48 protein-coding genes and 3 pseudogenes (2 of these 51 running past the window's edge) are annotated in these 57,671 nt (G+C 71.7%); 38 read left to right on the forward strand and 13 right to left on the reverse strand.

Annotation, left to right across the window (positions count from 1 at the left end; genetic code table 11):
* The 4 genes in view from ACIQVL_RS33120 to ACIQVL_RS33135 are tightly spaced (at most 35 nt apart) and all read left to right on the forward strand, a layout consistent with a single transcriptional unit that may run on beyond the window.
* On the forward strand, positions 1-1,207 hold the 3' portion of the coding sequence (locus ACIQVL_RS33120; protein ID WP_403477181.1) for a 1,4-beta-glucanase. It extends 983 nt beyond the left edge of the window; 1,207 of the gene's 2,190 nt are visible here — the last part of the coding sequence; its start codon lies beyond the left edge, outside the window; the stop codon is at positions 1,205-1,207.
* Complete coding sequence (locus ACIQVL_RS33125; RefSeq protein ID WP_403477182.1) at positions 1,204-3,189, forward strand: beta-galactosidase; 1,986 nt, start codon at positions 1,204-1,206, stop codon at positions 3,187-3,189. Before ACIQVL_RS33120 ends, ACIQVL_RS33125 begins: the two co-directional genes overlap by 4 nt.
* Positions 3,186-5,432, forward strand: a complete 2,247-nt coding sequence (locus ACIQVL_RS33130) for a glycosyl hydrolase family 95 catalytic domain-containing protein (RefSeq protein ID WP_403477183.1) — start codon at positions 3,186-3,188, stop codon at positions 5,430-5,432. The genes ACIQVL_RS33125 and ACIQVL_RS33130 overlap by 4 nt, the downstream gene beginning before the upstream one ends.
* 35 nt (positions 5,433-5,467) lie before the next feature.
* Positions 5,468-6,181, forward strand: coding sequence for a hypothetical protein (locus ACIQVL_RS33135; RefSeq protein WP_403477184.1), 714 nt, complete (start codon positions 5,468-5,470; stop codon positions 6,179-6,181).
* A gap of 46 nt (positions 6,182-6,227) precedes the next feature.
* Here ACIQVL_RS33135 and ACIQVL_RS33140 read toward each other — a convergent pair whose 3' ends face one another.
* The 3 genes from ACIQVL_RS33140 to ACIQVL_RS33150 form a co-directional block, all read right to left on the reverse strand.
* Positions 6,228-7,415: a sulfotransferase family protein gene (locus ACIQVL_RS33140; protein WP_403477185.1), complete on the reverse strand. Its 1,188-nt coding sequence runs from the start codon at positions 7,413-7,415 to the stop codon at positions 6,228-6,230.
* A 125-nt stretch (positions 7,416-7,540) separates the two neighbouring features.
* Positions 7,541-9,595: a TIM-barrel domain-containing protein gene (locus ACIQVL_RS33145; RefSeq protein WP_403477186.1), complete on the reverse strand. Its 2,055-nt coding sequence runs from the start codon at positions 9,593-9,595 to the stop codon at positions 7,541-7,543.
* Positions 9,596-9,661: 66 nt separating this feature from the next.
* A complete protein-coding gene (locus ACIQVL_RS33150) occupies positions 9,662-10,675 on the reverse strand; it encodes a LacI family DNA-binding transcriptional regulator (RefSeq protein WP_403442310.1) in 1,014 nt (337 codons plus the stop codon).
* Positions 10,676-10,907: 232 nt separating this feature from the next.
* On the opposite strand from ACIQVL_RS33150, the gene ACIQVL_RS33155 reads away from it, so the two are divergent.
* The gene (locus tag ACIQVL_RS33155) at positions 10,908-11,717 is read left to right on the forward strand and encodes an endo-1,4-beta-glucanase (RefSeq protein ID WP_403477187.1); all 810 of its coding nucleotides are present in this window, start codon (positions 10,908-10,910) and stop codon (positions 11,715-11,717) included.
* Positions 11,718-11,860: 143 nt separating this feature from the next.
* A complete protein-coding gene (locus ACIQVL_RS33160) occupies positions 11,861-13,795 on the forward strand; it encodes an acyl-CoA dehydrogenase family protein (RefSeq protein WP_403477188.1) in 1,935 nt (644 codons plus the stop codon).
* Positions 13,796-13,807: 12 nt separating this feature from the next.
* Here ACIQVL_RS33160 and ACIQVL_RS33165 read toward each other — a convergent pair whose 3' ends face one another.
* Together ACIQVL_RS33165 and ACIQVL_RS33170 are read right to left on the reverse strand one after the other, a co-directional pair.
* Complete coding sequence (locus tag ACIQVL_RS33165; RefSeq protein ID WP_403477189.1) at positions 13,808-14,227, reverse strand: PIN domain nuclease; 420 nt, start codon at positions 14,225-14,227, stop codon at positions 13,808-13,810.
* On the reverse strand, positions 14,224-14,433 hold the full coding sequence (locus tag ACIQVL_RS33170) for a type II toxin-antitoxin system VapB family antitoxin (protein WP_403442301.1): 210 nt from the start codon (positions 14,431-14,433) through the stop codon (positions 14,224-14,226). Before ACIQVL_RS33170 ends, ACIQVL_RS33165 begins: the two co-directional genes overlap by 4 nt.
* 109 nt (positions 14,434-14,542) lie before the next feature.
* Between ACIQVL_RS33170 and dxr the strand changes: the two genes are divergently transcribed.
* From dxr to ACIQVL_RS33215, 9 genes are all read left to right on the forward strand, one after another.
* A complete protein-coding gene (gene dxr / locus ACIQVL_RS33175) occupies positions 14,543-15,814 on the forward strand; it encodes a 1-deoxy-D-xylulose-5-phosphate reductoisomerase (RefSeq protein ID WP_403477190.1) in 1,272 nt (423 codons plus the stop codon).
* Positions 15,815-15,822: 8 nt separating this feature from the next.
* Positions 15,823-17,115, forward strand: a complete 1,293-nt coding sequence (locus ACIQVL_RS33180) for a M50 family metallopeptidase (protein ID WP_403477213.1) — start codon at positions 15,823-15,825, stop codon at positions 17,113-17,115.
* 229 nt (positions 17,116-17,344) lie between these two features.
* Positions 17,345-17,785, forward strand: coding sequence for a recombinase family protein (locus ACIQVL_RS33185; protein ID WP_403442296.1), 441 nt, complete (start codon positions 17,345-17,347; stop codon positions 17,783-17,785).
* Between the two features lie 86 nt (positions 17,786-17,871).
* Positions 17,872-18,108: a recombinase family protein gene (locus ACIQVL_RS33190; protein WP_403477191.1), complete on the forward strand. Its 237-nt coding sequence runs from the start codon at positions 17,872-17,874 to the stop codon at positions 18,106-18,108.
* A gap of 733 nt (positions 18,109-18,841) precedes the next feature.
* A complete protein-coding gene (locus tag ACIQVL_RS33195) occupies positions 18,842-19,237 on the forward strand; it encodes a transposase (RefSeq protein ID WP_403477214.1) in 396 nt (131 codons plus the stop codon).
* Positions 19,238-19,426: 189 nt separating this feature from the next.
* Positions 19,427-20,584 carry a flavodoxin-dependent (E)-4-hydroxy-3-methylbut-2-enyl-diphosphate synthase gene (gene ispG / locus ACIQVL_RS33200; protein WP_403477192.1) on the forward strand — a complete coding sequence of 386 codons (1,158 nt, stop codon included), beginning with the start codon at positions 19,427-19,429 and terminating at the stop codon, positions 20,582-20,584.
* Positions 20,585-21,063: 479 nt separating this feature from the next.
* On the forward strand, positions 21,064-21,912 hold the full coding sequence (locus ACIQVL_RS33205; protein ID WP_403477193.1) for a GNAT family N-acetyltransferase: 849 nt from the start codon (positions 21,064-21,066) through the stop codon (positions 21,910-21,912).
* A gap of 106 nt (positions 21,913-22,018) precedes the next feature.
* Positions 22,019-22,549, forward strand: a complete 531-nt coding sequence (locus tag ACIQVL_RS33210; protein WP_403442283.1) for a GNAT family N-acetyltransferase — start codon at positions 22,019-22,021, stop codon at positions 22,547-22,549.
* Between the two features lie 97 nt (positions 22,550-22,646).
* Complete coding sequence (locus ACIQVL_RS33215; protein WP_403442281.1) at positions 22,647-24,353, forward strand: proline--tRNA ligase; 1,707 nt, start codon at positions 22,647-22,649, stop codon at positions 24,351-24,353.
* 98 nt (positions 24,354-24,451) lie between these two features.
* Here ACIQVL_RS33215 and ACIQVL_RS33220 read toward each other — a convergent pair whose 3' ends face one another.
* Positions 24,452-24,913 (reverse strand): hypothetical protein, encoded by a 462-nt coding sequence (locus ACIQVL_RS33220; protein ID WP_403477194.1) that lies wholly within the window; start codon positions 24,911-24,913, stop codon positions 24,452-24,454.
* Between the two features lie 12 nt (positions 24,914-24,925).
* Between ACIQVL_RS33220 and ACIQVL_RS33225 the strand changes: the two genes are divergently transcribed.
* From ACIQVL_RS33225 to ACIQVL_RS33240, 4 genes are read left to right on the forward strand one after another with little or no spacing between them, the layout of a single operon-like run.
* The gene (locus ACIQVL_RS33225) at positions 24,926-25,897 is read left to right on the forward strand and encodes an FAD:protein FMN transferase (RefSeq protein WP_403477195.1); all 972 of its coding nucleotides are present in this window, start codon (positions 24,926-24,928) and stop codon (positions 25,895-25,897) included.
* A complete protein-coding gene (locus ACIQVL_RS33230; protein WP_403442273.1) occupies positions 25,894-26,472 on the forward strand; it encodes a ferric reductase-like transmembrane domain-containing protein in 579 nt (192 codons plus the stop codon). The genes ACIQVL_RS33225 and ACIQVL_RS33230 overlap by 4 nt, the downstream gene beginning before the upstream one ends.
* Positions 26,469-27,686, forward strand: a complete 1,218-nt coding sequence (locus tag ACIQVL_RS33235; protein WP_403477196.1) for an NADH-ubiquinone oxidoreductase-F iron-sulfur binding region domain-containing protein — start codon at positions 26,469-26,471, stop codon at positions 27,684-27,686. Before ACIQVL_RS33230 ends, ACIQVL_RS33235 begins: the two co-directional genes overlap by 4 nt.
* A gap of 1 nt (position 27,687) precedes the next feature.
* Complete coding sequence (locus ACIQVL_RS33240) at positions 27,688-27,888, forward strand: ferredoxin (protein WP_403477197.1); 201 nt, start codon at positions 27,688-27,690, stop codon at positions 27,886-27,888.
* A 90-nt stretch (positions 27,889-27,978) separates the two neighbouring features.
* Here the strand turns inward: ACIQVL_RS33240 and ACIQVL_RS33245 are convergent, their stop codons facing one another.
* Genes ACIQVL_RS33245 through ACIQVL_RS33255 form a run of 3 tightly spaced genes read right to left on the reverse strand, consistent with a single transcriptional unit; the run spans position 27,979 to position 29,997 of the window.
* On the reverse strand, positions 27,979-28,875 hold the full coding sequence (locus tag ACIQVL_RS33245) for an aminoglycoside phosphotransferase family protein (protein WP_403477198.1): 897 nt from the start codon (positions 28,873-28,875) through the stop codon (positions 27,979-27,981).
* Positions 28,876-28,906: 31 nt separating this feature from the next.
* Positions 28,907-29,449, reverse strand: coding sequence for a ferritin-like domain-containing protein (locus tag ACIQVL_RS33250; protein WP_403477199.1), 543 nt, complete (start codon positions 29,447-29,449; stop codon positions 28,907-28,909).
* On the reverse strand, positions 29,446-29,997 hold the full coding sequence (locus tag ACIQVL_RS33255; protein WP_403477200.1) for a hypothetical protein: 552 nt from the start codon (positions 29,995-29,997) through the stop codon (positions 29,446-29,448). Before ACIQVL_RS33255 ends, ACIQVL_RS33250 begins: the two co-directional genes overlap by 4 nt.
* Before the next feature lie 260 nt (positions 29,998-30,257).
* Here ACIQVL_RS33255 and rimP point away from each other — a divergent pair, with 260 nt between their 5' ends.
* The 9 genes from rimP to ACIQVL_RS33300 all read left to right on the forward strand — a co-directional run bounded on the left by rimP (position 30,258) and on the right by ACIQVL_RS33300 (position 42,626).
* Complete coding sequence (gene rimP, locus ACIQVL_RS33260; protein WP_403442257.1) at positions 30,258-30,767, forward strand: ribosome maturation factor RimP; 510 nt, start codon at positions 30,258-30,260, stop codon at positions 30,765-30,767.
* Between the two features lie 2 nt (positions 30,768-30,769).
* Complete coding sequence (gene nusA / locus ACIQVL_RS33265; RefSeq protein WP_351719893.1) at positions 30,770-31,756, forward strand: transcription termination factor NusA; 987 nt, start codon at positions 30,770-30,772, stop codon at positions 31,754-31,756.
* Positions 31,757-31,906: 150 nt separating this feature from the next.
* Positions 31,907-32,176 (forward strand): YlxR family protein, encoded by a 270-nt coding sequence (locus tag ACIQVL_RS33270; RefSeq protein WP_294004377.1) that lies wholly within the window; start codon positions 31,907-31,909, stop codon positions 32,174-32,176.
* Positions 32,177-32,330: 154 nt separating this feature from the next.
* Positions 32,331-35,456: a translation initiation factor IF-2 gene (gene infB, locus ACIQVL_RS33275; protein WP_403442252.1), complete on the forward strand. Its 3,126-nt coding sequence runs from the start codon at positions 32,331-32,333 to the stop codon at positions 35,454-35,456.
* Between the two features lie 354 nt (positions 35,457-35,810).
* Positions 35,811-36,104 carry a DUF503 domain-containing protein gene (locus tag ACIQVL_RS33280; protein WP_189263952.1) on the forward strand — a complete coding sequence of 98 codons (294 nt, stop codon included), beginning with the start codon at positions 35,811-35,813 and terminating at the stop codon, positions 36,102-36,104.
* A 46-nt stretch (positions 36,105-36,150) separates the two neighbouring features.
* The gene (rbfA, locus tag ACIQVL_RS33285; RefSeq protein ID WP_403477201.1) at positions 36,151-36,609 is read left to right on the forward strand and encodes a 30S ribosome-binding factor RbfA; all 459 of its coding nucleotides are present in this window, start codon (positions 36,151-36,153) and stop codon (positions 36,607-36,609) included.
* Positions 36,606-37,511, forward strand: coding sequence for a tRNA pseudouridine(55) synthase TruB (gene truB / locus ACIQVL_RS33290; RefSeq protein ID WP_403442248.1), 906 nt, complete (start codon positions 36,606-36,608; stop codon positions 37,509-37,511). Before rbfA ends, truB begins: the two co-directional genes overlap by 4 nt.
* A gap of 287 nt (positions 37,512-37,798) precedes the next feature.
* The gene (locus ACIQVL_RS33295; protein ID WP_403477202.1) at positions 37,799-41,557 is read left to right on the forward strand and encodes a trypsin-like peptidase domain-containing protein; all 3,759 of its coding nucleotides are present in this window, start codon (positions 37,799-37,801) and stop codon (positions 41,555-41,557) included.
* A gap of 118 nt (positions 41,558-41,675) precedes the next feature.
* Positions 41,676-42,626, forward strand: coding sequence for a bifunctional riboflavin kinase/FAD synthetase (locus tag ACIQVL_RS33300; protein ID WP_403442242.1), 951 nt, complete (start codon positions 41,676-41,678; stop codon positions 42,624-42,626).
* Positions 42,627-42,703: 77 nt separating this feature from the next.
* Here the strand turns inward: ACIQVL_RS33300 and ACIQVL_RS33305 are convergent, their stop codons facing one another.
* On the reverse strand, positions 42,704-45,946 hold the full coding sequence (locus tag ACIQVL_RS33305) for an SCO5717 family growth-regulating ATPase (protein WP_403477203.1): 3,243 nt from the start codon (positions 45,944-45,946) through the stop codon (positions 42,704-42,706).
* Positions 45,947-46,427: 481 nt separating this feature from the next.
* Positions 46,428-46,721 (reverse strand): DUF397 domain-containing protein, encoded by a 294-nt coding sequence (locus ACIQVL_RS33310; protein WP_181804473.1) that lies wholly within the window; start codon positions 46,719-46,721, stop codon positions 46,428-46,430.
* A 271-nt stretch (positions 46,722-46,992) separates the two neighbouring features.
* On the opposite strand from ACIQVL_RS33310, the gene rpsO reads away from it, so the two are divergent.
* From rpsO to ACIQVL_RS33335, 5 genes are all read left to right on the forward strand, one after another.
* A complete protein-coding gene (rpsO, locus tag ACIQVL_RS33315) occupies positions 46,993-47,280 on the forward strand; it encodes a 30S ribosomal protein S15 (protein WP_393813796.1) in 288 nt (95 codons plus the stop codon).
* 344 nt (positions 47,281-47,624) lie between these two features.
* Positions 47,625-49,850 carry a polyribonucleotide nucleotidyltransferase gene (locus ACIQVL_RS33320; protein ID WP_403442237.1) on the forward strand — a complete coding sequence of 742 codons (2,226 nt, stop codon included), beginning with the start codon at positions 47,625-47,627 and terminating at the stop codon, positions 49,848-49,850.
* Complete coding sequence (locus ACIQVL_RS33325) at positions 49,847-51,226, forward strand: pitrilysin family protein (protein ID WP_362583131.1); 1,380 nt, start codon at positions 49,847-49,849, stop codon at positions 51,224-51,226. The genes ACIQVL_RS33320 and ACIQVL_RS33325 overlap by 4 nt, the downstream gene beginning before the upstream one ends.
* Positions 51,227-51,254: 28 nt before the next feature.
* The gene (gene dapB / locus ACIQVL_RS33330) at positions 51,255-52,007 is read left to right on the forward strand and encodes a 4-hydroxy-tetrahydrodipicolinate reductase (protein ID WP_403477204.1); all 753 of its coding nucleotides are present in this window, start codon (positions 51,255-51,257) and stop codon (positions 52,005-52,007) included.
* 20 nt (positions 52,008-52,027) lie between these two features.
* On the forward strand, positions 52,028-52,480 hold the full coding sequence (locus tag ACIQVL_RS33335; protein ID WP_403442228.1) for a hypothetical protein: 453 nt from the start codon (positions 52,028-52,030) through the stop codon (positions 52,478-52,480).
* Positions 52,481-52,612: 132 nt separating this feature from the next.
* Here the strand turns inward: ACIQVL_RS33335 and ACIQVL_RS33340 are convergent, their stop codons facing one another.
* Together ACIQVL_RS33340 and ACIQVL_RS33345 are read right to left on the reverse strand one after the other, a co-directional pair.
* The gene (locus ACIQVL_RS33340; protein ID WP_403442226.1) at positions 52,613-53,167 is read right to left on the reverse strand and encodes a hypothetical protein; all 555 of its coding nucleotides are present in this window, start codon (positions 53,165-53,167) and stop codon (positions 52,613-52,615) included.
* Between the two features lie 91 nt (positions 53,168-53,258).
* Positions 53,259-53,495 carry a hypothetical protein gene (locus ACIQVL_RS33345; RefSeq protein WP_403442223.1) on the reverse strand — a complete coding sequence of 79 codons (237 nt, stop codon included), beginning with the start codon at positions 53,493-53,495 and terminating at the stop codon, positions 53,259-53,261.
* A gap of 201 nt (positions 53,496-53,696) precedes the next feature.
* Here ACIQVL_RS33345 and ACIQVL_RS33350 point away from each other — a divergent pair.
* From ACIQVL_RS33350 to ACIQVL_RS33370, 5 genes and pseudogenes are all read left to right on the forward strand, one after another.
* Positions 53,697-53,987, forward strand: a pseudogene (locus ACIQVL_RS33350) (FAD-dependent thymidylate synthase); the annotation flags it as partial.
* Between the two features lie 159 nt (positions 53,988-54,146).
* Positions 54,147-54,893 (forward strand): annotated as a pseudogene (locus ACIQVL_RS33355) (HNH endonuclease); the annotation flags it as partial.
* Positions 54,894-55,346 (forward strand): annotated as a pseudogene (gene thyX, locus ACIQVL_RS33360) (FAD-dependent thymidylate synthase); the annotation flags it as partial. It abuts the pseudogene before it with no gap.
* Between the two features lie 235 nt (positions 55,347-55,581).
* Positions 55,582-56,481 (forward strand): 4-hydroxy-tetrahydrodipicolinate synthase, encoded by a 900-nt coding sequence (dapA, locus tag ACIQVL_RS33365; RefSeq protein WP_403442220.1) that lies wholly within the window; start codon positions 55,582-55,584, stop codon positions 56,479-56,481.
* 164 nt (positions 56,482-56,645) lie between these two features.
* Positions 56,646-57,671 carry the 5' portion of a ribonuclease J gene (locus ACIQVL_RS33370; protein ID WP_403442217.1) on the forward strand. The gene runs 660 nt beyond the window's last position, so only the first 1,026 of its 1,686 coding nucleotides appear in the window; the start codon lies at positions 56,646-56,648; the stop codon falls past the right edge of the window.

A 57,671-nucleotide genomic window follows, 5' to 3' on the forward strand; every position in this document is an offset into this window, starting at 1 on the left:
CTCGACGAACAACCGGTGGACGGCCGTGGACACCCTCTACCGGACCACCGACGGCGGCCTTACCTGGACGTCCCTCAAGGACTTGGCCGTCTTCGACGTGTCCGAGACTCCTTTCTTGAACTGGGGCGGCGCCGAGCCCAAGTTCGGGTGGTGGATCCAGGCCGTCGCCGTCGACCCGTTCGACTCGAAGCACGTCGTCTACGGCACCGGCGCCACCCTCTACGGCACCCGTGACCTGGTCCACTGGGCCCTGCAGGTCCGCGGCCTGGAGGAGACGTCGGTGCTTCAGCTGGTGTCGCCCCCGGCCGGGGAGGCACACCTGCTGAGCGGCTCGGGGGACATCGGCGTCCTGTACCACGAGCGGCTCACCGCGTCTCCGTCCCGCGGGATGGCCACGAACCCCGTGTTCGGGTCGGCGACGGGGCTCGCGCAGGCCGCGGGCCGGCCGGCGTACGTGGTCCGCACCGGCTGGGGCGACCACGGCAACGGCGCGTACTCGGACGACGGGGGCCGGACCTGGGCGCCCTTCGCCGCCCAGCCCTCCCTCGCCCACGACGCACCGGGGCCGATCGCCGCCAACGCCGACGGCAGCGTGCTGCTGTGGTCCTTCGTGCACTGGGACGGGACCAAGTACCCCGCCCACCGGTCGGACGACAACGGCGCCACCTGGACCGAGATCTCCTCCTTCCCGAAGGGCGCCACGCCGGTCGCCGACCCGGCCGACCCGACGCTCTTCTACGCGTACGACACCGACACAGGAACGCTACAAGCCAGCACTGACAGTGGCCGTTCGTTCACGGCGCGTGCGACCGGGCTGCCCTCCGGCGACAGCCAGTTCCAGCTGGTGGCGGCCCCCGGCCGGTCCGGCGACCTCTGGCTGAGCGTGAAGTGGAACGGCCTGTACCGGTCCACCGACGGGGGCGTCACCTTCGCCAAGGTCGCCGGCTGCCGGGCCGCGTACACCCTCGGCTTCGGCAAGGCGGCGCCCGGCGCCGACTACCCGGCGCTGTACCTGGTCGGCTCCACCGAATCGATCACCGCCGTCCACCGCTCCGACGACGAGGCCGGGTCCTGGGTCCGCATCAACGACGACCGGCACCAGTGGGGCTGGACCGGGCAGGCCGTCACCGGCGACCCGCGCGTGTACGGCAGGGTCTACCTGGCCACCAACGGGCGCGGCATCCAGTACGGGGACCCCGTCCGATGACCGCCGCACGGAAGCCGCCGGGTCTCTCCGACGCCACCCGCGGCCGCATCCTCTTCGGCGGCGACTACAACCCCGAGCAGTGGCCCGAGGGGAGCTGGCACGAGGACGTCCGGCTGATGACGGCCGCCGGAGTCAACTCCGTGACCATGGGCGTCTTCTCCTGGGCGCGGCTCGAACCGCGGCCGGGGGAACGGGACTTCGGCTGGCTGGACCGGCTCATGGACCTGATGCACCAGCACGGCATCGGCGTCGTCCTCGCCACCCCCACCGCGTCACCGCCCCCGTGGCTCGGGCGGCTGCACCCGGAGACCCTGCCCCGGGACGCCGACGGCCGCACCGAGTGGTGGGGCGGCCGCCAGCACTTCTCGCACTCCAGCGCCGCCTACCGCCGGTACGCCGCCGCCATCACCGAGGACCTCGCCGCCCGCTACGCCGGCCACCCCGCCCTCACGATGTGGCACATCAACAACGAGTACTGCACCTTCGACCACGGCGACGAGGCAGCCGCCGCCTTCCGCCGCTGGCTGCGCGAGCGCTACGGCACCCTCGACGCCCTCAACACCGCGTGGGGCACGGCCTTCTGGAGCCAGGGCTACGACACCTGGGACGGCATCCTGCCGCCACGCCACGCCCACTACCTGAAGAACCCCACCCAGGTGCTGGACTTCCGCCGCTTCACCTCCGACATGCTCCTGGAGTGCTTCCGGGCCGAACGGGACATCGTCGCCCGGCACACTCCGCACATCCCGGTGACCACCAACTTCATGCCGCTGTGGACCGGCCAGGACGCCTGGCGCTGGGCCGCCGAGGAGGACGTCGTCTCCGTCGACCTCTACCCCGACCCGCGCGACCCCCTGGGCGCCCAGCACGGCGCACTCGTCCACGACCTCACCCGCTCCCAGGCCCGCGGCCCCTGGATGCTCATGGAGCAGGCCGCCGGGCCGGTCAACTGGCGCGGGGTGAACCACCCCAAGCCCCGCGGCCTCAACCGCCAGTGGTCCCTGCAGGCCGTGGCCCGCGGCGCGGACGCCGTCTGCTACTTCCAGTGGCGGCAGTCGAGACAGGGCGCGGAGAAGTTCCACTCCGGGATGGTCAGCCACGCGGGGGAGGAGGGTCGCACGTACCAGGAGGTCAAGCGGCTCGGCTCCGAACTGGCCGCGATCGGGGGCGAGGTGACCGGCCGTCGTATCGACGCCGAGATCGCGATACTCCACGACTGGGACTCCTGGTGGGCCGGTGCCCACGAAGGCCGGCTCTCCACCGAGGTGGACCTCCCCGACGTCCTGCACGCCTGGCACCGGGCCCTGTGGGAGGCGAACCTCACCACCGACTTCGCCCACCCCGAACACGACCTGGCCGCCTACAAGCTGGTCGTCGTCCCGCAGCTCTACCTCCTCACCGACGCCGCGATCGGCAACCTCCTCGGCTACGTCCGCGGCGGCGGCACCCTGGTCAGCGGCTTCCTGACCGGCATCGCCGACGAGGACGACCGGATCCGCCCCGGCGGTATGGACGCCCGGCTGCGCGAGCTCTTCGGTATCCGCACCCTGCACGAGTGGTGGCCGCTGGACGCGGGGGAGACCGTCGCGTGCGAGGGCTTCCGGGGCACCCTGTGGTCGGAGGAGATCGAGGCCGTACCGGGAGTCTCCGCGGCGGTGCCGTACCGGGGCGGTGAACTCGACGGGCTGCCCGCCGTGCTGCGCAACGGGCGTGCCTGGTACGTCTCCACGCTCCCGGAGCCGGCGGCGCTGCGCGGGCTGCTCGGCCGGATCGCGGCGGAGGCGGGGGTGCGCCCGGTGCTCGACGGACTGCCCGCGGGCGTCGAGGCGGTCCGGCGGGGTGAGCTGCTGTTCCTGTTCAACCACGGTCGCGACGATGTGAAGATCGCCCTCATGGGAACACACCGAGACCTGCTGACCGGCAGGACCGTCACCGGCGAGACCGTCCTCGGCCGCCACGGAGTGGCGGTGCTCAAGCCATGACGACCACCGGCACCGGCACGGAAACCACCGCCGACACCGGCACGGACACCACCACCGGCCCCGTCCACGGCACCTGGGAGCCGGCCCCCGCCGCCCGCTGGGAGGACGCCTTCCTGAGCGGCAACGGCCACCACGGCATCCTCGTGTTCGGCGATCCGGACGACGACCGTGTCATCGTCACCCAGCACACCCTCGTCCGCCCGAACGGCGGCGAACACGCCCGCCCGCCCCGCCTGGCGGCCGAACTCGCCGCCGTGCAGGACAGGCTGCTCGCCGGGGAGCCGGCCGCCGCCGAGAGCCTCACCGACGGCCGTCCGCTCCAGTGGGTGCAGCCCTTCCACCCCGCCTTCCAGATCCGGCTGCGCAGGCCGCACGGCCGGACCGACGGCTACCGCCGCTCCGTCGACTTCACCACCGGCGAGGTCACCGCCACCGCCGCCAACTGGACCAGCAAGGTCTTCGTCTCCCGCGCGGACGACGTGATCGTGCAGCAGGTCACCGGCGCCGCCACCCTCGACATCGCCCTCGACCACCGGCTCCCCGGCGCCCCGCCCGGCCTGGGCGTCGGCCACGGCGCGCTGCGCACCCCCGAGGGTGCCCTGCTCAGCCTTCGCGCCCGCTACCCCGGCAGCGACCGCGCCTACACGGGCGTCACCCTGGTCGCCGTCACCGGCGGCAGCACCGCACTCGTCCCGCCGGGCGTCCGCGTCACCGGCGCCGCGTCCGTCCTCCTCCTCACCCGGGTCCGCCGCCACACCGGCGAACTCGACGTGACCGCCGAGGCACGCGCACTGAGCGACCTGCTCGCCGACCAGGAGTCGTACGACGCGCTGCTCGCCCGCCACCTCGGCCCGCACCGCACCGCCTACACCCGCGTCTCCCTCGACCTGGCCGCCGACCCGGCCGAACGCGCCCTGCCGGGATCCGAGTTGCTCAGGAAGCCGGGCGAAGCGGCGCTCCTGGAGCGGCTCTTCGCGGCCGGCCGCTACCACCTGCTCTCCTCCTCCGGTCTCAACCCGCCGCGCCTGACCGGCCTGTGGACCGGCGACTGGGACACCGCCTGGTCGGGCGCGTTCACCAATGACGCCAACGTCAACCTCCAGACGGCCTCGGCCGCCACTGCCGCCCTGCCCGAAGTCACCGAGGCCTGCGCCGCACTGATCCAGCGCCAGCTCGGCGACTGGCGGGAGAACGCCCGCGCGGTCTTCGGCGCCCGGGGTGCGGTCGCGCCCGCGCACAGCGACGGCGAGTCCGGGCTGGCCTACCACTTCAGCCGGGAATACCCCCTGCACCTGTGGACGGCCGGCGCCGACTGGCTGCTCAAGCCGCTCGTCGACCACGACGAGACCCGCGGCGGGCGCGACCCCCGCACGGCGGCGGTGCTGGCCGAAGTCGCCCGGTTCTACGAGGACTTCCTCACCCGGACCGACGCCGACGGCCACCTGGTGATCGTCCCCTCCTACTCGCCCGAGAACCGGCCCGCGAACGCGAGCTGGGGCACGGTCAACGCGGCGATGGACCTCTCCGCCGCCCGGCACGCCCTGCACACCGCCGCCGACTACCACCCCGGCCCGGACGCCGACCGCTGGCGCACCCTCGCCGACCGGCTGCCCCCGCACCGGACCAACGCCGACGGCGCGCTCGCCGAATGGGCCTGGCCCGGCCTCGACGACACCTACGACCACCGCCACCTCAGCCACCTCTACGGCGTCTGGCCGCTCGACGAGATCACCCCCTACGACACCCCGGAGCTCGCGGCCGCCGCCCACCGCGCGCTCGAACTGCGCGGCGCCGAGAACGACTCGGCCCACGGCCACCTCCACCACGCGCTCGTCGCGGCCCGCCTGCGCGACGGCGCACGGGTCGGCGCCGCCCTCGACCGGGTCCTGTCCGGCGACTTCTTCCACGCCTCGCTGATGAGCGCCCACTACCCGCACCGCGACGTCTACAACGCCGACGCCGCACACACCCTGCCCGCCGTGCTCGTCGAGGCCCTCGTCCAGTCGACCCCGGACCGGCTCGTCCTGCTCCCCGCGCTCCCGGCAGCCCTGCGCCAGGGCCGGCTGCACGGCATCCGGACCCGCTTCGGAGCCGGACTCGACCTCGACTGGACCCCCGACGGCGCGCGGGCCGTCCTCAAGCCGCACCGGACGCTCCGCGTCGACCTGTGGACTTCCTCCGGCCGTCGGCCGCTCGACCTCGTCGCCGGAGAAGACCACGTCCTCACCCCGGGGACGTGGTAGCCACCGCACCTCCCCCCACCCATGGAAGGGACACCATGGCATCACGCACGCTCGGCAGGGCCGTCACCGCCCTGATCGCCCCCGCGCTCGCCCTCGGCGCCACCGTCGGCCTCGCCGCGGCCCCCGCCTCGGCCGCCGTCTGGAGCTCCTGCGACCAGTGGGGCAACACCACGCTGAACGGCTACACCCTCTACAACAACATCTGGGGCTCCGGTGCCGGCACCCAGTGCATCTGGGCCAACTCCGGCACCAACTGGGGCGTCAACGCCAACCACCCGAACACCGGCGGCATCAAGGCGTACCCCAACGCCAAGAAGGTGATCAACAAGACGATCACCTCGCTCGGATCGCTCACCAGCAGCTACAACGTGACCGTCCCGTCGTCCGGCGCGTACAACACGTCGTACGACATCTGGGACACCGGTTACGCCAACGAGATCATGCTCTGGGTCAACAAGACCGGCGCCGTCGGCCCGCTCGGCACCTCGCAGGGCACGCTCACGCTGGGCAGCAACACCTGGACCGTCTACAAGGGCAACAACGGCTCGAACAACGTCTATTCGTTCGTCCGCAGCTCCAACTCCACCTCCGGCACGATCGACATCCTGCCGATCCTGAAGTGGATCAAGGACACCAAGGGCTGGTTCGGCAACGTCACCATCGGTGACCTGCAGTTCGGCTTCGAGATCACGTCCTCGTCCGGCGGTCTGGACTTCACCGTCAACAGCGAGAGCGTCAGCAGCAGCTGAGCCACCGGGGCGGCCCCGCGACCCGGCGGGGCCGTCCCGCGCGCCGTCAGGCCCGGTCGACCTCCGCGCGCAGCGCGTTGTAGTCCGCGAAGGCGGTGTCGACGTCGGCCCGGGACAGGCCGTAGCGGGCCAGGTCGTAGCTGTGTACGCGGGTCCCCCTGGGGCGGGCGGCGACGGCCGGGAGGCGGGCCGCGTCGGCGTCGGTCCAGCGGGCGCCGACGGCCGCGTAGAGCTTCGGGGCGCCCGCGGCCGGGTCGGCGCCCAGCCAGGAGTACGGCACGTCGACGAGGGACTCGCGGGGGATGCCGGCGCGGGACGCGAGACCGCGGGCGGCCGAGCGGGCCAGCAGCCGGAGCCAGATGGCGCCGATCCAGTCCAGGTCGAGGGGGCGGGTGTTCACCGCCATGCCGTGCTCGACCAGGCTGCAGAAGGAGGCCACGGCGGTGGCCGGATCGCGGTGCGTCCACACGATCGTGGCGTCCGGGAAGACCGTGCGCAGTGCGTCCAGGTTCTCCAGGTGCAGCGGCGACTTCAGCACCCAGCGGCGGCGCGGGCGGCCGTACTGGAGGACCTGGTAGATCTGCTTGAGGTAGCGGTAGTCGGCGCCGAAGTCATGGGTCTCGTGCCAGGGCAGGTACTCGGGGATCACCGCCTGGGAGAGCGGCATCACCGTGTGCGGCAGCGCGAAGGTGCACTCCTCCGGGCCCTCGGGACGCAGGTTGTGGATGTGCCGGAAGCCCGGGGCGAAGAGGTTGATGCCGCCGACCAGGCGACGGGCGGTCGTGATCGCCTCCTCCCGTTCCCCGGGGCCGTCGTCCAGGCCCGGGGTCAGCAGCTCCCGCAGCTGCGGGCAGCGGTGGTCCGCGGAGAGGGAGAGGATGCCGTGGGTGAGCGTGGTGGCGGTGCGCGGCAGGCCCACCACGAACACCGGGCGCTCGACGGGCTCCCGCTCGATCCCGGGGTGCTCGGCCAGCAGCCGGCGGATCCGGGCGCGGTTGGCGAGGTGCCGGCCGACGTGCCCGCGTGCGGACAGCCAGCCCACCGGGGTCAGACGCTCGGCTCCCGCCCAACATCGGAGCAGGTGGCGGAAGCCGTCGGTGAAGCGTTCGTCGCCGTCCGCCGGACCGGCCGCGGCGAGCAGCCGGTCGAAGGCCCGGTCCGGGGTGCGGCGGGCCCGGAAGCCGGGTCCGAGGAGCAGGTTGGCGAGCGTGAGGGGGATCGGAGCTGAGGGCACGGCAGCGGGACCCTTCGTGGGGGGACAGCGGAGGGGATACTGACTACCCCCTCCAACTGCCCGACCACACTGCCGAGTTGAGACATTTACCGGCCGGTAACGGGAGGCGTCGCGATCCGGCCGCACTACTCCGCGACCGGGAGTTCCGCCCCGTCGCGCAGGAACAGCGGGATACGGTCCAGCGGCGCGTCCACCGTCACCGGTGCACCGCCCTCGTACGACTCGCCCGTCCACGCGTCCGTCCAGCGGGCGCCCGCCGGCAGGTACGCCGTGCGGACCGTGGCGCCCGCCGTCAGCACCGGTGCCACCAGCAGGTCGCGGCCGAAGAGGTACGCGTCGTCGACCGTCCAGGCCGCCTGGTCCTCGGGGAACTCCAGGAACAGCGGCCGCAGCACCGGAAGGCCCTCCTCGTGGGCCTCCCGCATGACGCGGAGGACGTACGGCTTCAGGCGCTCGCGCAGCCGCAGGTACTTCTCCAGGATCGCGCCCGCCTCCGGGCCGTACGACCACACCTCGTTCGGGCCGCCGGTCATGTCGGGGCCCAGCGGCGTGCCCGGGTCGCGGAAGCCGTGCAGGCGCATCAGCGGGGAGAGCGCGCCGAACTGGAACCAGCGGACCATCACCTCGCGGTACGCCGGGTCGTCCGGGTCGCCGCCGTGGAAGCCTCCGATGTCGGTGTTCCACCAGGGGATGCCGGAGAGCGCGGTGTTGAGGCCGGCCGCGATCTGGTGGCGCAGGGTCGTGAAGTCGGTGCCGATGTCGCCGGACCACAGCGCGGCCCCGTACCGCTGGCTGCCCGCCCACGCCGAACGGTTGAGGGTGACGACCTCCTCGCCCTCGGCCCGCAGGCCCTCGTGGAAGGTCCGGGAGTTCTCGGCGGGGTAGCTGTTGCCGACCTCCAGTCCTGGGCCGGTCCAGTAGCGCAGGTTCTCCTGGAAACCCGGCTTCAGCTCGGGCTCGCAGGCGTCCAGCCAGAAGGCCGTGATGCCGTACGGGTCCAGGTAGTTCTCCTTGACCCTCGACCACACGAACCGGCGGGCCTCCGGGTTGGTGGCGTCGTAGAAGGCGACCTGGACGGCCGACGCCACCTCCTTGTCCGGCCAGTCGGCGTGCGCCGTCGGGCCGTACTGGGTGCCGATGAAGTAGCCGCGCTGCTCCATCACCGCGTGGTTCTCGGACAGCGGGGATACCGACGGCCAGACGCTCACCACCAGCTTGATGCCGAGCTCGTCGAGTTCGCGGACCATCGCGGCGGGGTCCGGCCACTCCTTGAGGTCGAACTTCCACTCGCCGAGGTGGGTCCAGTGGAAGAAGTCGCAGACGATCGCGGAGATGGGCAGGCCGCGGCGCTTGTACTCGCGGGCCACGGCGAGGAGTTCGTCCTGGGTGCGGTAGCGCAGCTTGCACTGCCAGAAGCCGGCCGCCCACTCCGGCAGCATCGGCGAACGGCCGCTCACCGCACTGTAGGTGCGCTGCCCGTCGGCCGGGGTGCCGACGGTGATCCAGTAGTCGAGCTGGCGGGCCGAGTCGGCCACCCAGCGGGTGCCGTTGCCGGCCAGCTCGACGCGGCCGATCGCCGGGTTGTTCCAGAGCAGGGTGTAGCCGCGGCTGGAGACCAGCACCGGGATCGAGACCTCGGCGTTGCGCTGGACCAGGTCCAGGACCAGGCCCTTCTGGTCCAGGCGCCCGTGCTGGTGCTGGCCCAGGCCGAACAGCTTCTCGCCCTCGTAGGCGGCGAACCGCTGCTCCAGGCGGTGGTAGCCGTTGCCGACCGCGGTGTAGAGGCGGGAGCCGGGCCACCAGAAGTGGGCGCGTTCCTCGGCCAGCACCTCCGAGTGGTCCTCGCTGCGCAGGAAGCGGACCAGGCCCTCGGCGGACACCTCGACGGTCAGTGCGCCGACCGTCAACCGGCCCTCCCCGTCGGCGATCCTGACGGTCGAACCGGTGGCGGGGGGCGCGTCGAGCAGGGCGCCGGGCAGTCCTTCGAGGACCGGCCCGCCGAGCCGGGCGCGCACCCGGACCGCGTCCGGCCCCCACGGCTCTATGCGCAGCGTCTCCTGGCGGCCGCTCCACTCCAGGGCCCCGTCCCGCTCCCGGAACGTGCCGACGGTGGGGGAGGACTGCGCGAGGCTGACCTTGGGCTGGTCGTCGGCGGACTGGATTCGGGCAGACTGATTCATGTCACGTGCTCCTGAAGGAGTGCAGACAGAGGGGTGCCCCCAAAAGGGCGGGGCACTGCAAAGGGGTCAGGACCCGGCCGGCGCCGGTCCCGTGCTCGCCCGTACCGTCAACTCGGGTGCGATCAGCACGACTTCCTCGCTGCCCCGCCCGTCCAGCTTGGCGACCAGGTGCTCCACGGCGTACCGGCCCATCTCCTGCGCGGGGATGGCGACCGAGGTCAGCCGCACCGAGGCCTGGACGGCGACCTGGTCCGGGCAGATCGCGACCACGGACACGTCCTCCGGCACGGCCCGGCCCTGCTGGCGCAGCAGCGCGAGCAGCGGCTCCACCGCGGACTCGTTCTGGACGACCAGGCCCGTGGTGCCCGGACGTTCGTCGAAGATCCGGGCCAGCGTGGCGGCCATCGCGTCGTACCCGCCCTCGCACGGCCGGTGCAGCACCCGCAGGCCCAGCTCCCGGGCCCGGGACCGCAGTCCGTCCAGGGTGCGCTCGGCGAAGCCGGTGTGCCGCTCGTAGACGGCCGGGGCCTCGCCGATGACAGCGATGTCGCGGTGACCGAGCTTCGCGAGGTGCTCCACACAGAGCGCGCCGGTCGCCCCGAAGTCGAGATCGACGCAGGTCAGCCCGGAGGTGGAGGCGGGCAGACCGATGAGCACGGAGGGCTGATCGGTCTGCCGCAGCAGCGGCAGCCGCTCGTCCTCCAGCTCCACGTCCATCAGGATCATGGCGTCGGCGAGCCCGCTGCCGGTCACCCGGCGCACCGCGTCCGGACCCTCCTCGCCGGTGAGCAGCAGGACGTCGTAGCCGTGCGCGCGGGCCGTGGTGGCCACCGCGATCGCGATCTCCATCATCACCGGCACGTACATGTCCGTACGCAGCGGGATCATCAGCGCGATGATGTTCGACCGGCTGCTGGCCAGGGCGCGGGCGCCCGCGTTCGGGTGGTAGCCCAGCTCCCGGATGCTCTGCTCGACCCGCTGCCGGGTGATGGTGGAGATGGACCGCTTGCCGCTGAGGACATAGCTCACCGTGCTCGCCGAGACTCCGGCGTGCTGGGCGACCTCGGCGAGGGTGACCATCCAGCTCTCCAAGCTTTGTGAAGCGCTTCGACAGTGCGCATTGCTGACAGGTGGCGAGTGAGGGTGGTTCGACAGTAGCTTCAGTGCGAGTGGGTGTCCATAGGTTGTCGAAGCGCTTCGACAACGAATTGCCGGGACGGCCTCGGCAACCTTTCCAGGGGGCGGCGGCCACAAAGAGGTCGTACGGCCGTCTGAGGGTCGTACCCGAACCGTCCCCCGGAAGGACCCCCCGATGCAACACCGCAGACCGCGCCTGTCCCGGACGGCGAAGACGCTGCTGGCCGCCTCGGTCGCGCTCACCGCCGCCGCGGGCGTCACCGTGGCGCAGGCCGGCGAGCCGAGCAGGAAGTGCACCGCCTTCGACACCGTCACGCTCGGCAAGTATTACCTCAACAACAACCTCTGGGGGCAGGACAAGGGCACCGGCACCCAGTGCGTCTGGGACAACTCCCGGGCGGGCTCCACCATCTCCTGGGGGACGTCGTACACCTGGGCGAACAACAGCAAGGGCACCGACGCGGACGTGAAGTCGTACGCGAGCACGGTCCTCGGCTGGCACTGGGGCTGGAAGGTCGACAAGGCGGCCACGGGGCTGCCGATCCGGGTCGGCGACCGCAAGAAGGTCACCACCAGGTGGAACTTCTCGCTCAGCTCCGGCCCCGGCACCCTGGACGTGGCCTACGACCTGTGGCTGCACGCCAAGAACACCGCGGACTGGCAGGACCGGCCCACCGACGAGATCATGATCTGGCTCAACCGCCAGGGCGGCGCCGGCCCGCTCGGCACCCGGTACGGCAGCGTCAGCCTCGGCGGCGCGATGTGGGACGTCTACCGGGGCGACATCGGCTGGAACGTCTACTCGTTCGTCCGCCGGGCCAACACCACGAGCGCCACCCTGAACATCGACGACTTCACCCAGGCCCTGGTCCGCCGCAAGCTGCTGAGCGACGACAAGTACCTCTCCGGCATCGAGTCCGGCACCGAGGTCTTCAAGGGCTCCGGCCGGCTGGACACCACGTCGTACTCCGTCGACATCGGCTGAGAAACGCGCCGGGGCGGCCCGCGCGTCAGCCGATCGGACCGCGAGGGCTGGTGGGCAGGGCCCGATTCGGGTACCAACGATCCAGTAGCACTGGTCGGTAACGAACGGTCCCAACAGCCCCTTTCGTGGCGAGGTGAGCCTCAATGTCCGCCCCCACCGCCAAGAAACCCACCGTCACCGAGCGGGAGGCCCGCCAGGTGGCGGAGGCCGCCCGGGAACAGGACTGGCGCAAGCCCAGCTTCGCCAAGGAACTGTTCCTCGGGCGCTTCCGGCTCGATCTCATCCACCCGCATCCGCTCCCGGCGGACGAGGACGTCCAGCGCGGCGAGGAGTTCCTGGCCCGGCTGCACGAGTTCTGCGAGACGAAGATCGACTCGGCGCTCATCGAGCGCGAGGCACGCATCCCCGACGAGGTGATCGCCGGCCTCAAGGAGCTCGGCGCCCTCGGCATGAAGATCGACACCAGGTACGGCGGCCTCGGCCTCACCCAGGTCTACTACAACCGGGCCCTCTCCCTGGTCGGCTCCGCGAACCCGGCGGTCGGCGCACTGCTCTCCGCCCACCAGTCCATCGGCGTCCCGCAGCCGCTGAAGATCTTCGGCACCCAGGAGCAGAAGGACGCCTTCCTGCCGCGCTGCGCCCGCACCGACATCTCGGCCTTCCTGCTCACCGAGCCGGACGTCGGCTCGGACCCGGCGCGGCTGGCCACCACCGCCGTACCGGACGGGGACGACTACGTTCTCGACGGTGTGAAGCTCTGGACCACCAACGGCGTGGTCGCCGACCTCCTGGTCGTCATGGCCCGCGTCCCGAAGACGGAGAACAGCAAGGGCGGCATCACGGCCTTCGTGGTCGAGGCCGACTCACCGGGCATCACCGTCGAGAACCGCAACGCCTTCATGGGCCTGCGCGGCATCGAGAACGGCGTCACCCGCTTCCACCAGGTCCGGGTCCCGGCCGCCAACCGCATCGGCGCCGAGGGCGCGGGCCTCAAGATCGCCCTCACCACGCTCAACACCGGGCGGCTCTCGCTCCCCGCGATGTGCGTCGGCGCCGGCAAGTGGTGCCTGAAGATCGCCCGCGAGTGGTCGTCGGTCCGCGAGCAGTGGGGCAAGCCGGTCGCGCTGCACGAGGCGGTCGGCTCCAAGATCAGCTTCATCGCGGCGACCACCTTCGCCCTGGAGGCGGTCGTCGACCTGTCCTCCCAGATGGCCGACGAGAACCGCAACGACATCCGCATCGAGGCCGCCCTCGCCAAGCTCTACGGCTCCGAGATGGCCTGCCTGATGGCCGACGAACTGGTCCAGATCCGCGGCGGCCGCGGCTTCGAGACGGCCGAGTCGCTGGCGGCCCGCGGCGAACGCGCCGTCCCCGCCGAGCAGCTCCTGCGCGACCTGCGCATCAACCGCATCTTCGAGGGCTCCACCGAGATCATGCACCTGCTGATCGCCCGCGAGGCCGTCGACGCCCACCTCTCGGTCGCCGGCGACCTCATCGACCCCGACAAGTCCCTCCAGGACAAGGCGAAGGCGGGCGCCAACGCGGGCGTCTTCTACGCCAGGTGGCTGCCGAAGCTGGTCGCCGGACCGGGCCAGCTCCCCACGTCGTACGGCGACTTCAAGCACGGCGTGGACCTCGCCCCGCACCTGCGCTACGTGGAGCGGCACGCCCGCAAGCTGGCCCGCTCCACCTTCTACGCCATGTCCCGCTGGCAGGGCCGGATGGAGACCAAGCAGGGCTTCCTGGGCCGGGTCGTGGACATCGGCGCCGAGTTGTTCGCGATGAGCGCGGCCTGCGTACGCGCCGAACTGCTGCGCCGCCAGGGCGACCACGGCCGCGAGGCCTACCTGCTCGCCGACGCGTTCTGCAGGCAGTCCCGCATCCGCGTCGACGAACTCTTCACCCGCCTCTGGTCGAACACCGACGACCTGGACCGCAAGGTCGTCAAGGGCGTGCTCGGCGGCTCCTTCGCATGGCTGGAGCAGGGGATCGTCGACCCGTCGGGCGAGGGCCCGTGGATCGCGGACGCGACCCCGGGACCGTCCGAGCGGGAGAACGCCCGCCGCCCGTTCGGGTGAGGACGGCCACTGCTACAGGCTGCCCGGTGGCATGAGCCACTGGGCGGGCTGGCCGGTGACCGACGCGATGGTCTCGAAGCCGTTGTCGTAGTGCAGCACGGTGAGGCCCTGTATCTCGGCGGTGGCGGCTACGAGGAGGTCGACCGTCCCCGCCGAGCGGTGCCGGCCCTTTGCGGTCAGCTCCTCCTGAACGCGCCATGCCCGCGTCAGCGCGCGGTCGTCCAGGGGTGTCCAGCAGAACAGGGCGTCCAGGTCCTCGACCATCTGCGCGCGGTTCTCAGCGTTCCTGGCGCTGTAGAGGAACTCGATCTCGGTCACCGGGCATCGGGCGACGAGTCCCTCTGCGAGAGGGCTCTCCCAGTGGGCGAGGGCCGGCTGCCGGAGGATCCGGACGAGGGCGCTTGTGTCGATGAGGTATTTGGCCGTGGTCATCGCCGATAGTTCGCCTTGTCCAGGAGGATGTCGAAGTCGCCCGCGTCGGCCTGCGCGGCCAGCCGGGCCAGCGCGAGGGCACGCTTCTTGCGTTCGACGCCTTCTCGCAGGGCCGCGGTCACGGTGTCCTTCTTCGTCTTGGTCCCGAACGCTATGGCCGCCTGCGCCAGCAGCTCCTCGTCGATGTCGATCAGAGTCTTGGCCATGGCGACACTCCCTGTATATCCAGTCGAGCCCTTCGTATATAGGCTACCCCGCCGCCCGTGAAGGGGACGCCCTGTCCGCCCGGCCCCCCGTTGCCGCAACAATGGGGGGATGACCGACAGTCCCGCCAGTCCGGCACCCCTCGCCGACCCGCACCTCGTGTACGATCCCCTCGCAGGCGACAGCCCGAAGGACGTGGTGATCCTCGGCTCCACCGGATCCATCGGCACCCAGGCCATCGACCTCGTCCTGCGCAACCCCGACCGCTTCCGGGTCACCGCCCTGTCCGCCCACGGCGGCCGCATCGCCCTCCTCGCCGAGCAGGCGCACCGGCTGCGGGTGCGCACCGTCGCGGTCGCCCGCGAGGACGTCGTACCGGACCTGCGCGAGGCACTCACCACGCTCTACGGCCCCGGCGAACCGCTGCCCGAGATCCTCGCCGGACCCGACGCGGCCACCCGGGTCGCCGCCTCCGACTGCCACACCGTGCTCAACGGCATCACCGGCTCCATCGGCCTCGCGCCCACCCTCGCCGCGCTGGAGGCGGGCCGCACCCTCGCGCTCGCCAACAAGGAGTCGCTGATCGTCGGCGGCCCGCTGGTCAAGGCGCTCGCCAAGCCCGGCCAGATCATCCCGGTCGACTCCGAGCACGCGGCGCTCTTCCAGTCGCTCGCGGCGGGGACCCGGGCCGACGTCCGCAAGCTGGTCGTCACGGCCTCCGGCGGCCCCTTCCGCGGCCGCACCAAGGCCGACCTGGCACACGTCACCGTCGAGGACGCGCTCGCCCACCCCACCTGGGCGATGGGACCGGTCATCACGATCAACTCCGCCACCCTGGTCAACAAGGGGCTGGAAGTCATCGAGGCGCACCTCCTCTACGACATTCCCTTCGACCGCATTGAGGTGGTCGTGCATCCCCAGTCGTATGTCCACTCGATGGTCGAGTTCACGGACGGATCCACGATCGCGCAGGCGACGCCCCCCGACATGCGGGGGCCGATCGCCATCGGTCTCGGCTGGCCCGAACGGGTCCCGGACGCGGCGCCCGCCTTCGACTGGAGCAAGGCCTCCACCTGGGAGTTCTTCCCGCTGGACAACCAGGCCTTCCCGTCCGTGAACCTGGCCCGGCACGTCGGTGAGCTCGCGGGAACGGCGCCGGCGGTGTTCAATGCGGCCAACGAGGAGTGCGTCGAGGCCTTCCGGACCGGTCTGCTGCCTTTCAACGGCATCATGGAGACCGTGACCCGGGTGGTCGAGGAGCACGGCACCCCGCGTACGGGAACTTCACTGACCGTGCCGGACGTCCTTGAAGCGGAGACCTGGGCACGGGTCCGGGCCCGGGAACTGACAGCGCAGAAGGCGACCGCGGAGGCGCGTGCATGACAGCCCTGATGATGATCCTCGGCATAGTCGTCTTCGTGATCGGCCTGCTGGTCTCGATCGCCTGGCACGAGCTGGGGCATCTCTCCACCGCCAAGCTCTTCGGCATCCGCGTCCCGCAGTACATGGTCGGCTTCGGCCCGACCATCTGGTCGCGCCGCAAGGGCGACACGGAGTACGGCGTCAAAGCCGTCCCGCTCGGCGGCTACATCCGCATGATCGGCATGTTCCCGCCGGGCGCCGACGGCCGGGTCACAGCCCGCTCCACCTCACCCTGGCGCAGCATGATCGAGGACGCCCGTTCGGCCGCCTTCGAGGAACTCCAGCCCGGCGACGAGACCCGCCTCTTCTACACGCGCGCCCCCTGGAAGCGCGTGATCGTGATGTTCGCGGGCCCCTTCATGAACCTGATCCTCGCGGTCGCGCTCTTCCTCACCGTCCTGATGGGCTTCGGCATCAGCCAGCAGACCACCACGGTCAGCTCGGTCTCCCAGTGCGTGATCGCCCAGAGCCAGAACCGCGACACCTGCAAGAAGACCGACGCCGCCTCCCCGGCCGCCGCCGCGGGCCTGAAGGCCGGCGACAAGATCGTCTCCTTCAACGGGGTGCAGACGACCAGCTGGAACCAGCTCTCCGACCTGATCCGGTCCACCCCCGGCAAGGACGTCGCGATCGTCGTCGACCGCAAGGGCCAGGACGTCACCCTGCACGCGAAGATCGCCACCAACCAGGTCGCCAAGAAGGACTCCAGCGGCCAGATCGTCCAGGGCCAGTACGTCACCGCCGGCTTCCTGGGCTTCAGCGCCGCCACCGGCATCGTCCGCCAGGACTTCGGCGAGTCCCTGACCTGGATGGGCGACCGCGTCGGCGAGGCCGTCGACTCGATCGTGAGCCTGCCCGGCAAGATCCCGGCCCTGTGGGACGCGGCCTTCGACGGCGCCCCGCGCCAGGCGGACTCCCCGATGGGCGTGGTCGGCGCGGCCCGCGTGGGCGGCGAGATCTTCACCCTGGACATCCCGCCGACCGAGCAGCTGGCCATGGCCCTGATGCTGGTGGCCGGTTTCAACCTCTCCCTGTTCCTCTTCAACATGCTCCCGCTCCTCCCGCTGGACGGCGGCCACATCGCGGGCGCCCTGTGGGAGTCACTGCGCCGCAACCTGGCCAAGGTCCTGCGCCGCCCGGACCCGGGCCCGTTCGACGTGGCGAAGCTGATGCCGGTGGCTTATGTGGTGGCCGGGGTCTTCGTCTGCATTACCTTGCTGGTCCTGGTGGCAGATGTAGTCAACCCCGTGCGAATCAGTTAGCCAATCGGCCGTTTTCTGCCGTGCCGATGGTGGCGCCCGGCCCTTCACCCGCGTAATTCATATGGGTGAAGGGCCGGGATTGTTTGTGCGGCACAGGCGTGGACTCCGTACGTTTTTGCTGTTCATGGATGACCCAAGCGGTGCGCCAACACCCTGGGGTCTGGCCAGTCTGAGAGGGACTGACAAGTATCAAGGTGCTGCCCCGTGCATGGATGGCAAGGGGTGACGGATGCAAACCATCGATGTCGCCTCATATGCGCGAGTTTCAACCACCGAGCAGAAAGGCAGATACGGAATCCCGGCCCAGGAGCAAGCCATTCGCGCTTTCCTGGAGCAGCAGAAAACGTGGCGTCTCGTCGAATCCCGCGAAGACATCGGCGAGTCAGGGGCGACGTACTCCCGTCCGGGACTGAACGCGCTGCTCCAGGACATCGGTCTGGGGCGCGTCAAACACGTCGTGGTTCACCGTACGGACCGTTTGGGGCGGACGGAGGCGGCTGTCTGGCGCTGCCTCTGGCAGATCGAGGACGCCGGGGCGCAGGTGTTGTGCTGCGCTGAGCCCCTGGGGAACCGGGCCTCGAAAGGTGGCTCACCATCGACAGGCTGGCACGAGCGGTCGAGACGGACTACCGACGTATTGCCGCCCGCACTCAGGCGGGACGGCAGTTGAAGGCGGCGGACGGAGGATGGCCGGGCGGACCGGCCCCTTACGGTTGTCGGATCAGCGGGAGGGGTGCGTTCGGGTCGACTCTCGAAGTGGATCCGGCCGAAGCACCGGTGGTGAAACTCATCGCCGACCTCGTCATCGACGGCGTGAACGGTCTCACGGACCTTGCGAACGAGTTGAACAACCGCGGTGCCCTCACTCGAAACGGCAAGCGTTGGACGCCGTCGAACCTGTGTCGCCGCTTGAAGAGTGGAACGTTCCTCGGGGGGGGGGGTCTTCCGACGCGTCGACAGGCAGTCGAAGGGCAACTGCACAAGGCTCCGTAGCGATGGGCGTCCTGTACACGGCGAGAGTGTGGTGATCCCGCTGCCCCGCATCCTCTCGGAGGATCGGATCAGGGGCCTTCAGGGAGTGCTGGCGGCAATGGCCAGGCCGCGCAGGAAACCCAACGGGGAATACCTGCTCAGTGGGCGCATCCATGGACCGTGCGGGCCGTCGTACGTCGGAGCTTTCCGGGGCAAGGACGGAATGCGGACCTACCGCTGCTCAGGATGGGGCGCGCCGATCACGTGCGGTTGTGCCTTCCTGCCCGCCGATCGTGCGGAGGAACAGGTGGCGAGGCACGTCAGCGCTCTTCTGGCCGCCATTCCGGCGCACCGCAGGCCGATGATGCCGACTTCTTCGGAGGTATCGGCTCGGTGCATCCGTCACCGTGAGCGCGTGAGGTCGCTGCAACGGCTCGTCGCGGAGTGTGTGGAGGAGCTCGACGCGTTGCGGCGCCAGGCGCGCCCTCCCCGCGCCCGCGCTGCTGCGTTGCGGCAGCTCGAAACGGAGCACGAAGCCTTTGACCGGATCCTGGTCCACGCACGGGACTGGCTGTCGGAGCTGGAGGGACAAGCTGACAGGGACGCCCGGCTCACGGCTGTTCTGGGAGCGGCCGCTCCGGGCGTTCGGTCCCTTTCGCCCTCCGAGCAACGTGACCTGACGGAGTCGCTCAACGTGCGTGTCGACATCGTGGATCCGGGGTTTCGATACCGGGAGGGGGCGAGGTGCTTGACGATGCAGTGGCATGAGCGCACGAGGACACCCGCTCCTCCGGACCCCACGGACAGCCAGCGGGCTCGCGTCGAAGCGTTGCTCCGTACCGAGTACGGGGCGCACCACTTCCGGTCGCCGCTGGATCTGCGAGCTGCCCTCACAGGGATGCTCTACCGACTGCGTACCGGAATCCTCTGGCGTGATCTTCCGGCATGGTTCGGCGACCCCCGGAAGGTCCGCTGGAGGCAGCGCACCTGGTTGGCGGACGGTGTGTGGCCGGAGATCGTGAAGTTGCTCGACGAGAGCGGGGAGGGTGTACCCGTGGTGAGTCATCGGAGTCGTCCCGGAGGTGGTCGTCCACACGGTCCTCGACGCCGAAGCCGTCCTGAACGTTCACGACGGGTGCGAGGTGGTTAACCTCGTGAAAATCTCGTAGCCATACGACGTTCGAAGCGGTCCGGAACACTGAGTTCCGGGCCGCTTCCATTGAGTGGGTTTACAGGTGGGGGATGTGCCCGGCCCGGTGCCGGTGCCGTAATCTCGGAGCCTGGAACCCGCTTACGACGGGACCTGGACCTAGATCCACGACTTGGGGTTGCACAGCAGATGACTGCGATTTCTCTCGGCATGCCGTCCGTTCCGACCAAGCTCGCCGAGCGCCGGAAGAGCCGGCAGATCCAGGTCGGCTCCGTGGCGGTCGGCGGGGACGCCCCGGTCTCGGTCCAGTCGATGACCACGACCCGTACGTCCGACATCGGCGCGACCCTGCAGCAGATCGCCGAGCTGACGGCCTCCGGCTGCCAGATCGTGCGGGTGGCCTGCCCCACCCAGGACGACGCCGACGCGCTCGCCACGATCGCCAGGAAGTCGCAGATCCCGGTCATCGCGGACATCCACTTCCAGCCGAAGTACGTCTTCGCGGCCATCGAGGCCGGCTGCGCCGCCGTCCGCGTCAACCCCGGCAACATCAAGCAGTTCGACGACAAGGTCAAGGAGATCGCGGCGGCCGCCAAGGACCACGGCACCCCGATCCGGATCGGCGTCAACGCCGGTTCCCTGGACCGCCGGCTGCTCCAGAAGTACGGCAAGGCGACCCCCGAGGCCCTGGTCGAGTCCGCGCTGTGGGAGGCGTCCCTCTTCGAGGAGCACGACTTCCGGGACATCAAGATCTCGGTCAAGCACAACGACCCGGTCGTGATGATCGAGGCGTACCGGCAGCTCGCCGCCCAGTGCGACTACCCGCTCCACCTCGGCGTCACCGAGGCCGGCCCGGCGTTCCAGGGCACGATCAAGTCGGCCGTCGCCTTCGGCGCCCTCCTCTCCCAGGGCATCGGCGACACGATCCGCGTCTCGCTCTCCGCGCCTCCCGTCGAGGAGGTCAAGGTCGGCAACCAGATCCTGGAGTCCCTCAACCTCAAGCAGCGCGGCCTGGAGATCGTCTCCTGCCCCTCCTGCGGCCGGGCCCAGGTCGACGTCTACAAGCTCGCCGAAGAGGTCACCGCCGGCCTCACCGGCATGGAGGTCCCGCTCCGCGTCGCCGTCATGGGCTGTGTCGTCAACGGCCCCGGCGAGGCCCGCGAGGCCGACCTCGGCGTCGCCTCCGGCAACGGCAAGGGGCAGATCTTCGTCAAGGGCGAGGTCATCAAGACGGTCCCCGAGTCGAAGATCGTCGAGACCCTCATCGAGGAGGCCATGAAGCTGGCCGAGCAGATGGAGGCGGAGGGCACGGAGTCGGGAGAGCCGTCGGTGTCCGTGGCGGGCTGAGGCCGTCCTCCGCCGTATTCGGGTGGCGGTCGAGTTTCTCGCCCCCGCCGCCCCTGCCCGTCCCATCCTCAAGAGGCGCAGCCCCTGACACCCCCACCCAGGGGCTCCGCCCCTGGACCCCGCTCCTCGAACGCCGGAGGGGCTGGATTTACCCCCATCCTCCTATGCCGGAGGGGCTGGTTTTACCCCGCTCCTCAAACGTTGGAAGGGGCTGGTTTGGTGGGGCTGATTCTGGCCAGTTCCTCGAACGCCGGGGGCTGAAAAAGTCAGCCCGTCCGGCGTTTGAGGACGAGGCCGGAGGCCGAAGCGGGGGTCTGGGGGCGGCAGCCCCCAGGGGCGGAACCACAGGTCCGGGGGCGGGAGTCCCCGGAGGCGGAGGGCCAGGTAGCGGCCCCTTCACAGTACGCGGGGCGGCACGGCCAAGCTTCCGCAGGTACAGTGCGGAGATCAGCAGAACCCATCAGCGTGAGGCCCCGCACGTGTTGACGCAGACCACCTCACGGGTGCTCGAACCGAGTGACCTGGACGCCGCGCTCGCCGTACTGGACCGCGAGCCGGTCGCGAACGCCTTCGTGGCCTCGCGTGTCCAGGTGGCCGGCCTCGACCCCTGGCGCCTCGGCGGCGAGATGTGGGGCTGGTACGAGGACGGCATGCTCACGTCCCTCTGCTACGCCGGCGCCAACCTCGTCCCGATCTGCGCCACCCCGCGCGCCGTCCGCGCCTTCGCCGACCGGGCCCGCCGGGCCGGCCGCCGCTGCTCCTCGATCGTCGGGCCCGCCGACGCGACCGCCCAGCTGTGGCGCCTCCTGGAACCGCTCTGGGGCCCCGCCCGCGAGGTGCGCCGCCACCAGCCCCTGATGGTCACCGACCACATGCCCGCCGACATCGCTCCGGATCCGTACGTCCGCCGCATCCGCAAGGACGAGATGGAGGCGATCATGCCGGCGTGCGTGGCGATGTTCACGGAGGAGGTGGGCGTCTCCCCGCTGGCCGGCGACGGCGGCCTCCTCTACCAGGCGAGGGTCGCCGAACTCGTCGGCTCCGGCCGCTCGTTCGCCCGGATCGACGACGACGGCAAGGTCGTCTTCAAGGCGGAGATCGGCGCGGCCACGGCCGCGGCCTGCCAGATCCAGGGCGTGTGGGTAGCCCCCGAGTACCGGGGCATGGGCCTGGCGGCCCCCGGCATGGCGGCGGTCCTGCGCTATGCCCTGGCCGACATCGCCCCCGTGGTGAGCCTCTACGTCAACGACTTCAACACGGCGGCGCGAAGGACCTACCTGAGGGTCGGCTTCCAGGAGGTCGGCGCGTTCATGAGCGTTCTCTTCTAGACCGACCTTCCGGTGACGCGCTCCCGAGGGGCGCGGGGACCTGCGCCACCAGCCACAACGCGCCCGCACCCGGACGACTTCGCTCCGCCCCCTGTACCCTCCCCACATGTCCCTCGTGATCGGCCCCCTGGACCTCCCCTCCCACGTCGACGAGGCCCTCGCAGTCCAGGCCGTCGCATTCGGTCTCGGCCCCGACGAGGTGGCCGTACGCCGCCAGATCGTCCTCCGCCACATGCAGTACCCCGGGGCAAGGGCCCTCGGCGCCACGGCCGAAGGCCGCCTCGTGGGGTTCGTCTACGGCATGCCGAACTCCCGGACCCACTGGTGGTCCACCGTCGTGGAGCCCTACCTCCGCACCCAGGGCAACGCCGACTGGCTCGACGACTCCTTCGTGATCACCGAGCTGCACGTGCACCCCCACCACCAGAACCGCGGTGTCGGCCGCCGCCTGATCACGCTCGTCACCGACAGTGCCACCGAGCCCCGCTCGATCCTCTCCGCGATCGACACCGACAGCCCGGCCCGCGGCCTCTACCACTCCCTCGGCTACGTCGATCTCGCCCGCCAGGTGCATTTCCCCAGCGCCCCGAAGCCGTACGCCGTGATGGGTGCGCCCCTGCCGCTCCGCCGCAAGTAGCCCGCAGTAGCCCGTCGTCGCTAACCGATTTCCACCGGCACAGCGTGCCCGGCTAACCTCCTAGCCATCACCCTTTTCCGGCAGGAGTACGAGAACCATGGCGAACGCACCGGTCCAACGCATGTCCCAGTTGATGGCGAAGACGCTGCGTGACGACCCGGCGGACGCCGAGGTCCTCAGCCACAAGCTCCTTGTCCGCGCCGGCTACGTCCGCCGCACCGCTGCCGGGATCTGGTCCTGGCTGCCGCTCGGCCTCAAGGTGCTGTCGAACATCGAGCGGATCGTCCGCGAGGAGATGGACGCGATCGGCGCCCAGGAGGTGCTGCTCCCGGCCCTCCTGCCCCGGGAGCCGTACGAGGCGACCGGCCGCTGGGACGAGTACGGCCAGGAGCTGTTCCGCCTCCAGGACCGCAAGGGCGGCGACTACCTCCTCGGCCCGACCCACGAGGAGATCTTCACCCTGCTGGTGAAAGACCAGGCGTCCTCCTACAAGGACCTGCCGGTCATCCTCTACCAGATCCAGAACAAGTACCGCGACGAGGCCCGTCCGCGCGCCGGCATCCTGCGCGGCCGCGAGTTCCTCATGAAGGACTCCTACTCCTTCGACCTGGACGAGGACGGCCTCGCCACCTCGTACGCCCTGCACCGGGCGGCCTACCAGCGGATCTTCGAGCGCCTCGGCCTCGACTACCGCATCGTCGCCGCCACCGCCGGCGCGATGGGCGGCTCGAAGTCGGAGGAGTTCCTGGCCCCCGCCGAGGCCGGCGAGGACACCTTCGCCGACTGCCCGAACTGCGACTTCGCGGCGAACACCGAGGCGATCTCGTACACACTGAAGCCGGTCGACGCCTCCGGCGTGCCCGCGCTCGAGGAGATCCCGACGCCGGACACCCCGACCATCGAGACCCTCGCCGCGCACCTCGGCGTACCGGCCTCCGCGACCCTGAAGAACCTGCTGGTGAAGGTCGACGGCGAGATCGTGGCCGTGGGCGTACCGGGTGACCGCGAGGTCGACCTGGGCAAGGTCGAGGAGCACTTCGCCCCGGCCTCCGTCGAGCTGGTCACCGAGTCGGACTTCGCCGGCCGCCCGGACCTGGTCCGCGGCTACGTCGGCCCGCAGGGCCTCGGCGAGAAGGTGAAGTACATCGCCGACCCGCGGGTGGCCCCGGGCACCTCCTGGATCACCGGCGCCAACAAGGCGGGCATGCACGCCAAGAACGTCGTGGCGGACCGTGACTTCACCGTCGACGAGTACGTCGACGTCGTCGTCGTGCTGGAGGGCGACCCCTGCCCGAAGTGCGGCACCGGCCTCAAGCTGGACCGCGCCATCGAGATCGGCCACATCTTCCAGCTCGGCCAGAAGTACACCAACGCCCTCAAGCTCGACGTCCTCGGCCAGAACGGCAAGCCGGTCCGCGTCACCATGGGTTCCTACGGCATCGGCGTCTCCCGCGCCGTCGCCGCCCTCGCCGAGCAGACCGCGGACGAGAAGGGCCTGGTCTGGTCGCGCGAGGTCGCCCCGGCCGACGTGCACGTCGTCGCCGCCGGCAAGGCCCTGCAGACCGAACTCGCCCTGGACGTCTCGGAGAAGCTGCGCGCGGCCGGACTGCGGGTCCTGGTCGACGACCGGGCCGGGGTCTCCCCGGGCGTGAAGTTCACGGACGCCGAACTCTTCGGCGTACCGCAGATCCTGATCGCGGGCCGCCGCTCCGGCGAGGGCGTGATGGAGCTCAAGGACCGCAAGACGGGCGAGCGCGAGGAGCTCACGGTGGACGAGGCGATCGCCCGCCTGACCGCCAACTGAGCCTCAACTCCCGCCGCGGCGGCCATCGGTGACCCACCGGTGGCCGCCGCGGCTTTTCAGGAACGTCTCAGACAGTTCTTCCGCCCCGTATGGGAGCCTCACAGACTTCTCTCAGGCCGATACCCGAACGTAATGCGTGACAGAGAGTCACGCAGGAGGGGATCGGTCATGACCGAGAGAGTGCAAGGCGAAAAGTCCGGGGAACGGGGAGCGGCCGCGGCGGTCCGCCGGGGGACCCGGCGCACGGCGGCCCTGGCGGCGGCGGTCACGCTCGCCGCGGCGGCCGGGGTGTTCGCCCTCGTCGGCACGATGCAGTCGGACGCCGAGACGACGGCGAGCAGCGGCAGCGGTACGACGTCGAGCTCCAGCAGCTCCGGAAGCAGCTCCAACTCGACGTCGGACACGGACAGTTCCTCCAGCTCGTCCGGTTCCTCCAGCTCCAACTCGTCGTCCTCGTCGTCCTCGTCGTCCTCGTCTTCGTCGTCCTCGTCGTCCTCGGACCTCCAGTCCTCCTCCGACGGCCTCACCTCCGGCAGCGGATCGAGCTCCGCCGACTCCACCTCGGGGGCGTCATGACCGCCGCCCGAGCCCCGCGGCCGACGGCCGCCGCCGAGTGGCGTGCCCTCGGCACCACCGTCCGCCTGGTCGTCACCGACCCGGCCCTGCTGGACTCCTGCAACCTGCTGCTCGCCCGGCAGCTCGCCGAGGTCGACGCGGCCTGCAGCAGGTTCCGCACCGACTCCGAACTCGCCGCCCTCGACACCGCCCACGGCCGCCCGGTCCGGGTCAGCCCGCTGCTCGCCGAGGCCCTCGCCGTCGCCCTGCGCGCGGCCGAGGCGACGGACGGCACGGTGGATCCGACCGTCGGCTCGGCGATGGACGCGATCGGCTACGACCGCGATTTCACCCTGGTCCGCGAGGACGACCGCCCGGTCTCCCTGCGGGTGCGCCGCGCCCCGGGCTGGCGGAAGGTCACCCTGGACCCGGCGACGGGCACGGTCACCGTCCCCGAGGGCATCCGCCTCGACCTGGGCGCGACGGCCAAGGCCTGGGCCGCCGACCGGGCCGCGCGGCTGCTGGCCGAAACGGCCGGCTGCGGGGTGCTGGTGAGCCTCGGCGGGGACACCGCCGTAGCCGGCGAGCCCCCGGCGGGCGGCTGGCAGATCCGCGTCCAGGACATCACCGGACCGGTGGACGAGGCGCCCGCGCAGGGGCCGTACGACACCGTCGGCCTGCGCTCCGGCGGCCTCGCCACCTCCGGCACCGGGGCCCGCCGCTGGCGGCGCGGTGGTTACGACCTGCACCACATCGTCGACCCGCGCACCGGACTGCCGGTCCGCTCCCCGTGGCGCACGGTCTCGGTGGCCGCCGCCGACTGCGCCGACGCCAACGCGGCGACCACGGCGGCCCTGGTCAAGGGCGCGGGCGCGGAACGCTGGCTGACCCGCCTCGGCCTGCCCGCCCGCCTGGTCGCGCACAACGGCACCGTCGTCACCACGCCCGGCTGGCCCGCCCCGCGCCCGGCCCTGGAGGCGGCGGCGTGACCTCCGAAACCCTCTGGTACGCCAACCGGGCCACCGGCGCGGTCTGCCTCGTCCTCTTCACGGTGGTCGTCCTCCTCGGCATCGCGGTCCGCCTGCGCACCCGCCTCCCCGGCCTGCCGCGCTTCGGCACGATGAGCCTGCACCGCACGCTCTCCCTCTCCGCCACCGCCTTCCTGGCCCTGCACATCACCGTGGCGGTCGTCGACGGCTACGTGAACATCACGGCGCTGGACGCCCTCGTCCCCTTCGTCTCCGACTACCAGCCGCTCTGGCTCGGCCTCGGCACGGTCGCCTTCGACCTGCTGCTCGCGGTCCTGGTCACCAGCCTCCTCCGCGACCGCCTCGGCCACCGCGCCTGGCGGGCCGTGCACTGGCTGGCGTACGCCTCCTGGCCGGTCGCCCTCATCCACGGCATCGGCATCGGCACGGACGCCGGCACCGACTGGATGACCTGGCTGACCGTCAGCTGCGTGGCGACGGTGGTCACCGCCTTCGCCCTGCGCACCGCCCAGGCCGTCCGCGCCGCCCGCCAGACCCCCGCCGTACTGCTGCACACCGAAGGGGCCCACCGATGACCACGCTCTGCACCGACGTCTACATGCCCCCGCGCCTGCTGGCCCCCGGCGGCACCCCGGCCGACCTCGCCACGCACGAACAGCGCTACGGCCCGCTCGCGTACGGCGATCCGGCCGCGCTCCTGCGCACCCTGGCCGAATCCGGGCTCACCGGACGCGGCGGGGCCGGCTTCCCGGCCTACCGCAAGTTCGTCGCGGTCGCCGACGCGGCCCGCCGCACCGAACGCGCGCCGGTGGTCGTCGCGAACGGCGCGGAGAGTGAACCCGCCAGCCACAAGGACAAGACCCTGCTCCGGCTGTCGCCCCATCTGGTCCTGGACGGACTGCAGTCGGCGGCCGAGGCGGTCGGTGCGGCGGAGGCGTACCTCGCCGTCGAGGACGGCGCCTCCTACCTGGAGTCGGCCCTCGCCCAGCGCCACGACCCGGTGCGCGTGCAGGTCGTACGCCTGCCCGCCCGCTTCCTCTCCGGCCAGGCCTCGGCCCTCGTCCAGTACCTCTCCGGCGGCCCCGCCCGCCCCACCCGTCCGGTCCCGCCGGTCCGCGAGCGCGGGGTGCGCCGCGCCCCCACCCTGGTCCAGAACGTGGAGACGCTGGCCCACCTGGCCCTGATCGCCCGCTACGGTGCCGACTGGTTCCGCTCGGCCGGCACCCCCGCCGAACCGGGCAGCGCCCTCTGCACCGTGCACGTGCCGGGCCGTGAAGTACGGGTCGTGGAAGCTCCGTTCGGCATGCCCGTCGGCCGCCTCCTTCCTCTGGAGGGCGCCTCCGCGGTCCTGGTCGGCGGCTATCACGGCACCTGGATCCCGGCCGCCGAGGCCGCCCAGGTTCCGCTGGCCTCGGCCTACTTGGGCGCGGGCGTGCTGGCCGTCCTGCCCGCCGACCGCTGCGGCCTGATCGAAACCGCCCGCGTCCTGCGCTACTTGGCCCTCCAGTCGGCAGGCCAGTGCGGCCCCTGCCTGAACGGCCTCCCGCGGATGGCCGCCGCCTTCCAGACCCTGGCCACCCCCGGCCCCCAGGGCACCGCCCGCACCGACCTCTCCCGCTGGGCGGGCCTGGTGGCGGGCCGGGGCGCCTGCCACCACCCGGACGGCACGATCCGCCTGGTCCGCAGCGCGCTGACCACCTTCGCGTCCGAAGTGGACGCCCACGCGCAGGGCCACTGCACCGCAACCGACCGCACCCCGCTGCTCCCCGTACCGGCGGAAAGGATCTGACATGGACCAGCGCATCACCATCGACTGGACCTCCTGCCAGGGCCACGGCCTGTGCGCAGAGCTGCTCCCCGAGCACATCACCCTGGACGAATGGGGCTACCCCTTGGTCGACGGCCGCCCCATACCACCCCGCACCCGCAAACGAGCCCGGAGAGCGGCGGCGGACTGCCCGGTCCTGGCTCTCAAACTGAGGAAGGAATGAGCGCCTCCTCAGGGGCGCCGGGGGTACCCCCGGCCGAAGGCTGGGGGAGGAACTCCGCGACCAGCCACAGCGCACCCGCAGCCAAGAACGTCAAACCCACCCGGCGAATTCAAGCAACAGCTCCGCATCCTTCGGCCGCCCCACGCGAAGCGCCCGCACACCCGACTCCACCGCCCGGAACAGCGTCCACCCCCGCAACCGCTCCTGATCGACCTCAAGAGACTCCGCGAGCCGCTTGATCCGCCGCCGGGTGATGGACGCCCCGGACGGTGACGCGATCAGATCCTCCACCCGGTCCCGGACCAGCCGCGCCAGGTCGAACGCGCACTCCCCGACCACCGGATCCGGCCCCACCGCCAGCCACGGCATCCGCTCCCCGGCCAGCACCTTGCTCTGCCGGAACGTGCCGTGCAGCAGCCGCTGCTCGGGCGGCGCGGTCAGCAACTCCTCCCGGGCCGCGAGCGCAGCCGCCACCAACGGTGCCACCTCGGCGTCAGCGGCCGCCCCGGCCATGGCCGCGGCCTGCCGCCCCGTCCGTTCGGTCACGGTCTCGAAGACGTGCTCCTGCGGCGGCGGCACCCAGAGCCGCCGGAGCGTCCCCGCCGCCTCCAGCAACGCCTTCGCCTCGGGGAGGGACCGTACCGACACCTCCGGATGCAGCCGCTCGAGCAGCAGCACCCCCGCCGGCCCGTCGGCCTCCAGCACCTGCACCGCACCGAGCCCGCCCCAGTGCGCCAGCGCCGTCGCCTCGCTCTCCGGCCGGGCCCGCCGCGGCGCCAGCTTCAGCACGGCAGGCGTGTCGTCCGCCCGCCGCACCAGCAGCACCACACTGCTTCGGCCGCCCGGCACCTGCACCCGCTCCACGGTCAACTCGCGTTGCGCAACGGCCTGTTCCACCGCACCCGGCAGCTTCTCCAGCCACTCGTCACCGTCCGGCGCCGTCTCACCGAGCGCCCTCACCAGGCGCCTCGGCGGTTCGAAAGCCATACGCGAGTCGTTCCTTTCCTGTTCCAGGGGTCTAGGGGGTGGCCGAAGCCGACAACGAGGGCGAGGCCGACCCACCGGCCGCCGCCCCGGAATCCGTACCGGACCCCGTACCGGACCCCGTACCGGCCCCCGCACCGGAACCCGCCCGTTCGGCGAGCCCAGGGAAGGCTACGCTCTCCCCGCTCCAGCGCACGGCCCGCACCGCGGCCTCCCGCAGCGCCGCCGCCGCCGAGCCCCGGCGCTCCCCGGAGGACGCCCGGACCAGGTCGGAGTACACGTCGGCCACCCGCTCCTCCAGGTCGGCCGCGAGCCGCAGGGCCGTGGCGGTGTCCGTGACGGCGAACGGCAGCGCGTACGCGGCGCTCGCGGCGACCGGCGCACCGCCCAGGTCCCGTACCTCGCGGACCAGTGCGTCCCGGCCGGCCCGGTGCGCGTCGTACGCCGAGCGTGCCTCGGCCAGCCGCTGCCCGCCGATCCGGCCGCCGACGACGCCGTAGCCGTAGACCGCCGCGTGTTCGGCGGCCAGTGCCGCCTGGAGCGCCCTGAGGACGCCCGCCTCCGCCTCGTCGCTCACCGGTCGCCCTTCGTCAGCAGGTACGCGTGCCCGGCCCCGGCCGCCGCCACCCCGGCCAGCAGCCGGGCCAGTTCGCCCGGCGCGTCCAGCAGCGCCTTGGCCCGCCGGTCGGCGAGGCTCCGTTCGGCGGCGGCCAGCGAGGCGAGCGCGGACTTCTCGTCGGCGGGCACGGTCGGCGAGGCCGACGGGGATGCCGTGGGCGAGGGAGAACGCGTCGCCGTGGGGGAGGCCGCTCCCTCCTCGAACGCCGCCGCATGCGCCGCCACTTCCGCCCGCAGCGGCCGCAACCGCTCCGCGAGCACGGGGTGGACGGCGAGGACGGCGTCGTACTGCCGCAGCAGCCCCCGGCTGTCCCGCGCCGCACGCGCGCGTGCCCGTGCGGACGCCGACGTACTCCCACCGCTCCCGGCGGAGTCCGAACCGGAGGAGCAGCCCGTCAGCACGGCAGCCGAGGCCACCGAAACGATCAGGCTCCTTCTGCGCAACAGCGAGGGGAACGACACGGCAGACGTCCTCAAGGGGGCTCGTACGAACACACGGCCGGACATGCACCCGACCGTGATCACGTTACCCGTGCGCCCCTCGAACTCATGTCACCGGCTCGACAGCCGACCCAGGGGCGCGGGGAACTGCGCGACCAGCCCCCCCACCGGCCCGCACCCGCCCCCGAACCGCAGCCCCACCGCCCGGTAGGCGAACGGCCCCACCGCCGGAGGCACCCGCACGCAACACCCCCCACGACCCGATACCCTTTGACCAGACACGCGACCCATCCCACAACAGCACACGCGGCCGAGGAGTCACCCGGATGAGCACCACCCAGAGCGAGAGGCTGCGAGAGCTCCTGGAACCGCTCGTCACCTCCCAGGGACTGGATCTCGAAGAGATCGCCGTGGACTCCGTCGGACGCAAGCGCGTGCTGCGCGTCGTCGTCGACTCCGACACCGGGGCGGACCTGGACCAGATCGCCGATGTGAGCCGTGAGCTCTCGGCGAAGCTCGACGAGACGGACGCGATGGGCGAGGGGGAGTACACCCTGGAGGTCGGCACCCCCGGCGCGGAGCGCCAGCTCTCGGAGCACCGGCACTACCTGCGCGCCGTGGACCGCCTGGTCAGGTTCCAGCTGGGCGAGGGCGGGGAACTGGTCGCCAGAATCCTGGACGTCGACGACGAGGGCCTCGACCTGGAGGTGCCCGGCGTCAAGGGCCGCAAGGCCACCGCCCGCAGACTCGGGTTCGCCGAGATCGACAGGGCGCGTGTGCAGGTCGAGTTCAACCGCAAGGACAAGAAGGACATGACGGAAGAAGAGGAGGCGTAGCCGTGGACATCGACATGAGCGCCCTGCGGGGCTTGGTTCGGGAGAAGGAGATCTCCTTCGACCTGCTGGTCGAGGCGATCGAGTCGGCCCTCCTCATCGCCTACCACCGCACCGAGGGAAGCCGCCGCCACGCGCGCGTGGTGCTCGACCGGAACACCGGGCACGTGACCGTGTGGGCGAAGGAGGACCCCGAGGACCTGGAGGAGGGGCAGGAGGCGCGCGAGTTCGACGACACCCCGTCGGACTTCGGGCGGATCGCCGCCACCACCGCCAAGCAGGTGATCCTGCAGCGGCTGCGCGACGCCGAGGACGACGCCACGCTCGGCGAGTACGCCGGCCGCGAGGGCGACATCGTCACCGGCGTGGTCCAGCAGGGCCGCGACCCGAAGAACGTGCTCGTCGACATCGGCAAGCTGGAGGCCATCCTGCCGGTGCAGGAGCAGGTCCCCGGCGAGACCTACCCGCACGGGATGCGGCTGCGGTCGTACGTCGTACGGGTGGCGAAGGGCGTGCGCGGCCCCTCGGTCACGCTCTCGCGTACCCACCCGAACCTGGTGAAGAAGCTCTTCGCGCTGGAGGTGCCGGAGATCGCCGACGGGTCCGTCGAGATCGCCGCCATCGCCCGCGAGGCCGGTCACCGTACGAAGATCGCGGTCCGTTCCACCCGTTCGGGCCTGAACGCCAAGGGCGCCTGTATCGGCCCCATGGGCGGCCGGGTCCGCAACGTCATGGGCGAGCTGAACGGCGAGAAGATCGACATCGTCGACTGGTCGGACGACCCGGCCGAGATGGTGGCGAACGCGCTGTCCCCGGCCCGCGTCTCCAAGGTCGAGGTCGTGGACCTGGCGTCCCGGTCCGCCCGGGTGACCGTGCCGGACTACCAGCTGTCGCTGGCGATCGGCAAAGAGGGACAGAACGCCCGGCTCGCCGCCCGGCTCACCGGCTGGCGGATCGACATCCGCCCGGACACCGAACAGGCGCCCGAGTAGATCACCCGGCGGGGGCTCCCGCCGGGCCCCCGCCGGGGTTCACTCGGACGAGGGGAATAGTTCCAAGCCGCAGGTCGCTTGGATTACGACAACGGGCGTTCGATCTTTGCCCCGAAGGGGTGAGGTCGGTTCGGGGAGGTAGACTTAGCAGTGTCTGGCCGGACGCATGCCCGCGCATGCCCTGAGCGCACCTGTGTGGGGTGCAGGCAGCGAGCGGCCAAGACCGAACTGCTGCGGATCGTGGCGGTCGAGGACGAATGTGTCCCCGATCCTCGCGGTACGCTGCCCGGCCGGGGTGCATATGTACACCCCGCCCAGGTCTGTCTGGACCAGGCGGTGCGCCGCCGGGCACTCCCGCGGGCGCTGCGCGCCCCGGGTCCGCTGGACGTAAAGGCGTTGCGCCGGTACGTCGAGCAGTAACACCGTAAGAAGCGTCGTTCGGAACGTCCGTGCGGCTCTGGTACCCCGCGAGTTGGAAGTAGGTCGAGATTGCGATGAGCACTCGATGAGCACGCGATGAGTACGCCCATGAAGTAGCGACGGTCCGGACACACCCGGACCTAAAAGGAGCGAAGTGGCTAAGGTCCGGGTATACGAACTCGCCAAGGAGTTCGGGGTTGAGAGCAAGGTCGTCATGGCCAAGCTCCAGGAACTCGGTGAATTCGTCCGTTCGGCGTCCTCGACGATCGAGGCGCCCGTTGTACGCAAGCTGACCGACGCCTTCCAGGGCGGCGGCAAGCCCGCCCCCCGCAAGGCTGCCCCCAGGCCCGGCGCGCCCTCTCCGGCGCAGTCGGCCCGTCCGGGTGCCCCGAAGCCGGCCCCGCGCCCGGCTGCCCCGCAGCCCCCGGCCGCGCCCGCGGCTCCGGCGGCGCCCGCGGCCTCGGCTCCGGTCACCCCCGCGCCGGTCACCCCGGCTCCGGTCACGCCCGCGCCGGCCGCCTCCGGCCCGCGTCCGGGTCCCAAGCCCGCCCCGCGTCCGGCTCCGGCCGTGCCCGAGTTCACGGCTCCGCCGGCGCCTCCGGCCGCCGCGGCACCGAGCCCGGCCGCCGCGCAGGGTCCGCGTCCGCAGGCCGGTCCCCGTCCGGGCCAGGGCGCTCCGCGTCCCGGCGGTCGTCCCGCCCCCGGTCAGGGCCAGGCCCGTCCGGGCCAGGGTGGCCAGCGTCCCGGTGGCGAGCGCGCCCCGCGGCCGGGCGGTGCCCGTCCGGCCGGTCCGCGCCCCGGTAACAACCCCTTCACGTCCGGTGGCTCCACCGGCATGGCCCGCCCGCAGGCCCCGCGCCCGCAGGGCGGTCCGCGTCCGGGTGGTCCCGGTGCCCCCGGCGCAGGCCCCCGTCCGCAGGCGCCCGGCGCCCAGGGCGGCGGTCCGCGTCCCCAGGCTCCCGGCGGTTCCCGCCCGAGCCCGTCCGGCATGCCCCGTCCGCAGGGCGGTCCGCGTCCCGGCGGCGGGTCCGCGGGTCCGCGTCCGAACCCCGGCATGATGCCGCAGCGTCCCGCTGCCGGCCCGCGTCCCGGCCCCGGTGGCGGCGGTCGCGGTCCCGGCGGTGCGGGTCGTCCCGGCGGCGGTGCCGGTCGTCCCGGTGGCGGCGGCGGCTTCGCCGGTCGTCCCGGTGGCGGCGGCGGTGGCGCCCGTCCGGGCGGTGGCGGCGGCTTCGCCGGTCGTCCGGCCGGTCCCGGCGGCGGTGGCGGCGGCTTCGGCGGCGGTCCCGGCGGCGGTGGCGGCGGCGGTCGTCCCGGCTTCGGCGGTCGTCCGGGCGGTCCCGGCGGCCGTGGTGGCACGCAGGGCGCCTTCGGCCGTCCCGGCGGTCCGGCGCGTCGCGGTCGCAAGTCGAAGCGGCAGCGTCGCCAGGAGTACGAGGCCATGCAGGCCCCGAGCGTCGGCGGCGTGATGCTGCCGCGCGGCAACGGCGAGACCATCCGTCTCTCCCGCGGCGCGTCGCTCACCGACTTCGCGGAGAAGATCAACGCCAACCCGGCGTCGCTCGTCGCGGTCATGATGAACCTCGGCGAGATGGTCACGGCCACGCAGTCCGTCTCCGACGAGACCCTGCAGCTCCTCGCCGGCGAGATGAACTACGAGGTTCAGATCGTCAGCCCCGAGGAGGAGGACCGCGAGCTGCTCGAGTCCTTCGACATCGAGTTCGGCGAGGACGAGGGCGACGAGGACGACCTGGTGGTCCGTCCCCCGGTCGTCACCGTCATGGGTCACGTCGACCACGGTAAGACCCGACTCCTCGACGCCATCCGCAAGACGAACGTCATCGCGGGCGAGGCCGGCGGCATCACCCAGCACATCGGTGCCTACCAGGTCTCCACCGAGGTGAACGACGAAGAGCGCAAGATCACCTTCATCGACACCCCGGGTCACGAGGCGTTCACCGCCATGCGTGCCCGTGGTGCGAAGTCGACCGACATCGCGATCCTGGTCGTCGCGGCCAACGACGGCGTCATGCCGCAGACGGTCGAGGCGCTCAACCACGCCAAGGCGGCCGACGTCCCGATCGTCGTCGCGGTCAACAAGATCGACGTCGAGGGCGCCGACCCGACCAAGGTGCGCGGTCAGCTGACCGAGTACGGCCTGGTGGCCGAGGAGTACGGCGGCGACACCATGTTCGTCGACATCTCCGCCAAGCAGGGTCTGCACATCGACTCGCTGCTGGAGGCCGTGGTCCTCACGGCCGACGCCTCGCTCGACCTGCGGGCCAACCCGCACCAGGACGCGCAGGGCATCTCGATCGAGTCCCGTCTCGACCGCGGCCGTGGTGCCGTGGCGACGGTCCTCGTCCAGCGAGGCACGCTGCGGGTCGGCGACACGATGGTCGTGGGCGACGCCTACGGTCGCGTCCGCGCCATGCTCGACGACAACGGCAACAACGTCGCCGAGGCCGGTCCCGCCACGCCGGTCCAGGTCCTGGGTCTCACCAACGTCCCGGGCGCCGGCGACAACTTCCTCGTGGTCGACGAGGACCGTACGGCCCGCCAGATCGCGGAGAAGCGTGCGGCGCGCGAGCGCAACGCGGCCTTCGCGAAGCGCACGCGCCGCGTGTCCCTGGAGGACCTGGACAAGGTGCTCAAGGCCGGCGAGATCCAGCAGCTCAACCTCATCATCAAGGGTGACGCTTCTGGTTCCGTCGAGGCCCTGGAGTCCTCCCTGCTCCAGCTGGACGTCGGCGAAGAGGTCGACATCCGCGTCCTGCACCGCGGCGTCGGTGCGGTCACGGAGTCCGACATCGACCTGGCGATGGGCTCCGACGCCATCGTGATCGGCTTCAACGTCCGCGCGGCCGGCCGCGCGGCGCAGATGGCCGAGCGCGAGGGCGTGGACGTCCGGTACTACTCGGTCATCTACCAGGCGATCGAGGAGATCGAGGCGGCCCTCAAGGGCATGCTCAAGCCGGAGTACGAGGAGGTCGAGCTCGGTACGGCGGAGATCCGCGAGGTCTTCAAGTCGTCCAAGCTGGGCAACATCGCCGGTGTCCTCATCCGCTCGGGCGAGGTCAAGCGCAACACGAAGGCCCGCCTCGTCCGCGACGGCAAGGTCATCGCGGAGAACCTCAACATCGAGGGCCTGCGCCGCTTCAAGGACGACGTCACCGAGATCCGCGAAGGCTACGAGGGTGGTATCAACCTCGGAAACTTCAACGACATCAAGATCGACGACGTCATCGCGACGTACGAGATGCGCGAGAAGCCGCGGGTGTAACGCCCACGGTGGGTGCCGGCCGACGGGATCTCGGTTCCGTCGGCCGGCGTTTTCCCGTCGGGAGACGACCACCACGGGGCTCCGCCCCGGACCCCGGGCCCTTGCCCACCCACCACCCGACTCGGTGAGTCGAGTGGGCACCCTTCAACCAACCGATTCAGGTGGGTGGGCGGGAAACCCCGGGGTCCGGGGCGGAGCCCCGTGACGGGACCTCTCGGCCCACCGAGTCGGGCGGGCGGGTGGGTAAAGACCCGGGTCCGGGGCGGGGAAAGTCGGTCGAGCCCCCGGCAGGGACGGGGTACCGTTCCTGACAGGGCCATCGATCCCGTACCGGCGGGTTAACCGGATACATACATGTACGTGGGGACCCTGTCCTTCGACCTCCTCCTCGGCGACATCCACTCGCTGAAGGAGAAGCGCTCCGTCGTCCGCCCGATCGTCGCCGAACTCCAGCGGAAGTACGCCGTGAGCGCGGCCGAGGTGGACCACCTGGACCTTCACCGCAGGGCCGGCATCGGCCTTGCCGTGGTCTCCGGCGACGCCGCGCACCTGACCGACGTGCTCGACCGGTGCGAGCGGCTGGTCGCCGGCCGCCCCGAGGTGGAGCTGCTGTCCGTGCGACGGCGCTTCCACGGCGACGACGACTAGACCTGAGACTTGAGAACGACGAGAAGAAAGAACGGGAGACGGACCAGTGGCCGACAACGCGCGGGCGAAAAGGCTGGCGGACCTCATTCGAGAGGTGGTGGCCCAGAAGCTGCAGCGCGGGATCAAGGACCCGCGGCTCGGTACCCACGTCACCATCACGGACACCCGGGTCACGGGTGACCTCAGGGAGGCGACCGTCTTCTACACGGTGTACGGCGACGAGGAGGAGCGGCAGGCAGCCGCCGCCGGTCTGGAGAGCGCCAAGGGCATCCTCCGGTCCGAGGTCGGCAGGGCCGCCGGCGTGAAGTTCACGCCGACCCTCGCCTTCGTCGCGGACGCCCTCCCGGACACCGCCCGCAACATCGAGGACCTCCTCGACCGGGCGCGCCAGTCCGACGCGAAGGTCCGCGAGGCCTCCGCGGGCGCCGACTACGCCGGGGAAGCCGACCCGTACAAGAAGCCGGGCGAGGACGACGCCGACGAGACGGACGACGCCACCGAATGACCAGCAAGCCCACCCCGCCCGACGGCCTTGTCATCGTCGACAAGCCGTCGGGCTTCACCTCGCACGACGTCGTCGCCAAGATGCGGGGCATCGCCCGCACCCGGCGCGTCGGGCACGCCGGCACCCTCGACCCCATGGCCACGGGCGTCCTCGTCCTCGGCATCGAGCGGGCCACCAAGCTCCTCGGGCACCTCGCCCTCACGGAGAAGGAGTACCTGGGGACGATCCGCCTCGGGCAGAACACGGTCACGGACGACGCCGAGGGCGAGATCACCTCGTCCACCGACACCTCCAAGGTCACCCGCGAGGCCGTCGACGCCGGCATCGCCAAGCTGACCGGCGCCATCATGCAGGTCCCGTCCAAGGTCAGCGCCATCAAGATCGACGGCGTACGGTCGTACAAGCGCGCCCGGGACGGCGAGGACTTCGACATCCCGGCCCGCCCGGTGACCGTCTCGTCCTTCGCGGTGTACGACGTCCGGGACGCCGTCGCCGAGGACGGCACCCCCGTCCTCGACCTGGTCGTCTCCGTCGTCTGCTCCTCCGGCACCTACATCCGCGCCCTCGCCCGCGACCTCGGCGCCGGCCTGGGCGTCGGCGGCCACCTCACCGCGCTGCGCCGCACCCGCGTCGGACCGTACAAGCTGGACTCCGCGCGCACCCTCGACCAGCTCCAGCAGGAGCTGACCGTGATGCCGATCGCGGAGGCCGCCGGCGCCGCGTTCCGCCGCTGGGACGTCGACGAGAGACGGGCCCGCCTGCTCACCAACGGTGTGCGCCTGGAGATGCCCGACGAGTACGCGGGCACCGGACCCGTCGCCGTGTTCGACCCAGAGGGCCGCTTCCTGGCACTCGTCGAGGAGCAGAAGGGCAAGGCCAAGAGCCTCGCCGTCTTCACCTGAGCCCACCGGGGCCGTGGCGGCCACCGAGCCCGTCGGGCCCTGCCCGTGGAGCGGCGACCACGGGGTCTGGCGCCGCCGCCGCTCCACAGTCCCCCCTCGGTTCCCCCACCCCTAGGGTGTATCCACCCGCCCCGGGCTATTCACCCGACCGAGCAGGCGCTCGGAGTGAACCGGGGGAGCGGAGGGGGGCGCGTTCACCGCCCGCTCTGTCCCGCTGATCATTTCGCCCCTACGGTCGAAGACGGCCCGGGACAAGGGCACGGGTGTACGGGCGGGGAGGTTCGATCATGGCGGGACGCGGCCCGCGGACCGGGAGCGGTCGCCGGACGGCGGAGGCTGCGCGGGAGGCGGTGCAGGAGACGGGGCCGGCGCTGGACGGACGGCTGGTCCGGATCCGGGACCTCGCCGGACGCCCGCGCGGCACCGGCTTCCTGGCCGATCACCACGGGACGCTCGTCACCAGCCACGAGGCAGTCGATGGCCTCGCCCGGATCGTGCTGCACGCGACCGGGGACCGCACCTGCGTGGTCGGCTCGGACGCCGTCGTCCTGCTGCCCGCCCACGACCTGGCCCTGGTCCGCACCGAGGGCCTCGCCGTGGACCCGCTCCCGATCACGGTACGGGAGCGCATCCCGGCCGGCGCCTACGTGCGGATCGCCGCCGACCGCTGGCGCGAGGCCCGGGTGCTGGCCGCGACCCAGGTGACGTACACCGCCACCGACCGCTTCCACCTGCTCGAAGACGCCCTGGAGCTGGCGATCGGCACAGCGGGCCGGGACGCCCTGCGGCTGGGCGGCGGCGCGGCCGGCGGCCCGGTGCTGGACGCGGACACCGGCGCGGTCCTGGCCGTCCTCGGCACCGCCCTCCAGTCCGGCCAGCGCGACGTGGGCTTCGCCGTCCCCCTCCACCACCCCGGCAGCGGCCCGCTCGCCGACCTCCTGGCCACCAACGCGGCCACGGTCCCGGCCTACGGCATCGACCTCAACCTCGCGGGCGTACTCGAACTGACGGCGACCTCGGTGGGCCAGGACGGCCCTCCGGGAGCCCTGGCCGGATACATCGGCTCCACGGCCCCCCGCAGGTCCGCCCCCCACCCTGGAACGCCCCACCCTGGAACGCCCCGCACCGGAGCGCCCCAAAGGGGCGCGGGGAACTGCGCGACCAGCCACAACGCACCCGCAGCCGCCCCACCACCTGCCACGGCACTCACAGGCGAACACACCGACCCCGTACCACCGGTAGAACGAGCCGTGACCGCAAAGGAACTGTCGTCCTTCGCCGAAGGCACCGGCACCAGTACCGGCTCAGGCACCGGCACCGGACAGGCCACGGCCACTGTCCTGGCCCTGGTCGGCGCCCCCGGAACGGGCCGCACCACAGAACTCGCCGCCCTCGCCGCCCGCCGCACGCGCGCAGCGAACCCGGCTCCCACCCTCTGGCTCCGCGGCGCCGACCTCAGGGACGCCGACGACTCCGTCGCCGCCGCGGCCCGCCGCTCCCTGGAGCGCGCGGTCCGGATCGTCGCCGCCTCCCGATCCCAACTCCCCGGTGATCTCGGTGAGTTGACCGTGGAGCGGCTGGCCCGGCTCGCCGCCCGAGCCGGCCGCCCGCTCCTCCTCCTGCTGGACGGCCCCGAGGAGATGCCCCCGGTCCTCGCCCACCGGCTCCCCGCCTGGACCGAGGGCACCGCCGACTGGCTGCGCGCCACCGGCGCCCGTCTGCTGCTGGCCTGCCGCGAGGAGTACTGGGAGCGGGCCGGCACCGAGTTCCCGCCCGACCTGCTGCACCAGGGCACCGGCGACCCCGCCTGCGTCCGCCTTGCCGACCTCACCTGCGACGAGGCCGCCCGCGCCCGCTCCGGCTACGGCATCCCCGACGGCACCCTCATCGCCCGCGACGCCCGCCACCCCCTCGCCCTGCGGCTGCTCTCCGAGATCCGGGCCGCCCTCCCGGACGCCCCGGCCGACGACCACCCGCTCGACCGGCACGACGTCTTCGCCGCCTACCTCGACCTGATGTGCCTGCGCATCGCGGTCCGCCTGGCTGCCGAGAACGGCCTGCGCGGCACGGCCGTACGACGGCTTGCCGCCCGGGTCTCCGGGCAGGTGCACGAGGCCGCCCGGCGCAGCCTCGGTCCCGGGCAGGGCGAGCTGGACAGGGAGTCGTTCGAAGCGGTCTTCCCCTGGGGACCCGTCCCGGCCCACCTCGGCGGCGGCTCCGGCTGGGCCTCCGCCGTGCTCACCGAGGGCCTGCTGGTGCCCGCGGGCGGCGGCTACCGCTTCGCCCACGAAGAGCTCGCCGACTGGATCCAGGGCATGCACCTGGACCTGGACGAGGCCCTGCACGCCCTCGTCCACCGCCCCCGGACCCCCCTGGGCGTTCACCCGCTGCCCGTCCCGCACCACAGGGTCGGCCCGGTCGTCCAGGCCCTGCTGCTGCTCGACCGCGAGTACGGGCCCACCCGACTCTCGCCGCGGCTCGACGAGTTGGCGCACGCCCTCGATCTGGACCCCGGCTCCTGGTGGGCCGCGCGCCTGCTCGCCCAGACGCTGCTGCGGCTGCCCGACGCGACCCCGTACACCGGGGTGCTGCGGCTGCTCGCCGACCGGGTCGTGGGCCGGCAGCGCACCGCGCCCCCGGAGTCCGGCCCGGAGTTCGGCCCGGAGTTCGGCCCGGACTTCTGGACCGAGCTCGCCCTCCCCGACGCGGACCGCTTCGATCTGCTGCGCAGGCTCGTGCTCGCCGACGAGCCGCTGCCGGAGACCGCCGGCATCAGCCGCTTCGGACCCCGGCCGACCCGGCCGCCGACCCGGCCGTCGACGGAGGAGCCGGACGGCGCAGCCCCTCGCTACCTGGACGCCGTGGCCCGGCTGCTGGCCGCCGACCCCGTCGCCGTACAGCCGTGTCTCACCCGGTGGTTCGACGACGAGCGGCCGCTGCCCGCGATGCCCCACGCCACCGTGGCGACGGCCGCCCAGGCGCTGCTGCACACCCACCGGCACCGGGCCCTGGACGACCTGACCGAGGTGCTGGTGGACGCGGCGCACCGGCGCGGCGACGAACTGCTCGCCGTACTCGCCGAGGACGAGCCGTCGGCGGTGTGCCGGGCCGTCGACCGCTGGGCGCACGACGAGCGCCCGGCCCGCCGGGTGGCCGCCGTGGCCCATGGGCTGCGCACCGCCCCGCACGTGCACGGCGAACCCGACCGCGAACTCCTCCGCTACGCCGCCCTCGCCCTGCTCGCCCGCCCCGCCGACTGCACCCTGCACGGCGGCGCCCTCGCCCTGCTGGTCCGCGACCCGGTGACCCGCGCCCGCCATCTCCCGCAGGCGCTGCGGCACTTCGCCGACGGCGACCACCAGCTCACCCCCGCCGCCCTGGTCCCTGCCCTAGCCACCCACTCCGACGAGGTCCTGGGGGCCTTCCGCGCCCGGCTGCGCGGACCGGACGCGGGCCAGGTACTGCGCACCCTCGCCCACGTCACCGCGCCCGCCCTCGCCCGGCGGGTCACCGAGCTGGTCCTGGAGGCCGCCGAACTGCGGCCGGAGCTGGCCGGGCAGGTGGCCGGGTTCGTCGAGCGCCGCCTGGACCAGGGCACCGAGTCCCGTACCGTCCTGCTGCCGCTGGTCACCGAGCTGCTCGACGACGGTCCCGAGCCGGTCCGGGCGGCCCTCGCGACCGTACTCGGCGCGGCCGGGACCCCCGCCTCGCGACCGCTGCGCCGGGAGCTCCTGGAGTTCCTGCTGGACCGTGAGCGCGACCCGGGTGTCCTGGACGCGCTGCTGCACGCGGCCGCCGCACAGCGCGAGGACGACGGCGACGGGATGCGCGAGCTGGTCAGGCGCACCGGGCTGCTGCTGGTCCGCACCCCGGACGGGGCCACCCTCTTCGACCGCGGGCTGGTCGACCTCGGCCGGCACGTCCCCGGCTTCGCCGCCCTGATGGCCCGCTGGCTCACCGACACCCCGCAGGAGTGGGCCGCGGTGGTCGGCCCCAGCACCCGCCGCATGCTGGGAAACCTGGCGGGCGTCCGGGTCCCGGCGTGAGCGCGGACACGTGCGCCCGGTCACAGCGACCGTGCCGGTGTGAGACGGGTCCGGCAAACATGGCACCCTTAGACCTGCGTAAGACGGACAACGGACACAGGTTCGAGGAGCGGACACAGTGCAGCGCTGGCGTGGCTTGGAGGACATCCCCGAGGGCTGGGGACGCAGCGTCGTCACCATCGGGTCCTACGACGGTGTGCACCGCGGTCACCAGCTGATCATCCGGCACGCCGTGGACCGCGCCCGTGAGCTGGGCATCCCGGCCGTCGTCGTCACCTTCGACCCGCACCCCAGCGAGGTCGTCCGCCCCGGCAGCCACCCGCCGCTGCTCGCCCCGCACCACACCCGCGCCGAACTGATGGCGGAGCTGGGCGTGGACGCGGTCCTGATCCTGCCCTTCACCACCGAGTTCTCTAAGCTGTCGGCCGCCGACTTCGTGGTGAAGGTCCTGGTCGACAAGCTGCACGCCAAGGCGGTCGTCGAGGGCCCCAACTTCCGCTTCGGCCACAAGGCCGCGGGCAACGCCGAGTTCCTCGTCGAGCAGGGCAAGGTGTACGACTTCGAGGTCGAGGTCGTCGACCTGTTCGTGCGCGGGGAGGCGGGCGGCGGCGAGCCGTTCTCCTCGACCCTGACCCGGCGCCTGGTCGCCGAGGGAGACATGGCGGGCGCCCGCGAGATCCTGGGCCGCCCGCACCGGGTGGAGGGCGTGGTCGTACGCGGCGCCCAGCGCGGCCGCGAGCTGGGCTTCCCCACCGCCAACGTGGAGACCCTCCCGCACACCGCGATCCCCGCCGACGGCGTCTACGCCGGCTACCTGCACGCGCAGGGCGAGGTGATGCCGGCCGCGATCTCCGTCGGCACCAACCCGCAGTTCGACGGCACCGAGCGCACGGTGGAGGCGTACGCCATCGACCGCGTCGGCCTCGACCTGTACGGCCTGCACGTCGCCGTCGACTTCCTGGCCTACGTCCGCGGCCAGGCCAAGTTCGACTCCCTCGACGCCCTGCTTGAGCAGATGGCCGAGGACGTCAAGCGCTGCCGGGAGCTGGTGGCGGCCGAGACCGCCTGATCGGGCGGCGGAGAGCTCAGCAGTACGCCGAAGGGCGGCCGGTGCGGTGAGGCACCGGCCGCCCTTCGGCGTTCCGGCTACTGCTGCGGCGGCTGCTCCTGCGGGGGCTGCGGCGGCTGCGCGGGCTGCTGCGGGTAGCCGTATCCCGGCTGCTGCGGGTAGGGCTGGGGCTGGCCGTACGGCTGCGGCGGCGGCTGCTGCTGCGGGTACGACTGCGGGGGATACGGCTGCGCGGGCGGCGCGTACGGCTGTGCCTGCGGCTGACCGGGTGCGTACGGCTGCGGCTGGCCGGGGGCGTACGGCTGCTGGCCGGGCAGGGGCTGGCCGGGCATCGGCGGGGCGGCCACCGGCGGCGGGTTGCCGTCGTTGGTCCACAGGCCGTGCATCTGCTGGTGCCGGACGAAGTCCTCGGCGACCATCGCCGCGAGGTTGAAGTACGCCTCCCGCACCTTCGGCCGCATCATGTCGAGGTCGACCTCGGCACCGGCGGACAGGTGCTCGTCGAAGGGGACGACCACGACGCCCCGGCAGCGCGTCTCGAAGTGCTGCACGATGTCCTCGACCTTGATCATCTTGCCGGTCTCGCGGACCCCCGAGATCACGGTGATGGACCGCGACACGAGGTCGGCGTAGCCGTGCGCGGACAGCCAGTCCAGTGTCGTGCTCGCGCTGCTCGCCCCGTCCACCGACGGCGTCGAGATGATGATCAGCTGGTCGGCGAGGTCCAGCACCCCGCGCATCGCGCTGTACAGCAGACCGGTGCCGGAGTCGGTGAGGATGACTGGGTACTGCTTGCCCAGCACGTCGATCGCGCGCCGGTAGTCCTCGTCGTTGAACGTGGTCGAGACGGCCGGGTCCACGTCGTTGGCGATGATCTCCAGGCCGGACGGGGCCTGCGAGGTGAACCGCCGGATGTCCATGTAGGAGTTGAGGTACGGGATCGCCTGGACCAGGTCGCGGATGGTGGCCCCGGTCTCGCGGCGCACGCGGCGGCCGAGCGTGCCGGCGTCCGGGTTGGCGTCGATGGCGAGGATCTTGTCCTGGCGCTCGGTGGCGAGCGTGGAGCCGAGCGCGGTGGTCGTGGTGGTCTTACCGACCCCGCCCTTGAGGCTGATCACCGCTATCCGGTAGCAGGAGAGCACCGGCGTGCGGATCAGATCCAGCTTCCGCTGCCGCTCGGCCTCCTCCTTCTTCCCACCGATCTTGAACCGGGAGGACGCGGCGGCGGGCCGTCCGCTCTTCGCCTTCTGCTTCTTGTTGTTGAGCAGCCGGTCGGAGGACAGCTCCACGGCGGCGGTGTAACCCAGCGGCGCGGCACCGGGGTTGGTCATCTGCCGCTGGTCGTGCTGCATGGGCTGCGGCCAGGCGGCCCCGGCCCGGGGATCGACGGGCGGCTGGGGCTGCGCGGGCTGTGGGCCGTCCGCCTGCGGGCTCTGCGGCGGCTGCTGGGGCGCCGGCTGCGGTGCCTGTGCGGCGCGCGGGTCCTGCGGGGCGGCCTGCGGCGGCTGGCCCGGCTGGGGGAACCCGTAACCGCCGGGCTGGACCGGGCCCTGCGGCTGTCCGGGCTGCGGGAAGCCGTAACCGCCCGGTGCCTGCGGCGGCGGGACGGGGGCGCCCGGCTGCGGGAAGCCGTAGCCACCCTGCGCGTCGGGCGCGGCGGGCGGCGGGGCGTACGGCTGCGGTTGTCCGGGCTGCGGGGGTGCGGGCTGGTTCCAGGCTGCGGGCGCGGGCTGCGGTGCCTGCGGGGGCTGGAACGGCTGCGGACCCGGCGCGGCACCGGGCTGGGGCTGCGGCTGCCCGGTCCCGGGCTCCGGTGCGGCTGGCTGGACCGGCCACTGGGCGGCGGGCGCGGGGGCCGCGGGCTGGTACGACGGCGGCAGCGGCGGAACCACCGCCGGAGGCGTCGGCGGCGGAGCCCAGGCGGTGGGCACGAGGTCCTCGGGAGCCGGGGGCGCGTCCTGCGGCGGGGCCGGGGGCGCGGGGACGGCGGCGGGGGGCTCGACGGGTTCGACGGGCTCGGCTACGGCTTCGGCTTCGTCGGCCTCGGCGTGAGTCTCGTCGTCGTTGTCGTCGTCATGGGCGTCCACGACGGCCACCGCGTCCTGGGACGCGCCTTCGTCCGTGTCGTCCGCCGGGCCGGCTTCCCGCACGGGTTCGTCCGCCTCGGCCGTACCGTCGGCGTCGGTGTCGTCGGCAGCGGCCTCGAACTCGTCGCTCGGGTAGCCGTCCTCGGCCGCCTCCGCGTCGATGTCCTCGGCGTCCTCGGCGTCCTCGGAGCTCACCGGGAGCGCGCCGGCCGCGGCCTCCGGTTCGGCTTCCTCTTCACCCTGTTCGGCTTCACCCTGTTCGGCGGCGGGCTCGGCGGCCCCGGCGGTCTCGCGCTTCAGCGCGGCGGGGGAGAACCGCATCGTCGAACCGCTCTCCAGGTCGCCGTTGTCCTCCTCGGGCTCCGGCGCGGGCTCGTCAGCGGTGATCGGCTGCGGCTCGAAACCGACCGGCAGTTGCGGTACGGCGGCCGGGCCGCCGACGGGCGGTGCGGCCGGGGTGAACGGTGTCCTGGGCGGCGCGACCGGTGCCCCGGCGCCCGCGCTCGGCGCAGGCGGCGTGAAGGGCGCACCCGGCGTGGCGGAGGGTGGCGGGGTGAACGGAGCCCCCGGCGTTGACGCGGGCGCGGGAGTGAACGGTGCTCCGGGAGTTGACGCGGGCGGCGCGGTGAAGGGCGCACCCGGCGTCGCGGCGGCCGGCGGTGCGGCCTGCGGTGCGGCCGGCGCCGAAGCCGCCGGAGGCGTGAAAGGAGCCCCGGGCGTCGCGGCGGGCGGCGGTGTGAAGGGCGCGCCCGGCGTCGCAGCGGGCGGCGGCGTGAACGGCGCTCCGGGAGCCGACGTCGGCGGCGGTGTGAACGGCGCGCCCGGAGCGGACGCCGGCGCAGACGGCGGCGTGAAGGGCACCCCGGGACCCGGCCTCCCGGCCCCCTGCTGGGCGTGCGGAGGAGGGGTCAGCCCGGGGATCGGTGCCCCCGGCGGGAACGGCGAACGAGGCTGCGCGGCGCCCCCGGTACCGGCACCCGCCCCACCCGCACCTGGACCGGCGCCCGGACCGGCACCCGGACCGCTCTCCGCGTCGGACGCACCCGCGGGTCCCGGGCTGCCCGGGCCGCCGGGTGCCGGACCGGGGCCGTCGGCCGCGTTCTGCGTGTACCAGGCCGGCGGCGCGTAGTCGATCGTGAACTCGCCCGTCATCTCGTTGAGGGACTCCGCGTCGGGCTGGTCATCGCCGGGTGTGGCCCAGCCCCCGCGGATCCCGTCCCGATCGCTGCTCACAGTTCCTCCTGGTGTGGTCGAGCACCCTCATGCCGTGCCGGCGCGACGACCATGTCGTGTCGTTCTCAGCATCCGTATTCGTGTGAGGTAGTCCGATCCACCGGCTCTCCCCCTCGGGACACCGGCGCCGCATTCACGGTCCGGGCGTCGTGCCCCCCTCCCAGCCTAATCACCGTGAGCCGCACCTCGGCAGGCCCGTCCGCCTCTCGTCGGAGGTCCGCCTGGTCACACCCTGCCCGTAAGTGGTGTGCGGAGCCTTCGTATCGCCGAACAATCGATGAACAAAACGGGCAAGAACCGTCAGTTCGGGTACCAGTTGACGTCCGCCGTCCTGCCCGTCGTTGTCGTGAGACTTCCGTGAGACCGCGTCAGAGAGGCGCCGTGTCCGTGCGAGTGCAGACGCGGCGGCCGAACGGACCGGCGGGCGCGGGAAGTCGAAGGGGCGGCACGCACGCGTGCCGCCCCCCAACGCCCTGCCCGCCTACTGGGCGGCCAGCCCGCCGTTGCGCTCGTTCGGCTCCAGGTCGAACTCCCCGTCCCGCGCGCCCAGCACGAACGCCCGCCACTCCGCCTCCGTGTACCGCAGCACGGTGCCGTGGTCGAGCGAGGACCGCATCGCCACCGCGCCCTCGGGCAGGTAGGCGATCTCGACCCGCTCCTCGTCCTGCTCGGTACCGGGCGCGCAGTGCCACTCGACGCCCGAGATGTCGAGCGCGTAGAGCTCGTCCCGTTCCCGCTCCTTGCGCGCCTTCATCTCCTCAGCCGTCTCGCTCATCCCGCAGCGACCCCTTCCCGTCGTACTTAGGCTGTGACCGTCACACTACTGGCGGTGGCAGCGGCCTCGTACTTTCTTCCGGATCCCCGGGACAGGGCCCCGTACCGGCACTGGTACTCTTGACGACGGCCGTTTGTGTACGCACCCCCGGAGTCCCCCGCGGACCCCGGAGGCAGCGCCCAGCGGATCCCCGCCTCCCGAGTAACGGAAGCTCTCCCGCGATGCAGACCGGGAGCACTCGGAGGCACTACACAGACTACGAGGAGTACGCGTGTCGCTCGATTCCGCCACGAAGAAGCAGATCATCACCGAGTTCGGTACCAAGGAGGGTGACACCGGCTCTCCCGAGGTCCAGGTCGCCATGCTGTCGCGCCGGATCTCGGACCTGACGGAGCACCTCAAGGTCCACAAGCACGACCACCACTCCCGTCGTGGTCTGCTGATCCTGGTCGGTCAGCGCCGTCGCCTCCTGCAGTACCTGGCGAAGAAGGACATCCAGCGCTTCCGTGCGCTGGTCGACCGCCTGGGCATCCGCCGCGGTGCGGCGGGCGCCAAGTAAGACGCCGTGAAGGGAGCGGTTCCCGGAGAGAGACACCGGGGCCGCTCCCTTTGCCGTACGTGCGGAAACGTGCGGAGTGTCACTCACGCTTTGTAGTGTGGTAGCACAACGCAATACGCACGACACAGCACGACAGCTGACACAGCAGGACAACGAAGAAGGAGAAGCGCACCCAAGCCGCCGCCGGTCCTCGGTAGTGGCCCCCGGGGGGAAGCGAGCCCCGGGTGCTTCGATCGAAGACCGGCCCGCACAGCACGGCGCGCTTCTCCGACACCGTCCCCCTGCCACACGGGCAGACCGGGACAAAAGACGCAACGCAGACGAAAGTAACGGAGAAAACGCTAGTGGAGAACGAGACCCACTACGCCGAGGCCGTCATCGACAACGGCACCTTCGGCACCCGCACCATCCGCTTCGAGACGGGCCGCCTGGCCAAGCAGGCCGCCGGCTCCGCCGTGGCGTACCTGGACGACGACACCATGGTGCTGTCGGCCACCACCGCCTCCAAGAACCCCAAGGACCAGCTCGACTTCTTCCCCCTCACGGTGGACGTCGAGGAGCGGATGTACGCCGCCGGCAAGATCCCGGGTTCCTTCTTCCGCCGTGAGGGCCGGCCGAGCGAGGACGCGATCCTCACCTGCCGCCTGATCGACCGCCCGCTGCGCCCGTCCTTCAGGAAGGGCCTGCGCAACGAGATCCAGGTCGTCGCCACCATCATGGCGCTCAACCCCGACCACCTGTACGACGTCGTCGCGATCAACGCCGCGTCCGCGTCCACCCAGCTGGCCGGCCTGCCCTTCTCCGGCCCGATCGGCGGCGTCCGCGTCGCGCTGATCAACGGCCAGTGGGTCGCCTTCCCGACGCACACCGAGCTCGAGGACGCCGTCTTCGACATGGTCGTCGCCGGTCGCGTCCTGGAGGACGGCGACGTCGCGATCATGATGGTCGAGGCCGAGGCCACCGAGAAGACCATCCAGCTGGTCAAGGGCGGCGCCGAGGCGCCGACCGAGGACGTCGTGGCCGCCGGTCTGGACGCCGCGAAGCCCTTCATCAAGGTGCTGTGCAAGGCGCAGGCCGACCTCGCCGCCAAGGCCGCCAAGCCGACCGGCGAGTTCCCGATCTTCCTCGACTACCAGGACGACGTCCTGGAGGCGCTGTCCGCCGCCGTCCGCCCGGAGCTCGCCTCCGCGCTGACCATCGCGGGCAAGCAGGAGCGCGAGGCCGAGCTGGACCGCGTCAAGGGCCTGGCCGCCGAGAAGCTGCTCCCGGAGTTCGAGGGCCGCGAGAAGGAGATCTCCGCCGCGTACCGCTCGCTCACCAAGCAGCTGGTCCGCGAGCGCGTGATCAAGGAGAAGAAGCGCATCGACGGCCGCGGCGTCACGGACATCCGTACGCTCGCCGCCGAGGTCGAGGCCATCCCGCGCGTGCACGGCTCGGCGCTGTTCGAGCGTGGCGAGACCCAGATCCTGGGCGTCACCACCCTGAACATGCTCCGGATGGAGCAGCAGCTGGACACCCTCTCCCCGGTGACCCGCAAGCGCTACATGCACAACTACAACTTCCCGCCGTACTCCACCGGTGAGACCGGCCGCGTCGGCTCCCCGAAGCGCCGCGAGATCGGCCACGGCGCCCTCGCCGAGCGCGCCCTGGTCCCGGTCCTGCCGACCCGCGAGGAGTTCCCCTACGCGATCCGTCAGGTGTCCGAGGCCCTCGGCTCCAACGGCTCGACGTCCATGGGCTCGGTCTGCGCCTCCACGATGTCGCTGCTGAACGCCGGTGTGCCGCTGAAGGCCCCGGTCGCCGGTATCGCCATGGGTCTGATCTCCCAGGACATCGACGGCGAGACGCACTACGTCACCCTCACCGACATCCTCGGTGCGGAGGACGCCTTCGGCGACATGGACTTCAAGGTCGCCGGCACCAAGGAGTTCGTGACCGCCCTCCAGCTCGACACCAAGCTGGACGGCATCCCGGCCTCCGTGCTGGCCGCCGCGCTGAAGCAGGCCCGGGACGCCCGCCTCCACATCCTCGACGTGATGATGGAAGCGATCGACACCCCGGACGAGATGTCCCCCAACGCCCCGCGGATCATCACCGTCAAGATCCCCGTGGACAAGATCGGCGAGGTCATCGGCCCCAAGGGCAAGATGATCAACCAGATCCAGGAGGACACCGGCGCCGAGATCACCATCGAGGACGACGGCACCATCTACATCGGTGCCGCCGACGGCCCGTCCGCCGAGGCCGCCCGTACGACCATCAACGGCATCGCCAACCCGACGATGCCCGAGGTCGGCGAGCGCTACCTGGGCACGGTCGTGAAGACGACGACGTTCGGCGCCTTCGTCTCCCTCCTCCCCGGCAAGGACGGTCTGCTGCACATCTCGCAGATCCGCAAGCTGGCCGGCGGCAAGCGCGTGGAGAACGTCGAGGACGTCCTCGGCGTGGGCCAGAAGGTCCAGGTCGAGATCGCCGAGATCGACTCCCGCGGCAAGCTCTCCCTCATCCCCGTGATCGAGGGCGAGGAAGACGCCTCCTCCGAGGACGCAAAGGACGACACCGACCAGTGACGTCGAGCAGCTCTACGACGACGGCCCGCACCTCCTCGGAGGCGCGGGCCGTCGCCCGTACCCAAACCCTGATCAAGGGCGAGAACGGCATCGGCACGGTCCGCAAGACCACCCTCCCCGGCGGCCTGCGCATCGTCACCGAGACCCTGCCGTCGGTCCGCTCCGCGACCTTCGGTATCTGGGCCCACGTCGGCTCCCGCGACGAGACCCCCGCCCTGAACGGCGCCACGCACTACCTGGAGCACCTGCTCTTCAAGGGCACCACGCGCCGCTCCGCCCTGGACATCTCCTCCGCCATCGACGCGGTCGGCGGCGAGATGAACGCGTTCACGGCGAAGGAGTACACGTGCTACTACGCGCGCGTGCTCGACACCGACCTGCCGCTCGCCATCGACGTCGTCTGCGACATGCTGACCGGCTCGCTCATCCTTGAGGACGACGTCAACGTCGAGCGGGGCGCGATCCTCGAAGAGATCGCCATGACCGAGGACGACCCGGGCGACTGCGTGCACGACCTGTTCGCGCACACCATGTTCGGCGACAACGCCCTCGGCCGCCCGGTCCTCGGCACCGTCGACACGGTCAACGCCCTGACCGCCGACCGCATCCGCCGCTTCTACAAGAAGCACTACGACCCCACCCACCTGGTGGTCGCGGCCGCGGGCAACATCGACCACAACAAGGTCGTACGACAGGTCCGCGCGGCCTTCGAGAAGTCCGGCGCCCTCAAGAGCTCCGACGCGCAGCCCATCGCCCCGCGCGACGGCAGCCGCACCATCCGCACCTCGGGCCGCGTCGAACTCCTCGGCCGCAAGACCGAACAGGCGCACGTCGTCCTCGGCATGCCCGGCCTCGCCCGCACCGACGACCGCCGCTGGGCGCTCGGCGTGCTCAACACCGCCCTCGGCGGCGGCATGTCCTCCCGGCTCTTCCAGGAGGTCCGCGAGAAGCGCGGCCTGGCCTACAGCGTGTACTCGTACACCTCGGGCTTCGCCGACTGCGGCCTGTTCGGCGTCTACGCCGGCTGCCGGCCCTCGCAGGTGCACGACGTCCTCAAGATCTGCCGGGACGAACTCGACCAGGTCGCCGCTCACGGCCTGCCGGACGAGGAGATAGGGCGCGCGATCGGCCAGCTCCAGGGCTCCACGGTCCTCGGCCTGGAGGACACCGGCGCGCTGATGAACCGTATCGGCAAGAGCGAACTGTGCTGGGGCGAGCAGATGTCCGTCGACGACATGCTGGCCCGGATAGCGGCTGTGACCCCGGACGAGGTCCGCTCGGTCGCCCGCGACATCCTGGGACAGCGCCCGTCGCTGTCGGTCATCGGCCCGCTCAAGGACAAACAGGCCGCACGCCTGCACGACGCCGTCGCCTGACACACCACCGGTAAGGAACAAGACGAAGATGAGCAAGCTGCGCGTGGCGGTCCTCGGCGCCAAGGGCCGGATCGGCTCCGAGGCGGTCAGGGCGGTCGAGGCCGCCGAGGACCTTGAGCTGGTCGCCGCCCTCGGCCGGGGCGACAAGCTGGAGGCCCTGGAGGCCTCCGGCGCCCAGGTCGCCGTCGAACTCACCACCCCCGCCTCGGTGATGGGCAACCTCGACTTCTGCGTGCGCCGCGGCATCCACGCCGTCGTCGGCACCACGGGCTGGACCGACGAACGCCTCGCGCAGCTGAAGGGCTGGCTCGCCCAGTCCCCGGAGACCGGCGTGCTCATCGCCCCGAACTTCTCCATCGGCGCCGTGCTGACGATGAAGTTCGCGCAGATCGCAGCGCCCTACTTCGAGTCGGTGGAGGTCGTCGAGCTCCACCACCCGAACAAGGTGGACGCGCCGAGCGGCACCGCCACGCGCACGGCCCAGCTCATCGCCGAGGCCCGCCGCGCGGCCGGCACCGCCCCGGCGCCGGACGCCACCGTGACCGCCCTGGACGGCGCGCGCGGCGCCGACGTCGACGGCGTCCCCGTCCACGCCGTGCGCCTCCGCGGCCTCCTGGCCCACCAGGAGGTCCTCCTCGGCGCCGAGGGCGAGACCCTCACGATCCGGCACGACTCCCTCCACCACAGCAGCTTCATGCCGGGCATCCTGCTCGGCGCCCGCCGCGTGGTGACCACTCCGGGCCTGACCTTCGGCCTGGAGAACTTCCTGGACCTGGGCTGAGCCCCGGAAGGCACCTGCTCATGCGCGCGAAGCTCTCCTACGTCCTCACGGCCGCCGTCCTCCTCTTCTACTTCGTCCTGGTCGGCAGCCGGGGCGTGATGCTCATCCAGACCGGCACGGTCCTCACCGTCACCTTCGGGGTGGCGGTACTGATCCTGCCGGTCATCGGCCTGTGGTTCCTGTGGAAGAACACCCAGTTCGTCCGCCGGGCCAACGCCCTCGCCGCCGAGCTCGACGCCGAGGGCGGCCTGCCCGTGGACGAGCTGAAGCGCACGCCCGGCGGCCGTATCGACCGGGACTCCGCCGACGAGGTCTTCGCCAAGCGCAAGGCCGAGACCGAGGCCGCCCCCGACGACTGGCGCAGCTGGTTCCGGCTCGCCGTCGCCTACCACGACGCCCGCGACACCCCGCGCGCCCGCAAGGCGATGCAGCGCGCCATCGCCCTGCACGACGGCAGGCCGGTGGAGGCCTGAACACCGCGCCCCGGCAGCACCCCGTAAGGGGCGCTGGGGGTACCCCCGGCCGAAGGCTGGGGGAGGAACTGCGCGACCAGCCACGACGGCGCCGCAGACGACACTCGGCACATCGCGGCACCCCCGGCGGAGCTACCCGCGCCCGTACTCCGACGCCCACGCCTCCACCACGTCCGCCGCACGATCGAAGGCCGACGCCCGCCCCACGAAGTCCATCCCGTGCGTGGTCAGCAACGGCTCGGTGTCCGCCGGGGCACGATCCTTGCGTACGAGCGTCAGCGCCTGCCCCTGCACGGTCCGCGGCAGACCCAGCCACCGCACCGGCTGCTGCGTGGTCCGTACCTCGGCGACCCGCTTCCAGGGCACCGTCCGCGTGTACAGCAGACCCACCTGGCGCACTCCGTGCGCACTCACCCACACACCCATGCGCAGTATCCGCAGCGCGGCGGCGATGATCAGCAGGGCGATGCAGATGACCGTCACGGCGGAGGACAGCGAGCCGGTCAGGGCCAGTGCGACCGCCGCGAACAGCACGAACGAGGCGAGCAGCAGCCACAGGGCGGATCCGCCTACCCGCCACGGACCGGGCCGGTAGGGGCGCCGCCAGCGGTGGCGGTCGTCGTGGGGCAGGGCGTCGTCGAGTGCCGCGTCGTAGGTGCGGTCGGCCATCAGGAAGGGCAGGGGCACGGCTGGTCCTCACTCAATCCATGCATGGGCTGTGCCCGGTGAGGCTATCCGCCCGTGTTCCCGCCCACCACTCACGGGGGTCCGGAAGAGTTCAGCGCCCCTGGGAGGCCTGCGACTGCTGGGTCCCCGAGCCGGACGACGTGGACAGCGCCGGCATGCCGAGCACCAGCGAACCGACCAGACCGGCCACGATGGTGAGCCCGAGCAGCCAGCGCCCGGCTATCTGGCTCACGGACAGCCGCTGCCGGGGCGGGGGTGTGACATTGCTGCGGAACCTGTCGGCTTCGGCGAGGAAGGCGAACGGGACCGGTTCGCGCCGACGGAACATGGGCGGTGCATCCCCTCTCGGGATCGAACGACTGTCTGTCATCTACACAGACGGGCGAGTGGCCCCAGAGGTGCCCGGTTTCACCGAATTCACAGAAATTCGCTGCCGTATGTCGCGCCCCGGTACCGAACGCCCCGTTGTCGGTGCCGGGCCGTAGAGTGGGCGCCGCCCGAGAGAAGTGATGGAAGGACCCTCCGAGCCGTGACCGACACCCCCGCCGACGACCTCAAGCCCAGCTTCCGGAGCGATGTCACCGTCGACCTGGTCAAGCACAGCGCGGCCGACTCCGACGTGCTGTGGGCCGCACGCGTCTCCACCGCCGGCGAGCAGTCCCTGGACGAGCTGAAGAAGGACCCGGAGCGCTCCAAGGGCCTCATCAACTACCTGATGCGGGACCGGCACGGCAGCCCCTTCGAGCACAACTCGATGACCTTCTTCATCAGCGCCCCGATCTTCGTCTTCCGCGAGTTCATGCGGCACCGGGTGGGGTGGTGCATCGCAGGGGACACGGAGATCACGCTGGAGAGCGAGGCCGGCCAGCTGCGCCGTCGCACCATCGCCGACCTGTACAAGCTCTGGCATCTGGGCGTCGAGGACCGTCTGCCGCACTCGGCCGGCGGCGTGACCTGGCACAGCCGGGCGGGCAAGTGGATGGCCGAGGTGCGCCGCGGCGATTCCAACCACTACCTCGGCCTGTACGAGAACCGCGAGGCGGCCGAGTCCGCCGTCGCCGAGTTCCGGGAGCTGCACCCCAGCACCCGCATCCGCAAGCTCGAATCGGTCCGCCGCAACCACGTGCGCTGCCACGACGAGGAGACCCTGCTCGCCCAGCGGGCCAGGATCGTCGACGTGATCGAGTCGGGTGTGAAGCCGCTCGTCAAGATCACCACGGCCTCGGGCAAGACCCTCCGCTGCACGGTCGACCACGCCCTCTTCACTCCCGAGGGCTGGTGCAAGGCGGGAGAGCTCGCCGTCGGGGACGCCGTCCTGGTCGCCGGCACGGCGCCCCGCCCGTCGCAGGGGCCGGTCCCGCCGAGCCTGCGCCGCGGCATCGGCGTGTGGACCTCGATGCAGCGCGAGCGGCTGATCGGGGAGACCGACACCTGCCACCTGTGCGGCCGGGACCTCCCGCGCGAGCAGCTCGCCCTGGACCACGTCGTCCCCGTGGCCGGTGACCTGCTCCAGGCCCTCGACGAGAAGAACCTCGCTCCGGCCTGCGAGCCGTGTCACGCGACCAAGAGCGCGGGTGAGCAGGCGCTGGCCCGGCGCGGCGGCGAGGTCGCCAAGGCGGTGCCGGACCAGGTTGTCGCCATCGAGGCCGACGGCGAGGAGATGACGTACGACCTCTCCGTGGAAGGCCCCTGGCACAACTTCCTCGCGAACGATTTCGTCGTCCACAACTCGTACAACGAGGAGTCCGGCCGCTACCGCGAGCTCCAGCCGGTCTTCTACGTCCCCGGCGAGGACCGCAAGCTGGTGCAGCAGGGGCGTCCCGGCAAGTACGAGTTCGTGCCGGGCACAGCGGCCCAGCAGGAGATCGTGGAGCGCTCGATGCAGGAGTCGTACATCCAGGCGTACGAGCGCTACCAGGAGATGCTCGCCGCCGGCGTCGCCCGCGAGGTGGCCCGCGCGGTCCTGCCCGTCGGCCTCTTCTCCTCGATGTACGCCACCTGCAACGCCCGCTCGCTGATGCACTTCCTCGGGCTGCGCACCCAGCACGAGCTGGCCAGGGTGCCGTCCTTCCCGCAGCGGGAGATCGAGATGGTCGGCGAGAAGATGGAGGCGGAGTGGGCCAAGCTCATGCCGCTCACCCATGCGGCCTTCAACGCCAACGGCCGGGTCGCGCCCTAGTACGGCCTGCAGCACGGCCCGTCGATCGCGCTTCTTGTCGGGCTCGGCACAGATGTACGGATCAGCCTCGCGAAGTGTCCGTATTGCGGCATTTAGAGAAGTTCATCTAGCCTGATCAAACGGACCCGGCACTGCTTGAACCCCCGAGCAGGCAGTGCCGGGCTCCTCATTTGTCCGGACTTTTCCCGCACCCCAAGGGCAGACCGCGTCGTGAGCACCGAGTAGCGTGTAACCCATGGCTCCGACCTCCACTCCGCAGACCCCCTTCGGGAGGGTCCTCACCGCCATGGTCACGCCCTTCACGGCGGACGGCGCACTCGACCTCGACGGCGCACAGCGGCTCGCCACCCACCTGGTGGACGCAGGCAACGACGGCCTGATCATCAACGGGACCACCGGCGAGTCGCCCACCACCAGTGACGCGGAGAAATCGGACCTGGTACGAGCCGTACTGGAGGCGGTCGGCGACCGCGCCCACGTCGTGGCCGGAGTCGGCACCAACGACACCCACCACAGCATCGAGCTGGCCCGCCAGGCCGAGCGCGACGGCGCACACGGCCTGCTGGTCGTCACGCCGTACTACAACAAGCCCCCGCAGGAGGGCCTGTACCGGCACTTCACGGCCGTCGCCGACGCCGCCGGGCTGCCGGTGATGCTCTACGACATCCCCGGCCGCAGCGGCGTCCCGATCAGCACCGAGACGCTCGTCCGCCTCGCCGAGCACCCGAGGATCGTCGCCAACAAGGACGCCAAGGGCGACCTCGGCCGTGCGAGCTGGGCCATCGCGCGGTCCGGCCTCGCCTGGTACTCCGGCGACGACATGCTGAACCTGCCGCTGCTCTCCGTGGGCGCGGTCGGCTTCGTCTCGGTCGTCGGCCACGTGGTCACACCCGACCTGCGGGCCCTCGTCGACGCGTACAGCTCCGGTGACGTCGTCAAGGCCGCCGAGATCCACCAGAAGCTGCTCCCCGTCTACACCGGCATGTTCCGCACCCAGGGCGTCATGACCACCAAGGCCGCCCTCAACCTCCAGGGTCTGCCCGCAGGACCCCTGCGCGCCCCCATGGTCGAATGTTCGGCCGAGGAGATTGCCCTGCTCAAGATCGATCTTGCCGCCGGCGGGGTACAACTCTGACAACAGACTTCTGCGCGGCCGTCCGCGCAGCAACGCTTCACAACTGAATAAGCGGGACCACCGGTGCCCGCACCCCACCAAGACAACGACAACTGCTTAAGCACGAACGTCACGCACGCCACGTGCCCGACCGGTACGTGGCGTGCGTGGTTGAGGAGAGTCTTTTGAGTCATCCGCATCCTGAACTCGGCCCGCCGCCCCAGCTCCCCGAGGGCGCCCTCCGCGTCACACCACTCGGAGGCCTAGGCGAGATCGGCCGGAACATGACCGTCTTCGAGTACGGCGGCCGCCTGCTGATCGTCGACTGCGGAGTGCTCTTCCCCGAGGAGGAGCAGCCCGGAATCGACCTGATCCTGCCGGACTTCTCGTCCATCCGGGACCGCCTCGACGACGTCGAGGGCATCGTCCTCACGCACGGCCACGAGGACCACATCGGCGGCGTCCCCTTCCTGCTCCGCGAGAAGCCGGACATCCCGCTGATCGGCTCCAAGCTGACCCTCGCGCTCATCGAGGCGAAGCTCCAGGAGCACCGCATCCGCCCGTACACCCTGGAAGTGGCGGAGGGACAGCGTGAGCGCGTAGGCCCCTTCGACTGCGAGTTCGTCGCCGTCAACCACTCCATCCCGGACGCCCTCGCGGTCGCCATCCGCACCCCGGCCGGAATGGCCGTCCACACCGGCGACTTCAAGATGGACCAGCTCCCGCTGGACAACCGGCTCACCGATCTGCACGCGTTCGCACGGCTGAGCGAGGAGGGCATCGACCTCCTCCTGGCCGACTCGACGAACGCCGAGGTCCCCGGCTTCGTCCCGCCCGAGCGCGACATCTCGAACGTGCTGCGCCAGGTCTTCGGCAGCGCCCGCAAGCGGATCATCGTGGCGAGCTTCGCCAGCCATGTCCACCGCATCCAGCAGATCCTGGACGCGGCCCACGAGTACGGCCGCCGGGTCGCCTTCGTCGGCCGCTCCATGGTCCGCAACATGGGCATCGCCAGGGACCTCGGCTACCTGAAGGTCCCGCCGGGCCTGGTCGTCGACGTCAAGACGCTCGACGACCTCCCCGACCACGAGGTGGTCCTGGTCTGCACGGGCTCCCAGGGCGAACCGATGGCCGCCCTGTCCCGGATGGCCAACCGCGACCACCAGATCCGCATCGTCGACGGCGACACGGTCATCCTGGCCTCGTCCCTC

This window comes from Streptomyces sp. NPDC090499, from assembly GCF_044769305.1.
GTDB lineage: Bacteria > Actinomycetota > Actinomycetes > Streptomycetales > Streptomycetaceae > Streptomyces.

Coding starts and splice junctions, on each gene's coding strand:
- ACIQVL_RS33225 (WP_403477195.1), top strand. CDS start 24,926: ATGACCGCCGCCCGAGCCCCGCGGCCGACGGCCGCCGCCGAGTGGCGT.
- ACIQVL_RS33255 (WP_403477200.1), bottom strand. CDS start 29,997: ATGTCCGGCCGTGTGTTCGTACGAGCCCCCTTGAGGACGTCTGCCGTG.
- ACIQVL_RS33295 (WP_403477202.1), top strand. CDS start 37,799: ATGGCGGGACGCGGCCCGCGGACCGGGAGCGGTCGCCGGACGGCGGAG.
- ACIQVL_RS33215 (WP_403442281.1), top strand. CDS start 22,647: ATGGCGAACGCACCGGTCCAACGCATGTCCCAGTTGATGGCGAAGACG.
- ACIQVL_RS33335 (WP_403442228.1), top strand. CDS start 52,028: ATGCGCGCGAAGCTCTCCTACGTCCTCACGGCCGCCGTCCTCCTCTTC.
- ACIQVL_RS33160 (WP_403477188.1), top strand. CDS start 11,861: ATGTCCGCCCCCACCGCCAAGAAACCCACCGTCACCGAGCGGGAGGCC.
- ACIQVL_RS33135 (WP_403477184.1), top strand. CDS start 5,468: ATGGCATCACGCACGCTCGGCAGGGCCGTCACCGCCCTGATCGCCCCC.
- ACIQVL_RS33180 (WP_403477213.1), top strand. CDS start 15,823: ATGATGATCCTCGGCATAGTCGTCTTCGTGATCGGCCTGCTGGTCTCG.
- ACIQVL_RS33185 (WP_403442296.1), top strand. CDS start 17,345: ATGCAAACCATCGATGTCGCCTCATATGCGCGAGTTTCAACCACCGAG.
- ACIQVL_RS33155 (WP_403477187.1), top strand. CDS start 10,908: ATGCAACACCGCAGACCGCGCCTGTCCCGGACGGCGAAGACGCTGCTG.
- ACIQVL_RS33310 (WP_181804473.1), bottom strand. CDS start 46,721: ATGAGCGAGACGGCTGAGGAGATGAAGGCGCGCAAGGAGCGGGAACGG.
- ACIQVL_RS33170 (WP_403442301.1), bottom strand. CDS start 14,433: ATGGCCAAGACTCTGATCGACATCGACGAGGAGCTGCTGGCGCAGGCG.
- ACIQVL_RS33345 (WP_403442223.1), bottom strand. CDS start 53,495: ATGTTCCGTCGGCGCGAACCGGTCCCGTTCGCCTTCCTCGCCGAAGCC.
- ispG (WP_403477192.1), top strand. CDS start 19,427: ATGACTGCGATTTCTCTCGGCATGCCGTCCGTTCCGACCAAGCTCGCC.
- dapA (WP_403442220.1), top strand. CDS start 55,582: ATGGCTCCGACCTCCACTCCGCAGACCCCCTTCGGGAGGGTCCTCACC.
- dxr (WP_403477190.1), top strand. CDS start 14,543: ATGACCGACAGTCCCGCCAGTCCGGCACCCCTCGCCGACCCGCACCTC.
- ACIQVL_RS33130 (WP_403477183.1), top strand. CDS start 3,186: ATGACGACCACCGGCACCGGCACGGAAACCACCGCCGACACCGGCACG.
- ACIQVL_RS33245 (WP_403477198.1), bottom strand. CDS start 28,875: ATGGCTTTCGAACCGCCGAGGCGCCTGGTGAGGGCGCTCGGTGAGACG.
- ACIQVL_RS33150 (WP_403442310.1), bottom strand. CDS start 10,675: ATGGTCACCCTCGCCGAGGTCGCCCAGCACGCCGGAGTCTCGGCGAGC.
- truB (WP_403442248.1), top strand. CDS start 36,606: ATGACCAGCAAGCCCACCCCGCCCGACGGCCTTGTCATCGTCGACAAG.
- ACIQVL_RS33210 (WP_403442283.1), top strand. CDS start 22,019: ATGTCCCTCGTGATCGGCCCCCTGGACCTCCCCTCCCACGTCGACGAG.
- ACIQVL_RS33125 (WP_403477182.1), top strand. CDS start 1,204: ATGACCGCCGCACGGAAGCCGCCGGGTCTCTCCGACGCCACCCGCGGC.
- ACIQVL_RS33165 (WP_403477189.1), bottom strand. CDS start 14,227: ATGACCACGGCCAAATACCTCATCGACACAAGCGCCCTCGTCCGGATC.
- ACIQVL_RS33235 (WP_403477196.1), top strand. CDS start 26,469: ATGACCACGCTCTGCACCGACGTCTACATGCCCCCGCGCCTGCTGGCC.
- ACIQVL_RS33240 (WP_403477197.1), top strand. CDS start 27,688: ATGGACCAGCGCATCACCATCGACTGGACCTCCTGCCAGGGCCACGGC.
- ACIQVL_RS33195 (WP_403477214.1), top strand. CDS start 18,842: ATGCAGTGGCATGAGCGCACGAGGACACCCGCTCCTCCGGACCCCACG.
- rimP (WP_403442257.1), top strand. CDS start 30,258: ATGAGCACCACCCAGAGCGAGAGGCTGCGAGAGCTCCTGGAACCGCTC.
- ACIQVL_RS33145 (WP_403477186.1), bottom strand. CDS start 9,595: ATGAATCAGTCTGCCCGAATCCAGTCCGCCGACGACCAGCCCAAGGTC.
- dapB (WP_403477204.1), top strand. CDS start 51,255: ATGAGCAAGCTGCGCGTGGCGGTCCTCGGCGCCAAGGGCCGGATCGGC.
- ACIQVL_RS33280 (WP_189263952.1), top strand. CDS start 35,811: ATGTACGTGGGGACCCTGTCCTTCGACCTCCTCCTCGGCGACATCCAC.